The following is a 57,671-nucleotide window of genomic DNA, read 5'->3' as shown; positions in this document are numbered from 1 at the left end:
GCTGCGGATCTGAGCGTCAGGCCGCGCCGAAACCCGCGCACAACGGCCCCGAGTGACTCAATCGGGATCGCGCGCAACCACCGGCTCGGCGCCCTCGAACACCACCTCCACGCGGTTGGTGACCTGGTCAAACGGCGGCATCTCGACGCGCTGGACGTGGGTGCGGCTGACAACCAACGAGGGATCCCGACGGGCGGCGTGCTGCGGCGGCAATTGCTCGATGTCCTTGGCAGTGAACGCGCGCTGGACCTCACGCCGCTGGAAGAACGAGCCGCGCTTGAAGAACGGCGGGTAGTCGTTGAAGTTGACCCCGGCGCGAAACAACAGCTCCTGCCGCTGAGAAGAGCTGCGACCCATGACCTCGTCGTGGGAATAATAGTGGCGGGCGGCCATCGAGATCGCGTTCTTTGTTGCGTCTCGCTCGCGCCACAAGAGCGCGTTCACGGCCTCGTCTTGGTTTGGAAGCGACCACACGCGACAGTCGAACAGCGCAGGCCGCTCGACGCGCTCGGGCAGCAGCGCGGGCACGCCAGCGTTGAACCACGCGGTCGTCATCGACGCCAGCGTTGACGTCAGCTTCTGAATCCGCCCGTCCATGAAGGGCGCGGCCGCGTGGGTCGACGTGTAGAACATCAGGCTGATCTCGTCGGACTGCGTGTAGCCGATCACCGCCTGGGTCTCGCTGACGAGCTGCGCGGTGACCTGCTGCATCAGCGTGGACAGGCGTTCGTCGTAGGGGCGGGCCAAGCCCTCGGTCCACCGCGAGAAGCACTTGCCGTCGATCCGCGCGCAGAAGGGTACCAGCGGCATGCAGCGGCGGCCGACTTCGCGGCGCTCGTACATTTTCATGCGGTCGCCAAGGCTCACGCGGCCTCCGTGACGACTCGGATCTCGTCAAAGCCCTCGTTGGCGGTGACCGGCTCGAGCTTGGCGAATGTGCCTCGAATGGCGCGATCGGGTACCCGGGCCCGATCCTCGCGCGCGGCGTTGCGGGCCAGCGCGAGCTCGATCGGAACCTCGAATACGACCGCGACCGTGCGAAACCCAGCGCCCTTGGCCGCTGCGACATAGCGGGCACGAGTCTCGCGCTTGGGGTTGGTGTTGTCGACGACAAACGCCTGCCCGACGGCCAAGCATGCGTACATGAGCACCACCTCGCGATGGGCGGTGCGGAGCATGTCCCGGTTGAGGCGCAGGTGGGTGTCCGCGTAGTGCTGGGCGTAGAACGAAGACTTTCCGCTGGCTTGCACCCCGACGAGGACGACCGCTTCCATGCCGCACGTTAGCAAGAAAGTCTTGGCGCCCAAAGCTCTTTGACCCCCACAAAGACCCCGGCGGGTGACGCTGCCGGACCGCAGCCTCGAGCCCCGGGCTCGCTGGATCGACCACGCCAACCGCTTCGGGTGGGAGCTGCAGCTCGGCCAGGAGCCAACGCCCGTGTTCGGTCCCAGCGACCGGGCGTGGACGAGGTTCGTCGCGGTCGGACACCGGACGGTCGCAGCGTACTGAGCACCCCAGAACAGCGTTGTCCGGCACTCCCACCCGCACGATATTCGCCGACCCCGGCCATCCGCACGGTTTGTGCATGGACATGACCGCATGCGAGGCGAAGGTGTGCCGGTTGTGCGCGAAACCACAGCCGTCGGGGCACGGCCTCAATCTGCGGCTTTTACGCTTGGTTTTCGCGGGGTCGCGGTCCGACAATGTACACAATGCGACGCTACGCTCTCCACTTGGTCACGAGTGCGACAGTTGTCGCGTTCACGCTCTCACTGGTGCCCCTCGATGTGTTGGCCGCCCCGCCAGATGAGTCGGCCGCGCCGTCAGACGCCGCGTCCGAGGTGACGACCACGCCGGCACCGGCCGAGTCAGCTGCGCCCGACTCACCTACCCCGGATGCCCCCGCCCCCGCGCCGACCCTGGCCGCGAACGACCGATCGACCGCCGGGTGGCAGTTGCTGCTCGGGGAGCAGGTCAACGTCCAGCGCGTGGACGGCATCTTTGTTTATGGCCAGCTGCAGAGCGTCGACGAGACCTCGATCGTGATCCTTGGGAGCGACGGGATCGCGCGTCCGGTCGCTCGGGAGCAGGTTCACAGCGCGGCGATGCTCGACGGCGGAAAAGCGCCGGCGCCGGGTCCGGAACCGAAGGCATCCGAGATCGGAAAGCGGCCGATCCTCAGTCGGGCGCAGCACGAACACGGCAAGTCGGTGATGGTCGCTGGCGCGTTCCTCCTCGGGCTTGGGTTCGTGACCGGGGCTGTTGGGGCCGCCGTCGCGCTGGGCGAGTGGGATCCGCTTTACCTGGCTTTTATCAGCGTGCCCGGGGCCGTAGTCTCGTTCGCGATCGGTCTGCCGGTGCTCGTCCGAGGCAGCAACATAAAGAACAGCGCGCTCGGCTCAGTGACGCTGCGTGGGCCGACGCTGCTGGTTCACGATCGCCGCGGAAAGCCGCGCCTCATGCTTGGGCCGGGGGGCGGACCGTCGCCGTTCGGTGGCGGGTTCGCGCTGCGCTTTTAGATCGACGCACAGGCCCGCGCTGCGCCTGTGAGCCCCGCTACCCCGAGTTGCGCACCGCCGTCGCCAGAACATAGCGGTAGTCGCCGAGCTGATTGGCGACCACGCGCGTGCAGCTCGTGCTCACGAGCAGCTCGCGCCCGGCGAACGCGACCCAGCCCTGCTCACGGGTCTCGGGCGCGCCAAACCGGTCCTTCAGCGCGGCCCGCCAACCATCCGAGACGGCTTGCATCACGAGCCGCTCGTCGCTGGTCGTGCCGTCGCCTCGGGGCGCTTCGATGCTGGACACCAGCTGGTGCATGAGCGTCTGCGCCAGCTCCTGGGCGACGATCTCCTCGTGCCACGCCGGCTCGTCCCAGTACACGCACCAGCGCGAGCCATCGCGCTCCATGGTGTCGCCGTCGTCCACCAGACCGAAGCGCTCGATCACGGCCGCCTCGGTGAGCGGGGCCGGCTCGCGCAGGAGCGGCGACGCGAGCAGTCGAGCCAAAATGATCTCGTGCATGCCACGATCTACCTGGTTTGTGACGTGGAGTTGAGGCCCGCGCTAGCGAAAGATGTCAAACCCCGCTCAGCGGACAACGAGGGCATCGCCGGGAGCACCCAGACGTGAACGCACCACGGCCTGCGATTCCGTGCCGAGCTATGCACGGCTGTTTAGGGCCCCACGAAGTAGGCTCGATTGAGGGCATCGCTGCCCCACCCAGCCTCGAAGCTCTGCGCGTCGACCATCGCTGGGGCGTCGTCAAACATCTCGCTCTGCGCGACGGGCCAGTTCTCCCACGAGAACACGCCCACGACGTGATAGAGGACGCCGTTGTTCAGGTACACCCACGCCTGCCACCAATTGTCCATTCCGGCCTTGTCGTGGTCGCTCATCGACACCATCCATTCGGTCGTGTTGCTGAACGCGGGGGGGCCCGGATCAGGCCAGTCCAGTTGCGCGATGGTCTGCACGAAGACCGTGCTCCCGTCTTCGTATATGTCGTAGATGTGGTTCTGATTGCCGACCACGACGTTGATGCTCGCGGTGTCGTCGTCGCCGCTCGGGGGCACGTTGTGCGCGTCGTCGACCGGGAGGTTGGCGAGCACGGGCCAGCGGTCGGACAGCGGCTCGGGTGCTTGCCACGCGCCGCTGACCCGGCGGTAGTACATGCCGTCGTCGCCCCATACGAGCAGCTGATCCCAGATCTCGATGAAGGTGATGGCCTGCGGCGCGACGGAACAGGGCGGCGCGTTCACGCCTGTCCACACTTGATCGAGGGGGAGCGAGTCCCACGTGTCGTTGGCGAACCCGTACGAGTAGCGATAGCGCTGGCACGGCTCGTCACCGTCGCCGTCGCCGTCGCCGTCGCCAGAATCACCGTCACCGTCACCGTCGCCGTCGCCGTCGCCGTCGCCGTCGCCGGGGTCGCCGTCGCCGTCGCCGTCGCCATCGCCATCGCCATCGCCGTCGCCCGTGTCCCCCTCGGACTGACCCGCGATGAACGTGCCCATCCTGCCATCAACCGTCCCGCATGCGATCAACCAACCACCGAGCAGACTCGAGACGAGGAATGGGGATGCCCATTTCATGCCGGGATTCTACGCCACCCATTCGCGCGCGTAGTTCGCTCGCGGGCTGGCGTGATCCGAAGGCCATTCGACGTCGACCCGCGGATAGAACATACGATCGGGGGTCGGGGGCAGCGTGAACGTCGCGGCCCGCATCGGATGTCTCATCCGCCAGCGCTCGCCGTGCATGATATAGGCACCGGATGGAAAGCTTCGTCGCGTCTCCCCGCTCCGCTACCTGGTTGTTGGTCGCCCTCGGTCTCGGCTGCGCGAGTGGGGGTATGGACGGCGACTCGAGCACGAGCGTGTCGACCAGCGCATCCACGAACTCGACGATCGCGACGAGCGAGGACGAGTCAACGACGGCCGCGACCGACGAGACCGCGGACACCAGCACCGAGAGCGGGCTGAAGTTCGACGTCAACGTGACTGACATGGGGCTCGGCGAGCTCGGGTGCAGCCAGGATCTACGCGCCGTGATCAACGGATCTGGCGAGCTCGTCGAGGAGTGCGCGCCAGACGAAGGCTGCGACAACGGTGAGTGCGTGCCCGCGTGTCAGGCCGCCGCGAGCAGCCAGGCAAACTTTGGATGTCACTTCATCGTCCCAACGCCACCGTCCTGGGCCGGCTCGCCGCCGCCCTGCTTTGCGACCTTCCTGACCAACAGCTGGGACCACTCGGTGCAGCTGCAGGTCGCGCGCGATGGGGTCGACCTCGATGTGTCTGTCTTCGCGCGCGTGGTCACGCCGGGGCTGGCTCCCGAAGACTGGCCAGGCCTGCCCCAGGAGGGGCTGCCCCCGGACTCCGTCGCCGTGTTGTTCTTGTCGCACCAGCCCAACGCGGTCCACCCCCAGCAGATGACCCCGCTGTATTGCCCAAGCCCGACCGCGGTTGAGGCGAGCACCGAGCTCGTCGCGTCAGGCCGCTCGGCGGCGTTCGAGATCACAACTGACATCCCGGTGACCGCCTACGACATGATGCCTTTTGGCGGCGCGTACTCGTATATTCCAAGCGCCGAATTAGTCTATCCAACCAGCGTGTGGGGCACGAACTATGTTGCGATCACGCCCCCGCCCGGGACCCACAATCCGCCCGGGCCGCTGTGGCTGCAGATCGTCGCGCTCGAGGACGACACCATGGTCGAGGTCGCCCCGACCGCCCAGCTTCTGGCTGGCAACGGGCTCATCGGCATCCCACAAGGCGACTCGGGCCAGGTCACGCTCGCGGCCGGCGAATTCGTGCAGTGGGAGGTGCCACAAGACGACAGCGATCCCTCGGGCACGCGGGTGCTCAGCAACAAGCCGATCGCGCTGCACACCGGCAGCCGCTTCTTGCGTCTGCAGCCCACCCCCAACCCCGGCGGCGAGTCGGCGCATCAGCAAAACACCTCCGTGGCCACGCTCGGCAATCTGTATGTGGCTGCGCCCTACGAGACGCGGCGCGCCGACCTGCAGCCCGAGGACATCGCGTACCGCTTTGTTGGCGCCGTCGACGGAACAACCCTCGAATTTGATCCGCCGCTCGTCGGTGCCCCAGCGACCCTCGAGCTCGGGGAGATCGTCGACTTCACCACGACCGAGCGGTTTCGGGTCACGAGCCAGGATGATCAGCACCCGTTCTCGATGGCCCAGCTGATGGGCACCGCCAACCTCGTCGGCGGCACCCGGCCCGGGGCGACGGCGCCCGGGTTTGCGATGCTGCTCGGTGACGAGGAATTCGTGCTCATGTTGCCGCCGGCACAATTTCTCCAGCGCTATGTGTTCTTCACGGATCCGGCCTATTCGACGACGAACCTGGTCCTCACGCGGGTCGCTACTGACAAGGGATTCGCCGACGTCACCGTCGATTGCCTGGGGGTCATTGGCGACTGGCAGTCGGTCGGTCAGGATGGCGCCTTCGAGGTCACGACCGTGGATCTCGTGCGCGCGGATGTCGGCGTCAACGGGTGCGAGAATGGCCTGCACACCGCGACCAGCGAGGGCCCATTTGGGCTCACGGTCTGGGGCCTCGATAGCTTCTCGTCTTATGGCTACCCGGCGGGTGGGAACTCCATCTCGCTCAACGATGTGGTCGTGCCGGCCGGCTGACGGCTGACCTTCCCCTCGCGCTCAGAATTGTGCAGAGTCCCGGCCGCGGGCCCAACGTGGGTTCGTCTTCGCCCTGCCAATGCTCACATACGAACCGGCCCGCACCCACCCTGGCCCGTTTCCAGGTGTCGGCGCCCCGACGGTGCTGCACGCGTTGCTCGCCCACGCGCACGGGCAGCCCAATCGGACGGCGCTGACCTGGCTCGACGGGGGCGACGGCGACGGGCGGCGCATCACCTTCGCCGGCCTGGCAGACGCGGCGCTGCGCCTGGGCGGCCACCTGCGCGCGCTCGGGCTGCGCGGTGAGCGGGTGCTGCTCCAGTACGCCGACGGCTTCGAGTTCCTCCAGGCGTTCCTGGGCTGCGTGGCGGGTGGCGCGGTGCCGGTGCCGGCGACCACGCTCGATCCCTCGCGTCCGGAGCGGACGCTGCCGCGCCTCACCGCGATCGCCGGCGACTGCGGGGCCGCGGCGATGCTGATCGGGCCGGAGCTGCACCGCGCGCTGGGGACCGCGCTGGACCCGGCGATCCAGGTGTTGGAGCTATCCGACGCTCGGGGGGCCGCCCCCTGCACGGAGCTGCCGTCGCCGGACGACCTGGCGCTGGTGCAGTACACGTCGGGGAGCACAGGCGTGCCCAAGGGCGTGCGGGTGACGCACAGGCAGCTGGAACACACGGTGCGCGACACCGCCTGGTCGGTGGGGATGAGCCCGAGCTCGGCGCAGGTCACCTGGCTGCCGCACTACCACGACATGGGGCTCATCTACGCGCTGCTGGGGGGCATCTTCCTTGGCTTCTCCACCTGGGGGATGACGCCCGCCGCGTTCATCGAGCGGCCACTGCGTTGGCTGCACGCCATCGATCGAGTGCGGGCCACACACACGGCGGCGCCGAATTTCGCCTATGAGCTGGTCCTGCGCCGCTACGACCCGGCGCGCGACGGGCAGCTCGACCTCTCCTGCCTGCGCTCGGCGATGAACGCGGCTGAGCCGGTGCGGGAGGCGACGCTGCAGCGCTTCCTCGCGGTGTTCGGCAAGCAGGGGCTGCGGCCCGAGGCGCTGATGCCGTCCTACGGGATGGCGGAGGCGTCGGTGAAGCTGAGCGTTCACTTCTGGGGCCGGCCGCCAAGGGTGGAGCGCTTCGACGCGGCGGCGCTGCGTGAGGGACGCGTCGTCGCGGCCCCGGACGGCCTGCCGATTGTCGCGCTGGGCCAGCCTGGGCCAGGGTCGCGGATGCACATCGTGGACCCGGAGACCCGCGTCCCGTGCGGTCCCGGACGCGTCGGCGAGCTCTGGTTCGAGGGGCCGGCGGTGGCGGACGGCTACTGGAACCGCCCCGACGCGACGCTGGAGACCTTCGGCGCCCGCACCACGGACGGCGCCGGACCGATGCTGCGCACCGGCGACCTGGGCTTCTTCCACGGGGACGATCTGTTCTTCGCCGGGCGGGTGAAGGACCTGATCATCATCCGCGGACAGAACCACCACCCGCACGACGTGGAGGCGACCGTCCAGGACGCGCACCCAGCGGTGCGCCCGGGGAGCGTGGCGGCGTTCTCGGTCGACGGGCCGGACACGGAGTTGCTGGTGATCGTGGCGGAGGTCGAGCCGTCGCGCGGGGACCTGGCGGGGCTGCTGCGGGCGGTGCGGCAGGCGGTGGCGCTGCGGCACGATGTGCTGGTGCACGCGTTCGTGGCCATCGCGGCGCGGACGATGCCGAAGACGTCGAGCGGGAAGATCCGCCGGGCGGAGGCGCGGCGGTTGTTCCTGGCGGGGAAGCTCTCGGTGCTGGACACCGGCGCGGTGGGGGTGGTGGGGAGCGGCGCGCAGCAAGGGCTCGTCGGCGCGTTCGCGGAGCTGATCGGGCGCTTGCTAGAGAAGCCGCCGCCGGGTCCTGACGACGATCTCCTCGCCCTCGGGCTCGACTCGCTGACGCTGGTCGAGCTGACGGCGGCGCTGGAGAAGGCCTACGGCTTCACGCCTCCCGCGCGGGAGCTCTTCGCGCAGCCGACCGTCCGAGCGCTAGTCACGCAGCATGAGCGCTGGCGCAGGTTGCAGGCGGGCACGTCGGGCGCGCCGATCGAGCCGAGCCCCGACGCCATCGCCGACGCGGGCTTCCCCCAGCTCCAGCGTGGCATCCGCGCCCATGACGACGCGCGCCGCTCGCTGCGGCTCCCCGGACCGCTCCCCACCAGCTCGCAGCTCGCCGTCTGGCGCGGCCGCATCGCCCCCGGGACCATCTCGCTGGACCAGCTTGGGGGGCTCCTGTCCACCCTTCGCCAGGCCGTCCAAGCCGGCGCGCCTGCCTATCGCACCCCGGATGTGGAGGGGCTCCACGCTGTCCAGGCGTACTGCCGCGCGGATCCAAACGGTGTCGAGGGGCTGGAGCCAGGCACATACTACCACCACCCCGTCTACCACTCGCTGCTCGAGCTCGCCCCCGAAGCCACGCTGGACGCGGCTGAGCGGGACGCCTTTGGGTCAGGCGGGCCAGGTGCCTGCACCCTGGTGCTGGCCGCCGAGCGGGGGGCGATCGCCCCGATCTTTGGCGCCTCTGGGGACCGCCTGGCCACGCTGCAGGCGGGCGCGCTGCTTCAGGCACTGGGGGTCGCGGCCGCCGAGCAGGGGCTCCAGCTCGCCCTCCTTCCCCGTGCGGACCTGGACCGCTGCGCACACGCGCTCGCCCTCTCGCCAACCACGGTCCCGCTGACCGCCGTCCGCTGCGGGCGCGCGGAACGGGCCCAGGAGCAGCCAGTCGAGCTGCCGGGACCGCTCTACGAGCGGCTCGTCTTCGGCGGTGACACCGGGGCCGCGCAGATCGAGCCTTCCCGGCTGATGGCCGATTCGCGGCTCCCCGACGACATCCGCCCGCTCCCCGCGCCGCTCCAGGACGCAGCGATCGCTCGCCCCGAGCAGGTGCTCCTGACCGGCGCCACCGGCTTCCTCGGCGCCTTCCTCCTCCGCGCCTTTCGCCGCCACACCCAAGCCCGGCTGGTGCTGCTGGTCCGCGCCCCGGGCGGGGATCCAGCCGCCGCGCGCGAGCGGGTCAGGCAGAACCTGCTCCGCTACCGCCTCCCCGCCAAGGAGCTGCTGGACGGCGTCGAGGTGATCCCCGGCGACCTGACCCGACCCTCGATGGGCCTGGACGAGGGCACCTGGCGCGAGCTGGCGGAGCGCACGGACGCGGTCGTCCACGCCGCCGCGCCGGTGAACTGGGTGCTCCCCTACGACCGCCTCGTCCCCGCTGTGGTCGGCGGCACGCGGGACGTGCTCCGCTTCGCCGCCGCAGGGCGCCCCAAGGTGGTCCACCACATCTCCAGCCTGGGCGCGCTCGCCCAGATCGAGGGCTACGGCGGTTTCGACCAAGGCCCCGTCCACGCGCACAGCCGCGAGGTGATCGATGCCCGCTACCTACGCCGGCGCGGCTTCCAGCTGGGCTACATCCAGGCGAAGTGGGTCTCCGATCAGCTGGTTCAGGCCGCGCAGGCGCGCGGGCTGCCGGTGGTCGTGTATCGGATGCCGTACATCGCCGGGGCCAGCGACACGGGGGCCTGGGCGGCGGCGGACATCATCGCCGCCTCGATCACCGGCTGCGCGCAGCTCGGCTGGGCCCCGGACGTGGGCGTGGTGCTGGACATGGTCCCCGTTGACTACGTGGCCGAGGCCATCGCCGACCTGGCCCTGCAGCCGCGCGCGGTGGGGCGCAGCTTCCACCTCGCCAACCCAGAGCCGATCCCCTGGCCGGAGGTGGTGGCCCGCCTGGTCGCCCGCGGCCACTCCATCACCCTCGAGCCTGCGGAGCGCTGGCTCGAGCGGGTCCGCCGCTGCTCGGTGGAGCCGCTGGTGGCGATGCTCCCCAGCTACGAGAGCTTCCCGCTGGACCGGATCGTCGGTGGCTACCCCGCCTGGGTGAAGACCCCTCGCCTGCTGGCGGAGCGGACCACCAGCGCGTTCCTCCGCTCCCCCGATATCAGCTGCGCGCGCACGGCTGATCTCTTTGACACATGGCTCGACTGGCTGCAGCAGACCGGCAAGCTGCCACCCCCCCCGAAAGACAATCCATCATGACCCCTACGACCTACCAACTAAACAAATACGAGCGCTACTTCCAACTCCTCGACACGGACAAGAGCGGCACCATCGACTGGGACGACTTCGCCCAGACCGCCCGCTTCATCCGCGACGACCGCGGCTGGACCGACGAGCACCCCGGCTACAAGAGCCTCCTCGCGGCCATGCAGACCTTCTGGGACGAGCTCCGCCAGCGAGTGGACACCGACGGCAACGGGCGCGTCGATGGCCAAGAGTGGCAGCGGTTTTACGCTCAGGTGAACGAGGAGATCAGCCGACTGGGCAAGGTGCCCGCGTGGGCGATGAACGTGGTCCACGGCTTTCACCGCGTGCTGGATATGGACGCGGACGGCTCGATCTCCCTCGCCGAGTACGCGCTGTGGCTGCGCGCGCTAGGGGCCACGGTGGACGCGTCGGCGGCCTTCAAGCGGCTGGATCTCCGCGGCACCGGGCGGCTGGAGATCGACGAGCTAGAGGAGCTCTACTCCCAGTGGGTGATGAGCAACGACCCATCCGATCCAGGCAACGTGCTGGTGACCGGCGAGTCTCGAGGCTCCGCGGAAGAAGCTTCTTAGGCTCGCGCGCCTACGCGCTCGATCGTCACAGGCAAAAGCCGAGGTCGGCGTGCCAAGGGGCCGCGCTCACGTTGCTGAGCGCGGCCGTGCAGACCTCCCCCGGACCGCACGCGGGCGCGTCGAGGTCACACACGCGGCCGCAGCAAGCCTCGCCGCAGCCGGGGTGCAAGAGCCCCGACACGCACACCAACCCGGGGTTGCACACGCCGCAGTTGGCCCCGCAAAACGCCCCGCCGCAGCTCTCTCCTTCGCCAACGTCAGCGCCTGGGCGACAGCTGAAGGTCCCGCCGCTGCGCGCACAGACTTCACCAGGCGCACAGTTGGGCGCGAGCGGATCGCAGGCGGGCGTGAGCGAGAGGTTGAAGGGACCGGCGTCCGAGCCCTGTCCGTCGACGGCCAAGAGCACGGTCTCGCCGGCGCCGAGCTGAACCTCGATGCGCGAGCTCAGTCCGTTGCCCGGGGCGACCCCAAGCGCGTCGTCGTTGCAAGACATGACCGGCCCACCGCAGCCTTGCGTGCGCGCGTGCAGCAGGGTGTCGTAGCCTGAGCCGAGGGTCGAGGCCACGTAGGTGCCGCTCGCGGGGGCCGTCCACTCGACGATCCAATCGGGCGCCGCAGAGCCACCGCAGCTGCTTCCCACCCGGTTGGCGCCAGCGAGGGTCGACCCCGCCGTTGACCAGGTGGTGGTGGCCGGCGCCACCTCGTCGACGCACGACAGCAGCTCGATCGCCAGCTCGATCGCGCCGGCCGTCGGCGTGGCGCCGTCGACCACGATGATCTGGGTCGCGCCGGCCTCGAGCTCGACGACGATCCGCGAGCTGACCGTGAACCAGTCGCTGTCGTCGTTGCAGGTCGTGATAGCGGCCCCGCACTCGCTGCGCAGCGCCAAGGTCGTATCGATCGCGCTGCCAACGGTCGAGAAGCTGTAGATGCCCGCGACCGGCGGGGTGTACGAGTAGCTGCGATCGCGCGCGAGCTCCCCACCGCACTCGTCAAAGAAGTCATTGCCAGCCATGGCGGTGCTGTCGGCGATCGTCAGTGGCACGATCGCGGGCAGGCTCGCGTCGGGGCAGTCTCGCGGCGACGGGCCGAACATGTCGACGCTGAGCTGGTAGTCGCCCTCGGCCCCGAGCCAGCCATCGACGGCGACGGTCACGGTCTCGCCTGCGCCGAGCTCGAGGGCGATCCAAGACAGCTCACCGTCGAGGTCGTTGTTGCAGTCGAGCACCTCGGTTCCGCACGCGCCCGCGTAGACCCACAGCGAGGTGTCGAAGCTCGAGCCAAGCGTGTCGAATGTGTAGGTGCCGTCGGCCGGGGCCGTGAACACGTAGGCGTGCTCGCCCGCCTCGCCGCCGCCGCACGACGACTCGCTGCCCATCTCGTTGCTCGAGCCGAGCGTGGTCCCGCTGACGATGATCGGCAGCGGCCCGGCGAGGGTCTGCTCGGGACACTCGATCGCGTCGATCTGCAATTGATACGTGCTGCCCTCGGGCCACATCGCGTCGACAGTGACGACGACTTCCTCACCAGCCTCGAGCGCATGGTGGATGCGCGCGTCTTGGGTCCATGGCCCAAGATCATCGTTGCACGCCAGCTCGGCCCCGTCGCAGCCGTCGCTCAGGGCAATCAGCGCGTCCTTTCCGACGCCGGCAGCCTCGAAGCGATAGCGCCCGGCGGCCGGGGCCGTCCAGCTGTAGGTCTTCTCGGGTCCGAAGCCGCCGCAGCTCCACTCGCGCTCGCTGGATTGGGCCGGGATGCTGTCGGGCAACTCGACGGGCAGCTGGCTGCCAAGATCGACGTCGGTCACACACGGCGGGTCGCCGGTCTCGGACTCGGATTCACTCTCGGACTCGGACTCGGACTCGGACTCACTCTCAGACTCGGACTCGGACTCACTCTCAGACTCGGACTCGGACTCGGACTCGCTCCCGCCCGGGTCGCCATCCCCATCCCCGCTGCTCTCGCCACCGCTCGAGTCATCGGCGATCTCCGAGCCGCCTGCTGACTCCCCAGTGCCAACGCTGCCGAACCCTTCGCGCCCTGGCGGAAACGGTGGCCCACACGCAACGCCCAGCGCTGCGAGCGGCCCGAGCCAATACACGACCTTTCGCATCGTGGCAGGGTAGCGTGAGCTTCTCGTCAGTCATACCCATTCGTGCTGCCGCGGATGGCTTCTAGACGGAACACGAGGGCAGACAGCGATATCGAAGGTCGAGGGCGGCCCGCGATGTCTGACGAAAGTTGGGAACAGTAGGGTCTTCACCCTATTGCCAACTTCGCTGGAAAGCTGGACCTGCCTGGTCCAGCCGCTAATCTAGCCGCGCCGTGACGCCCAACCCCACGCTCGCTTCTCTGATCGAAGACGCAGCCGAACACGAGTGGCCGCAACTCGGCCTGGCCCGGCATCCCCCCGATCGCGACTGGCTCCTCGAGCGAGGCTTTGACCCCGAGCGTGTCTTCATCGTGGACGCTGACGGCCCCGTACCCGCGCAGCGACTCGCCCGCTGCAGCAGCCTGCGCGCCCTGGGCCTGCTCGGCTTCAACGTTGGCGTCGAGGTCGCCCAGGTGCTCGCGCAGCTGTCCGGCCTGACCGCCCTCGACCTCGGCAACAACAGCAACATCGGCGTCGAAGGAGCGCGCTCCCTCGCGCAGCTCCCCAATCTCAGCTACCTCAACCTCCACAACACCGGCATCGGCAACGAGGGCTTTCAGCTGCTGCTCGACGCATGGGACCGCAGCGGCGTCGTGCCGCTGCACCTATTGATCGGCGCAAACAAGACAACCCTCATTCCGAAGCAGCTGCTCCGCAAAGCGGATGGACCCACGATCCTCGCGGCCTATCGCCGCTCGATCGCCAACGATGGGTGATCGACGTTGCGCCAATTGGGGCGACCGCAGGTGAGCCCAACGCCGGAGACGCGGGGGGGCTACTCGAAGGACGCGATCATCTCGCCCACGAGTCGCATGCTCTTCATGACCTTCTCGTGGGGAAGACCACCGACCTGCTGAAAGCACATCAGCCGATCGACGCCGAGGTCGCGATAGACCTCCATCTTTCGCCGGCAGGTCTCGGGGCTGCCGACGATCAGCGAGTCCTGCTCGCGGAGCGCGTCGAAGACCTCCTCGTCGGAGACCTGCTCGCCGCCCATGATCCGACCGATGACGATCTGAGCACGGTTGGGCGGAGCCTCGGCATGCTCGGCGCGGGCCCGCAGGAACTGCCCGGTGAGCCCGCCACCGGCCGGATCCCCCATCTTGGCCTGCTCCTCGGCCGCGGTCTGCATGAAGGCCTCTCGGGCCTCGAAGAAGGTGAAGGCCATGGACGTGTACCACGCCGCGGCCGTCGCGGCGCCGTTCTTCATCGCCTCTTCGTCGGTCTCGGCGCAGTGAACGAAGGTGAAGAAGGCGACCTGATCGTTGACGAACGAGCCGACGGGGCTCTGGGTGCTCCGGACCGCCGCGCGGTAGATGTCGATCCACTCTTTGACCTGCGCGGGCGGAGCCCACAGGGTCACGCCAAGCGCTCCAACGCCGTTGCGACCAGCTTGCTCGAAGGAAGTCAGGCTCGAGCAGGCCTGCCACAGCGGCGGGTGGGGCTTTTGATAGGGCTTGGGAACAACGCTGACGTCGCGGATCTGATAGTGCTCGCTCTCGTACGAGAAGTGATCCTGCGTCCACATCTTTGGGACCATCTCGAAGGCCTGCTGCATCTGCTCGCGCGCCTCGTTGGCGGGTATGTTGAACAGTCGCCACTCGGGGACGGTCGAGCGGGCCATGCCAAACTCCACGCGCCCCTGGCTGAGGTGGTCGAGGTACGCCGCGCGCTCGGCAATGCGGATTGGATGGTTGAAGCGATAGGGGGCGAGGACCGCCGAGTGGCCAACGCGAATGTTCTTGGTCTGCTGGGCGACCGCCGTGAGCATGAGCTCGGGCGCCGACGACAGACTAAACTCGCCGCCACAGTGGTGCTCGACCAGCCAAAAGCAGCCGTAGCCAAGCTCGTCAGCGAGCCTGGCCTGCTCGAGCGTCTGTTGGATTCGTCGATGCTCGTGATCCTCGCTCCATGGTTGAGGATCCTGGATCTCGGTAAATATATCGATCTTCATGAATGCGCCCAAGGTGTACCAGACACTGCATGGAGGAGACACCGGGTCGGGCCCCGGCGTCAAGCAGGTTTTTCAGATCGAGCGGGCCAGAGCGGACAACGATCGTTTTGGTATATGCCAATACAAATTCGATGCGGATCACCGAAGCCGAGGTCACACCTGATATCTCCACGGGCGAGTACTCGGACTCGAACATCCTGTTGACCTACGCGAACCCCGTCAGCGGGAACACCTATACCGCGGAGCAAGTCGACGCGATCCGCAGCATCATCAGCGAGTTGTACACGGGCACGCGCATGGTCGCGGTCGTATCGGACGACGACGCGCTTGCCTACCAAGACGACATGACAGATGGCCACGAGGTCTACATCCTCGATGCGGGCTCGATCTGGCGCCTCTTGACCCCCGGGGAAGACGGTGATTGCGGAGGTAGCGGAATTTGGCCCTTCCCAAGCACGGAGTCGAGCTGCTATCTGTACAATCACTCGGACGCCGACTCGGTCGTCGATGGTACAACCCAGGGCGTGACAAGCGACGACCTCGATGGTCTCCCAACCGAGGCACTCCTACCGCTGCGCGTGCGCTTGGTCGCGGCCTCCGGCGGAGGGGTAGCCTTCGGCTACGAGTGGCGAGGATCGCGGCCCCGCCGTCGAGGTCACCCAGCGCTTGTGGAAGCACGTCTGGACCAAGTGGGCCGAGCGCGAGCGCCGAACCTTCGCCGTCGACTTCGAGCGCTACGAGGGGGGGCCCGACGAGGCGACGGTTCCGCCAACTCTACGCGCTCAGGCCGGCCGAGCTGGCGGCGATCACATCGCCCGGTTCGCGACACTGACGACACACACGGGTTGACCGACCACGAACCAAATAGTCTCGTGTCTGTCGAAGGCGAGCTCGTAGCAGCGGCGAACGGGTCCTGTCCGGCAGCCGATCTCAGGCTGGCGCGATACTCCACGCCCGCATCGGATGCTTTTTTCGCTAGCGAGACCCACCTTTGGGTGGGGTGGGACGGCAGCTTGCAGCACTATAGGAACCGCCATGCGGTCGCGCTTGTGCTCACCGTCGAGCAAGCCTCGATGAAATTCCGGTGCGAGGCGACGCGCTATAAACGACGACACGGCTGCGAAGCCGAGGTCGTATCGGGCATACTTCGAGGCTTCGCGACGCGGGCATTCGGGGGGCAAAGGCGTATCTGACGACGTGGGACGAAGTCCCACATCTTGCCAATGATAGAGCCTTGACGGCACACGTGAGCGTGTTGTACTGACGCCTATGTGCCACGATGTCCGTTCGCTAATGAGCCTTGCGTGGCATGGCGTGGGATGGGGCCATTGCTGGTGGCCAACAGGCAATGATGCTCAGTGAGCGAACGCGCGGCCGGATTCCGCAAGCGGGCATCAATCCGGCTCCCGTGTGAGACCCGTCCAAGACCGGCGGTCGACACGACGAGCGTGACGCGGCTTCGTCGAAGTCGCGCCGTGCATTGATACAACCGCTCCGATCTTCCGCGTTCCGAGAGTTCTTCACGATGGCAGCAAACACGATCACTAGCCCGCCGCGCGGACCCAGCCTGCGCGTCATTTGTGTCAACGACATCTACTCGCTCGAGAACCTCCCTCGGCTCAAGAGCCTCGTGCAGCACCACGCAGAGACAAACCCCGCGGATCGGATGGTCGTGACGCTCGCGGGTGACTTCGTGGCCCCCAGCATCTTGTCAAGCCTCGACAAGGGGGCGGGGATGATCGAGTGCCTCAACGAAATCCCGATCACCCACGCGATGTTCGGAAATCACGAGGATGACGTGGGCATGGGCGAGCTCACCAAGCGTGTCCAGGAGTTCGCGGGCACGTGGCTCAACACCAATATGCCCACGTTCCGCCCCGAGCTGCCAACTCACCAGATCCTCGAGGTCACCAGCCCGGGGGGGCGAACGATTCGGGTCGGCCTGCTCGGGCTGCTGGCCCATCAGAAGAACCTCTATCGGCCAGGCGCGTTCGGTGGCCACGCGATCGAGCCGGCCAACGAGACGGCCCTGAGGTGGGCAAAGGTCCTGCACACCGAGGGCTGCGCCTGCGTGATACCCATTACCCACCAGGACGTCGCGGACGATCTCGAGCTGGCCCGAAGCCAGCGCGAGCCCCAGTTCCCGGTGGTCGTGGCCGGTCACGAGCATGAAGTGATCATCGAGGACGTGGACGGCTGCCTGGTCATCAAGGCCGGCGCCGAGGCGGCGAACGCCGTCGTGATCGATCTGGTGTGGCCGGTCGAAGCACCGACCGGGGGGTTCGACCTGCCCACTGTCACGTACAAGCTCCAAGAGGTCCGCGAGTTCCCAGAGGACGAGGGCATGCGCACCCGCGTGGATCGGCACATGTCGTCCGTGCGCCGCCTCGATGGGGCCACGCTCATGCGGACCACACCAACGACGCCGCTGTCCTCGGTGGGGATCAAGACCGCTCAAACCTCGATGGGCACGGTCCTGTGCTCGCACATCCGCGACGCGCTGGGAGCCGACGGTTGCCTGCTGCATGGCGGCGGGGTCCGAGGCGAGCAGGACTACGAGGAGCGCTTCACCTACGCCGATCTCAAGGCAGCGCTGCCTTATGCCAATGAGACGGTCGTGGTGAGCATGCCTGGCAGCGTCGTGCGAGACGCCGTCGCGATGTCGCGCGCGCGCGTGGGCTCCAACGCCTACTTGCAGGTTGACGACGGCATGACGGTCGAGGCCCCTGGCGACGTCGTCACCACGATCGGTGGCTTACCCCTCGACCCGAACCGCGAATATCGTATCGCCACCGTGCTCGGCCTGCTCGGCGGCATGAATGCGATCACCCCATTTGTCGACTACGCGAAAGCGCGGCCGGACCTGATACCGCCGCGAGACGCCGGGCGGGAGATCAAGATGATCCTGGTGGACGCCTTCTCCATGGAGCTGTGGCGTCAGCTCGGGAGCTTCGAGGACATCGACGCCAATCAGGATGGGGTCGTCACCCCCGAGGAGCTCGAGCGCGCGATCAGCAGGGCGACCCGTGAGGCGCCCTCGGACATCGTCGTCAATGATGTATTTCGAATGGTCGACGCCGACGGCGACGGGACCATCACCCGCGAAGAGGCCGAAGCCCTCGTCGCCAACCACGCAACCACGCCGCCAAGCCCGGAGGACAAGCAATGATCGAACAACGTCACGAAATTGAGACCCTCGCAGAACTCGACCTACACCTCCTCTCGGGCGGCTCGCTCGAGGGCCGGGTGTTCCAGGAGCTCGACCTGCGTGGCCACACCGCGGCGCTGCTGCGGTCGCCGCTCACGAACACCCTGTTCCTGGGCTGTCAGCTGGAGCCCGAAGCGGCGACTCACGCCAACGCGACCGGGGCGCTGTTCTTTCCCGACCTGCCTGACCTGCCCTATTCGATGTATCGGGGGGCCCTGTACAGCGTAGAGGAGCTCTACGAAGGCTACGAGCAAGGCGTGGCCGGGAGCTATGAGCAGGCCTTCGATTGTCGCGTCTATCGTCACTACAGCGAGTCTCGCAAGGTCAGCGATATCGTCGAGGACCTCGCGCAGCGCATCCACGATCACGCGATCACCAACGCCCTCGAGAACTGGCTCGCGGAGGGCGAACACCGGGTCGCTTCGGTCATGGGTGGTCACGCCCTCTCGCGCGCGGACCCGATGTACCGCACGGTAGCGAAGCTCGGGCACGAGCTCACGCTCGCGGGCTTTTGCGTGGCGACCGGTGGCGGCCCTGGGGCGATGGAGGCCAGCCATCTGGGCGCCTACCTGGCCTCGCGTGGCTCGCAGGAGCTCGAGGAGGCGCTGGCCGTGCTCGCGCGCGCCCCCGGCATGCTGCCGACCGACGCCTGGCTCGACGCCGCGTTCGAGGTGCGCAAGATGTACCCCCTGGCACCGGAGCACGAGGCCCGGTGCCGGAGCATCGCCGTACCCACCTGGCTCTACGGTCACGAGCCGCCCAACGCGTTCGCAACCCACGTCGCCAAGTACTTCGACAACAGCGTGCGCGAAGAGGGCGTGCTAGCGATCGGCATGTACGGGATCGTGTTCGCGCCGGGCAGCGCTGGGACCATTCAAGAGATCTTCCAGGACGCGGCGCAAAACCACTACAACACCTACGGGCATGTCAGCCCCATGGTGTTCCTGGGCAAGAAGTATTGGACCGAGGACAAGCCGGTCTATCCGCTACTCGAGAAGCTCGCCGCTGGCCATGACTACGCGCGCTGGCTGTTCATCTCGGATGACGTCGACGAGATCGTCGAGCACCTCAAGGCCTACACCAAGGCACGCCACCCCGGTGAGTGAGCCCGCGCCACTGCACGAGCTGCTCGCCCGTGTCGTGGCGCCCCCCGCTGCGCCGCCCCCCGCGGCGTGGCGGTTTCCGCTCGGCACCATGCAGGCGCTCAATCAGCGCCTCGCCGAGCGGCCCTCGTTGGACTTCGTCAACGCGAGCTTGCGCGGCGTTGGCCAGGTCATCTTCGCCAACAACCCGGTGAGCGGGCTGATCATCCTCGTCGCGATGTTCGTGCAGTCGCCGTGGCTGGGCCTGATGAGCCTGGTCGGGGTGATCTCGGCGACGGCGATGGCGATGGCGATGCGCCTGGCCCCAGACGCGATTCAAAACGGTGTGTTTGGGTTGAACGGGCTGCTCGTCGGCGCGGCGATGGGCTTCGCGGGGCGAGCTGGCAACGGCCCATGGAACCCGGTCTGGATCGCCGCGGCGGTGTTGCTGTCGGCGTTGGCCACGGTCGTGATGCACACGCTCGGGACCTGGGTCGTGACGCGATTGAAGGCGGCGCCGTTGGGCGTGGCCTTCAACGCGGTCATGATGGCCTTTTTCCTGGTGGTCGTGTTTGTGCCCCAGTCACTGTTCGATCTGGGCCCCTCGCCCGCTCCGTTTCCGGCGGAGTCAATCGACGGGCTACGGCTCGCGCGTTCGCTGCCGGTCGGCCTTGGCCAGGTGTTCTTTTCGGATGGCGTCATCCCGCTGCTGTTGATCGTGGTCGCGGTCGGGATCTGCACGCCGATCGGGCTCATGGTCGCGCTGCTCGGTTGCGCGATCTCGCTGGTGGCGGGGCTCTTGCTCGGCGCCAAGCCCGGTGAGATGTACCTCGGGTTGTGGGGGTACAACGCGGTGCTGAGCGCAACCGCGATCGGCGGGGTCTTCTATGCGCCGAACTGGCGGAGCATCACGCTGGGATCGATCTGCGCGTTCTTGGCGTCGGCCGGCAGCATCATGTTCGCGCGCTGGCTGGCGCCGCTGCCGGTGCTGTCGATCCCCTTCACGATCGTGACGGTCGGGTGTTTTTGGCTGGTACGGCGCACGATCCCGTCGCTGGTGCCGGTTGCCCTGCACGCCGTCGCAAGCCCAGAGGAGCATCGCCAGCGCCACGCCGTCGCGTCAGAGGTGATCAGCCAATTTCGGCGCGCGCTCACGGCCGCCTCGCGCCACGAGCGAAGGGTCCTGCTCTTCGATCAGGCGCCAAGCGAGGTGAAAGACGAGCTGCGGCGTGCCTTTGACGCCATGGATCACGATCACAGCGGCGAGCTCTCGCCCGCCGAGATCGAGGGCCACCTCGCGCCGGTCGGGATCTCGGCCACCGAGCTGGCGCTGATACTCAATTGTATGGATGCCGACCGCGACGGTCTGATCTCGTTCGAAGAGTTTGGCGAGCTCATGCTGCGGCATCAACGGCTGATGTCCCGCTACGATCAATTCTTCACCTACTTCATGCCGATCGACGCGGACGGCGACGACGTGATCAGCGTCGACGAGATGAACAACGCAATGATGAGCGTGGGCGAGTCGCCGCTGTCGAGCGCCGAGACCGAGCAACTGCGACTTCAGGCCCAGGGGCAAGCGTTGACCTGGGACCGGTTCATTCAGGTGTTGTTGTTGACGTGAGCCGCATGCGTTGATGCGTTGAGACAGGAGATACACCACGATGTCCTGTTCGAAGGCGTGTTCCTGGTCCGCGATCGTGTGTAGCTCGGCGACGTGCTCGGCGTCGTAGAAGAGATCGGCGCTCGTGTGCCCCGGATCCGCGACGAGCCCGGCGTCGTCCACTTCATCCCCAATGGCGAGGACGAGAACATGAGTGAGCTGCTGCGCGCCCAGCTGCTCGCCGCCCTGCTGCCGTTGGGCGTCGTGGTGGTCGTGCTAGTCCCGAATCAAGCGCTGCGCGCTCGACTCGGGTCTACTATGTCTTCAAGGGGGCTTTCAAAAAGCCCCCTCGCTTCGGCGGCGGAGCCCCCTTCGCTCACCCCAAACGCTCGCCTGTCGGCTCGTACTAGCCCCAAATCATTCATCTTTTCCAATTCAGCGCTTGATTTGGGGCTAGTTGCTCGTGCGACGGAGCGATGCTCGCTCGCGCGCAGACGTTGACCGGAGCTGGGCAGCAGGCGCCACGCTTGCCCGGCTTTGGCCAAGCTGATTCATAGGTGGTGTTTGATGCCGAACTTAGTGCGCAGGGTCACATCGGCTCGACCATGAACTTCAGTCGGCGCGAACACTCATGGGTAGGGCAACCATGCGCGCCGCGAAGCCGCCTGCCAAGCACGGGGGCACAACGCGTCAATCTCAGATCGCCAGACGGGAGAACGACACGATGCTGCCGCTCTCGACCGTTCCCATCGATTCGGGTGGGGCCGCTATCAACAAGAACAGAGTCAGCTTGAATTGCATTACTTGCCGAATGAACCAAGCGGTTCTCGCTCCGCGAGAACACCTACGACAACCAGAGAATGAGGAACAACACCATGCAGAACATGAACAAGAAGATCAGCCTCGACGACGTCATCGCCCAGCTCCGCAACTCCAAGATGGAGCGCGTGGTCGATGCGGGCCGCATCAAGGGCGGCCAGGCTCCGACCACCCAGGACGGCTGCCACTGCACCTGCGGGAACACGCCGGCGCTGGCGTGATGTCGTGAGGTCCTCGGGGAGCACCGTGGGTCGGAGGCCTTCGGCGCTCCCCTTCTTGTCCCCCTCTCCGCGCTGCGTGAGCCCATGCAATACATCGACACCTTCTTCGACGAATGGCGTGACGCCGGGCAGGCTTTGCTCGATGAGACGGTCCGCTATAATTTGCGCACACGCAGCGCAGCGCTGGCCGACGCGGCGGAGTCCCTCGACGCCGGCGAGCCCCTCGCCTTCACGACGCTGGTCGCCGCCCACACCAAGGCCGAGATCGGCGTCGAGCAGTGTGTGTGGCCCTTGCTCCCCCCGAACCTGCGCCCCGAGCAGATCACGGTGCGCTCGTTTTGTGACGGTCGTGTCCTGCTCCCGAGCCTCGGTTTCTTGACCGATGCCCCCGCCAACGCGGCGCTCGAGCTCGTCAACACCGACGGCCGCCCCGCGATCCTCGGCCACCCCGAGCTCGCCTTCGAGCCGTTCGAGCCCGTCGCCGCCGGAGCCCGCCCCACGATCTACCCCCATGCTCACCCACCGCTGCGCCGCTTCCTCGAGCTCCACGGCGAGCACTTCCACGAGGTCGACATCGCGGGGGCGACCGCGGAAAACCGCGAGGCCCTGGCCGAAGGTTGGGCCCTACTCGAGCGCGCGTGGCCGGCCCAGTCCGCAGAGCTCGATCGGGACCTGCGCTCGGTGGTGATCTCGCGCCACCCCAAGGTCAACTCCATGGCCGCCTTCGCCATCCACGGGGCGATCTTCATCAATACCCGCGGCAGCGAGAGCCCGCTGTTTTTTGTCGAGGAGCTGGTCCACCAAAGTGGCCACGTGACCTTCACCAAGGTCATCGCGGACTGGCAGGCCTTCCTTGCGATCCCCTACTCCACCCCGGTCCAGATGCTGACCGGCAACGAGGCGGACCTGCGCAGCTTCGGCGACGCCTTTCACGGCAACTACACCCTGGTCCGCATGGTCCAGAGCTTCGCTCGCATCCTCGACCTCCACGCCGAGGGGCGCTCGGGCCTCGGGGCCGAGGCCCTCCACGAGCTGCGCGGGCGCATGGCGCTGGGGCTGCGCCGCCTCGAGACCGGCATCTCGCAGATCGAACACCCGCAGCTCTACACCGCCGACGGACTGGAGATCCACCGGCGCCTCGCGGCGGCCTTGGCCGAACTCGAGACCCGCCATCTCGATGACCTCGACGACGTCGACATCAGTGATCAGCCCTACGTGTTCGAGGCCCGGCGCTTCTTCGACCGCAACCCCGTGCCGCGCTAGACGAGCTCGCCATGTTCGATCGTGCGCTCAGCTTTGGCTCCCCCTTCCGCTCCATGCGTCAGCACGACGCGATGGACTGCGGGCCCACTTGCCTGCGCATGATCGCGCGGCACCATGGCCGTGACTGGTCGCTTGGGACCTTGCGCGATCGCTGTAGCATCGCCCGCGACGGCGTATCACTAGAAGGCGTCGCCGCGGCCGCCGAGTCGATCGGCATGCGCAGCCTCGCGGTCATGCTCGACTACGAGCAGCTCGCCAGCACCGTCCCCCTACCTTGTGTGCTCCACTGGGACCAAAACCACTTCGTGGTCCTCGTCGCCGCCGACAAGCGGCGCGTTCGTGTGGCCGATCCCGGGCGCGGGCTGATCGTGTGGCGCCGCGAGGCGTTCCTCCGCCACTGGGGCGACAGCAGCGGGCGGGGCGTCGCGCTGTTGCTCGAGCCCACGCCCGAGTTCTTCGCCCACGACGGCGAGCGCCACCAGTCCCGGGGCTTCGCCTCACTGTGGCCGTTCCTCCGCCCCCACCGCCGGCTCGTCGTCCAGCTCGTGCTTGGCATGACGGTGGCCAGCCTGCTCGGGCTGGTGTTCCCGTTCCTCACGCAGGCCCTCGTCGACGTGGGCATCGGCGGCCAGGACATCGGCTTCGTCCATGCCGTGCTGCTCGCCCAGCTCATGTTGTTCGGCGGGCGCACGACCATCGAACTGATCCGTTCATGGATCCTTCTCCACATCGGGCAGCGCGTGAACATCTCGATGTTGACGAGCTTCCTTGCCCGGCTGCTGCGCCTGCCGATGAGCTTCTTCGACACCCGGTCGATCGGCGACGTGCTCCAGCGCGTCGACGATCACCGCCGCGTCGAGTCCTTCCTCACCGCCGGGACCCTCGAGATCCTGTTCTCCTTCGTCAACGTGATCGCCTTCTCTCTGGTGATCGCCGCCTACAGCCCGACGATCCTCGCGGTGTTCCTCGGCGGCACGGCCCTGGCCACGGGCTGGATCCTCGCGCTCATGGGCCGCCGACGCCAGCTCGACCAGCAGTCGTTCGGCCAGCGCACGGCCAGCCAAAACGCCCTGGTCGAGCTCATCGAGGGCATCGCCGAGATCAAGCTCAACGACTGCGAACGGCGCAAGCGCTGGGGCTGGGAGCAAATCCAGGTCCGGCTGTTTCGCATCAACGAGCGCCGACTCGCCCTCGCGCAGCTGCAAAACGCCGGGAGCATGGCCATCAACGAGGCCAAGAACATCTTCATCACCTTCCTCGCCGCGCGCGAGGTCATCGCCGGGGACATGACCCTCGGAATGATGCTCGCGCTGTCTTGGGTGCTCGGTCAGGTCGCTCGCCCCCTCGAGCGCACGCTGAGCTTCGTGACTTCGGCCCAGGACGCCAAGCTCAGCCTCGAGCGCCTCGATGAGATCCACCACTTTCCCGAGGAACAGCCGGCGAGCAAGCCGGCGCTGCGCGAGATTGGCCGCGCCCGATCGCTGCGCGCCGAAGGGGTCAGCTTCCGTTATCCCGGGAGCGACAGCTGGGTCTTGCGCGAGGTCAACCTCGAGATCCCCGCGGGCAAGACCACGGCGATCGTCGGCGCGAGCGGGAGCGGCAAGACCACCCTGCTCAAGCTGCTCCTCGCGTTCTACCCCGTCAACGCCGGTCAGCTGAGCATTGGAGGCCTGCGAATCGACAACCTCGATCTTGCCTTTTGGCGCCGCCACTGCGGGGTCGTGATGCAAGACGGGCACATCTTCGCCGACACCGTCGCCGGGAACATCGCCGTGGGCGAGGAGCGGGTCAACATCCCCCGGCTGCTCGACGCGCTCGAGACCGCCAACCTACGTGAGTTCGTCGAGGGCCTGCCTCTGGCATGGGAGACCCGCATTGGCCGTGATGGCCTCGGCGTCAGCCAGGGGCAGCGCCAGCGCATCCTGATCGCGCGTGCGGTCTACGCCGACCCCGAGTTCCTGTTCTTCGACGAGGCGACCTCGGCCCTCGACGCGACCAACGAGCGGGAGATCATGGACAAGCTCGACGAGTTCCAGCGCGGGCGGACCTGCGTGGTGATCGCCCACCGTCTGAGCACCGTCCGCAGCGCCGATCAGATCGTGGTCCTCGACCGAGGGAAGGTCGTCGAGCGCGGGACCCACGACGAACTCACCGCCCTGCGCGGGGCCTACTACCGGTTGGTCAAGAACCAACTCGAACTGGGGACGTGATGCCAGGCGCACGACAGCGACACGATCAGCAAGGCGAAGGCCAGGGCGAGGGCGAGGCGCTCGAGCTCGTCAACAGCGCGGCCGTCGAGGACTTCATCGGCGTCGTCCCCCCCTGGCTCCTGCGCCGGGGCAACTCGAGCCTGCTGCTGATCTTCCTCGCCTTCGTCGTCGGGGCGTGGCTGTTCGAGTACCCCGACGTTGTCTCGGCGCCCGTGACGATCACGACTCAGAGCCCACCCGCGCCTGTGGTCGCGCAGACCCGCGGTCGTCTCGGCGAGCTATGGGTCCAAGATGGCGAGCTCGTCGAGCGCGAGCAGTGGCTCGCGGTCATCGACAACGCGGCCAAGACCGAGGATCTGCGCACCCTCGCCGCGATGCTCGAGGACTTCGCCCGCGAGCTCGAGGCGCCGGAGCAGTTCGACGCCACAGCCCACGGCCTCGGGGCCACGCTCGAGCTCGGCGATCTGCAGGTCGAGTACGCCGAGTTCGTCGCAACTTGGGGGGCGCTGCGCGAGCTCCTCGACGACCCCTACTTTGGCGAGAGCGACGCGGCCCTCATGGCCCAGCTCGACACCCGGACCGAACTAGCGAGCACGATCCGTACGCAGCGGCGGGGGCTGTCCGAGGATCTCGACCTGGCCAGGCGCGAAGCCAAGGCCACGACCCGCCTGGCGAAGGACGGGGTGATCCCCACGGACGAGGTGGAGGCGGCTGGGGCCGCGGTCCGCGAGCGCGAGCGCGCCCTCGAGGCTGCGGAGCTCGAGCTCCTGCGCGGCAAGCTCGAGCGTGTGTCTCTCGACCGCAACCGCGTCGAGCTCGGCTACACGCTGCGCGACCGTCGGCGCGAGCTCGTGCGCGAGCTCCTCGACGCCTACGCGGCCCTGTCCCGCGCCTACGACCGCTGGCGCGGTGACTACCTGCTCGTCGCCCCCATGGCCGGCCGCATCAGCCTCGGTCAGGTCTGGGCCGAGCAGCAGTGGGTCAGCGAGGGCGACGAGGTCATGACCGTGCTCCCCGATCGAGAGGTCCTCGTCGCCCACGCGATCTTGGCCCAGCTCAACTCCGGCAAGGTCGAGGTCGGTCAGCACGTGCTGATCAAGCTCGACGGTTACCCCTACCGCGAATACGGCGTCGTCGAAGGCCGGGTGGCCTCGGTCCCGGCCATCGCCCGAGACGGGGTCTACCTCGTCAACATCGAGCTCCCTCAGGGCCTCTTCACGACCTACCAGCAGACCCTCGAGCTGCGTCACGAGATGGGCGGCCGCGCAGAGATCGTGACCGTCGAGCGGCGCCTGATCGAGTGGCTCTTCCTTCCAATCTACAGCCTGCTGAGCGACACATGAACGAACGACTCGTCCCCGGATTCGCGACCGAGACCCGCTGCGCCTCGATCCGCCTGGTTGAGCTCATGGCCCCCCTCGTCGCAGGCCTCACCGCAGGCGCGCCGTGCCTCGACTTCGCGGGGCTGCTTGCGACCTTGCGCGAGCGCGCGAGCGCGACACGGGCCTCGGCGCCGCTCGAGCTCGGTCCCGAGCTCCGGGCCGCCTACGCCGAACTCCGCCGCGTGCCTCACCTGCTCATCGGTAGCGACGAGCGCCTCGGACTGTGGGGCAGCGCCTACGCCCCGGCCCTCGACGCGCTCATGCGCGCCGCGGCTGACGAGGCCACCGCCAGCGCGACGATCGTCGCGCGAGTGTGTGAGCTGCTGCCCCGCACACACGCCGTGGGAGCCCTCGACGAGCCCGACGAGCTCCCCCGACGCCGCTTGTTCGCCGAGCTCTGCGTCCATACGATCTTCACTCTCGCGGCTCTCGAGGCGCTCCCACGCCTGACCCGCACCGTCGACGATCCCGAGCGGAGTCCGGCGTGGCTCTACGCGCGGTGCGAGCTGTCGGCGGTGGTGCTCGCCTCGCTCCACGCGGCGGCCGGCGCGGCCGAGCGCTCGTGGTACGCGTTCGGGCTGCTCGCCGTCGAGCGCGAGCTCCCCGAGCTCCCCAAGCGCGGCGCCGTGCCTCCCTGCCGCCTCGAGATCCGCCCGCTGTTTCGCAGCTCGGCCGCGCGCTGGCTCGACGCGGACCACGAGGATATTGCGCCGCGGTCCCTCGTGTTTCCCTCGGGAACCCGCTTCGCCGTCTTGTCGGTAGAGGAGGACGCCGAGGGTGTCGTCGTGGTTCGCCTGGCCGAGCGTTCGCACCTCGCCGCGCGGCTGGCCGAGCGGCTCCCGATCCCCGAGCTCGACGGCCAGCCGCTGTATCACTACACCCTCGGCCGCTCGCTCCCGGGCATCATCGACGATGGCGAGATCGGCGTCGCCGCGGCGCTGCCCGGCACCAACGCGCCGAGCGTATGGTTGACCACGCACGCGGACTGGGAGCCCTCGGCGGTCAAGAGCGTGACCGAGGGGGACCTGCGCCGCGAGCTCGGCCGCGAGGAGCTCGCCAAGCTCGGCGAGGGCCTGTTTCGTATCCGCGTAGATCCCCGAAACAGGGCCCTGAGCTGGCCCTGCTTTGCGGAGCTCTGCTCGGTCTCCCCCATGCTCGTCGAGCGGCTCGACACACGTGGGCGCGAGCGCGGTGCGGATCCGTCCGAGTGGTTTTGCTGCCCCGAGGCTGTCCCAGCGGCGTTCTGGCTGGGCATCGAGATGTATCAACCCGAGCTCGGCTGGGTCGAACTCGACATGTAGGAGAGCCCACGAATGACGGACCGACAAGCCGATCCCCCACGTCTTCAGGCCAGCGCAAAGCGGTCGACATCATGAGCTGCCCGCGCTGCCGCGGTGCGATGCGCTTGGCCAAGACCGCCAACAGGCCCGACGACATCGCGCAGGGGCTCACCCACCAGCCACTCGCTCAACATGTGGAAGCAGTTCGAGGATCGGCACCTTCGCGCCTACCGCAAGCGGAACTGAACCGGCGCCGAGGACGCCCAACTGCGGAATCTCGGTGAGTGCTTCGAATCTGGACCTCGTGGTTTCGAGCTGGGCTGCGCCCGCGCTCACGGTTGCGCCCCCGTAAGAATGAGACACCAATTGTCGACAGTGCCGTTGTAGATTCCATAGTCGCTAGCGACGATAAACGTCCAGGTGCCGCTCCCGTCCAACCCGTCGAAGGCGCTCAGCGGGTCCTCCTCAGTCTTGTAGTCGCCCATCATCGCAGGGAGCGAATTCTCCTCGCATTCGAAGTCGTTGATCGACTCGGTCTGGTTCACGGGCCGCGCGACGGCCGTGCGGGTCGATGAGAAAGCCGTCGAATATTGTGAAATGAGGTCAGTCATCCGAGGAACTTGGACGACTATCGTAGCGAGAGACGGACATGAAGCCACAACTCACCCGCTTTGAGCATCCGTCAAATGTCTGCGCGATCGGTGCGGCGGTCGCACGGGGAGTGTCATGACAGACAACGACACGACGACAAATCGGATAGAACTCGACCTCGGCCGGTTGTACCGGACGACACACGCCGGGCTCCGACGCGCGGCCATGCGCATGGGTGTCGAAGCGGACGTCGCCGAGGATCTGGTCCAGAACACCTTCCTCGTGGCCCAACGGCGACTTTCGTACTTCGACGGCCGCTCCAAGCCGGAGACCTGGTTGTTTGGAATTCTCTTCAACACCTATCGCAACCACCGCCGGACCTGCGAGCGAGCGGTTCGCCGGAAGCAGTCTCACGCACGGCTCGTGGAATGTGGGTCGCAAGATGGCACGCCCCAGGTCTATGCCACATGCCTACTCGAACAGTTGCTCGGCGAACTCGACGTCGACCACCGGGAGGTGTTGATGCTCTCTGCCCAGGGGCTGAGCGGCCCCGAGATCGCTGCGCAGTTCCAGTGCAGTGTAAACACGACTTACTCGAGATTGTACGCAGCACGACGCAATGTCCAGCTTCGGCTTGCTGCCGAATGCTGAGCAGCGCGGTCGAGCCGTGCCTCGGCCTCATGGAGCCGGCCAAGTCCGGGGCGACATCGCGCCGACCGGCGTGGTGCAATGCCTCACGCCGCCTCGCTTGGTCTTTCTGCGAGGGAGGCTCCACTTCCCATCGCTCGCTCGCGGTACAGTTGGCCGTGACCATCACCAACGCGAAGCTCAGCACCTACAAATTCGTCGCGGACATGTACGCCGACGGCTACTTCCCGGACGCGGAGGTAGCGAAAGTCGAGGCGGTGCTCCGCGAGCTTTGTGAAAAGATCGAGCAGACGAAAGTGCAGCGCCTCGACGAGCTCTACCCGCTGACCCACGCGGCTACCGAGCGCATCAACGAGCTTCAAGCAGACTTCGAAGCCGCCGGCAGCGATCTCGAGACCGGCGCCCGCGAAGCCATGGGTGCCGACTTCGCCTTCATCGCCGAAGCCTACGGTTTTGATGCCGACATCGAAGAGCTCATCGCACCGCGTGATTGGTAGGGTGCGAGCTCGCCCCGCCCCCACAGCTTGCCGATTGAGTTTGCCTGACGCCCCCTCATCGTCCATTTCCATGGTTTCGTAGAAAGCTGATTCGCGGGCCGTGCCGCAGCCGCGCGACGCAGCCGCGCGACGCCGCCGGCGCGACAAAACATGCACGCGGGCGGCCGTGCCCAGCCGCGATCGCCAACGACTCGAGCGATTGTGTCGCTACGTCGCGCGACCGCCGATTGCCCAACACCGGGCTGTGCACCTATTTCTAGACCGCCTTCTTGAGGAAGCAGGTCTTGAGCACGATCGAGACCTTGTTGACGCGCCCCTCCACGTGCTCGGGGTTGTCGGTCAGCCGGATGCCCTTGACCAGCGTGCCACGCTTGGCCGTGAAGCCGGCCCCCTTGACGTCGAGATCTTTGATCAGCGTGACCGAGTCGCCGTCCGCGAGCTCAGTCCCGTTGCTGTCGACCGTGCGTGAGCCTGGTGGGTCGGATGCTTGACCGGCGTCGGTGTCGAGCCCGGCGCGGGCCCACTCGAGGGTCTCGTCCGCGAGGTAAACCTGGTCGAGTAGGTCGCGGGCCCAGCCTTCTTCGCTGAGGCGACTGAGCAGGCGATAGGCGATCACCTGAACGGCCGGGACCTCGCTCCACGCGGCTTGTTGCAGGCAAAACCAATGCTTGGGATCGAGCGGAGCGCTGCGATCAATTTGGCTCAGGCACGTGGGGCACAGCAGCACGCAATGGTCTGGGCTCGGCTCGGCGGCGGGCGGGAGCTCGTGAACGGTGAGGCCGTCTGTCGCGCTGCATAGCTCGCAAACGGCGCCAGCGCGGGCGCGCAGGGTTGCTTCGAATTCGCTTGGCTCGGACATGGTCTTGGTGGGGGCTCATAACGCCTGGCGCACGAAGAAACCAGGGCGTCACGGGTGGGCGCGCAACACCAGCCCGCGTCGGCTGCATCGTGACATTGCATCGTGGAGAGACAAGCTGCGCGATCAGGCGTGGGCATTGGACACGGCCATGTCGAGGACTCCTATGAATGCAGCGCGCGCGCATGCGGCATGATCGGATCCGAGCGCGCGACATGCCCACACCCGCGTTTGCCGCGTCGCTATTTTTGCCGGCATCGGATCCCAGAACGCCCTCGACGTATGTGCACGCAGCCGCGACCATCTGCACGTTCATGTCCCAGCAGCTCGATCGTATCGAAGCCAAGCTCGATCGGCTCGCGGCCGCGCTCGACCGCGCCGGCCCGTTGCTCGACGAGCTGCCCGGCGTGCTTGCGACCGTCGGCAACATCACCGACGACCTCGCCCGCGTCGACGGGCCCGCGCGCATGGACCAGCGCGTGCGTGGGGGCGCGGCCGTGCTGGCCAAGCTCACCGATCCTGCCGTGCTCGGTCCGCTCGAGCAGCTGCTCGAACGGGGCGCGGAGCTGGGCAAGCTCGTCGCGTTCCTCGACGCGCTGCCGGGCTACGTCGCGCTGCTCGGCGACAGCTTCGACGGCCTGATTGAAGCCGGCCGCGCCCGCGGCATCGAGCCCGAGGCGCTCCTCCGCGGCGTGTTCGAGTCAGGCGTGCTCGAGCAGCGCAGCGTCGAGCTGCTCGCCGCGACCGCGGCCGAGCTGCCGCGCGCCGCCGCAGCGCCGAGCGAGCACCACGGCCTGCTCGGCCTGCTCAGGGTCCTGCGCGAAGACGAAGTCCAGCGCACCTTGAGCTTCCTGATCCACCTCTCGCGTCGGCTTGGCCGCGTGCTCGACGAGCACACCCAAGTCTGAAGGCTCTCCATGGCAGACCACCACCAGATCATCATCGTCGGCGGCGGCACGGCCGGCATCACCGTCGCAGCCCGCTTGCTCAACGCCGACCCCAAGCTCGACGTAGCGATCATCGAGCCCTCGAACGTCCACTACTACCAGCCGCTGTGGACGCTGGTCGGCGGCGGCGAGTTCCCGCGCGAGGTCACGGCGCGGCCGATGGCCAACTACATCCCACCGGGCGCGACCTGGGTGCAGGAATTCGTCGATGGCTTCGATCCCGCCAACAAGCGCGTGGACCTGCGCGATGGGACCAAGATCGGCTACGACCAGCTCGTCGTGTGTCCGGGCATCCAGCTCGACTGGGGCGCGATCGAGGGCCTCAGCGACGCGATCGGCACGCACGGGCTGTGCTCGAACTACAGCTACGAGACCGTCGAATACACGTGGGAGTGCATCGCCAATTTTCGCGGCGGGCGGGCCCTGTTCACCGCACCAGCTGGGGCGATCAAGTGCGGCGGCGCGCCACAGAAGATCATGTGGCTGGCCGAAGAAAACTTCCGCAAGCGCGGCGTCCGAGCCGACGCCGAGGTGAGCTTCGCTATCGCTGGCGGACGCATCTTCGGCGTCGAGAAGTACCGCCGCACCCTCGAGCGTCTGGTCCAAGAGCGCGACATCGTCACCCGCTTTGGCCACGATCTGATCAGCGTCGACCCGGACAAGAAAATCGGCCGGTTCCGCACCAACGACGGCGAGACCCTCGAGCTCGACTACGAGCTCATGCACGTCACCCCGCCCCAATCGGCGCCCGACTTCATCAAGCACAGCCCGCTCGCCGACGAGGCCGGCTGGCTCGCAGCCGACAAGTACACGACCCAACACCCGCGCTTCCCCGACGTGTTCTCGCTGGGGGACGCGAGCAGCCTGCCCTGCTCCAAGACGGGCGCCGCCGTGCGCAAGCAGGCGCCCGTGACCGTCGCCAACCTGTTGGCCCACCGCGCCAAGCAGCCGCCCGCTGCTCGCTACGACGGCTACTCGTCGTGCCCGATCATCACGGGCGTCGGCCAGGTCATGCTCGCGGAGTTCGACTACGACGGCACCCCGACCGAGAGCTTCCCCTTCGATCAGGCCCAGCCGCGCTACAGCATGTACTTGCTCAAGGCCTACGGGCTGCCCGAGATCTACTGGAACGGCATGCTGCGCGGGCGCATGTAGCTGCGGCCGCAATCCGCTACATGCCGACCCGGAGCGCGCCGATGTCGGGCGCGCTGCCCTCGTAGGCCCGCGCGACCCCAACACCGTCGCCCCAGCTCAGCGCGGCGTCGAGGGTGAGCGTGTGTGTGTCACCGTCGATCTCGAGCACCCGCGCTCGCTCGGCGCCGCCGTCGAGCTGAATGAGATCACCGACCTCGCCCGCGATCCCGTATCCATCGAAGAACCAGCCCGAGTCGGCGACGACCATGCTCGTCCCCTGCCCGGCGCCGACGGTGGTCGTGAGAAACGCGCCCGCGTCGATCAGCGGGCTGGCCGGATCGAGCCGCAGATCACCGCCAGCCGCGTCGACAAACATCGGGTCCACCTCGAGGTTGCCGCTGAACAGCGCCGGATAGTTTGCCTCGAACGACGCGAGCGTGCCCGCGGGCCCAAACAGCTCCTCGATCACGGGGTCGCCCGCGCTCGCGCCCATGATCGCGTTATTGACAAACGAGAAGCCCGCGAGCTCGCGATAGACGATCTGAGCGGGCCCGACGCCCTCGCAGCCGAGATTTGCAAACAGGATATTGTTGACAAATAGGTTGTCCTCGAGCTGCCCTGGCGCCCCCGAACCCACGCTGACCCCGCCACACTCGTTTGCGTAGAAGGTGTTGTTGTAGACCCGATTGTGGGTGTCGAAGTTGGCCTCGTCGCTGTAGCGCTGCAGGCCAAGGCCACCGTTGGTGTCGTAGAACGCGTTGTCGCGAAAGATGCCGTACTGCCCCGCGTTTTGGATGCCGTTGCCGCCCGAGGTGCTGTAGTACTTGACCGCGAGCGCGAAGGTGTTGCGCTCTACGAGGTTGCGCCGGGTCGCGTCGAATGCCGTGATCTGGTGATCAAATCCCGACGCGTCGCAGTCGTAGATCTCACCGATTTTTTGATCCGCGTTCTCGAACAGGTTGCCGCGCACGATGTTGTCATTGCCGCACTTGATCGCCCACAGCGTGTGCGCGGCGGTGCGGATCGTGTTACCGGCGATCACGTTGCGATCGCAAGCGTGCAGGGCGAGGTTGTCCTGGGTGCTGTCCTCTATCAAGTTGCCGATAATTTTGTTGTCGTCGGCCTCCTCGAAGAACAGCCCCGTCTTGGAGCTGCCGCCGCCGTCCAGGGCCCGGGTGAAGGTGTTGTCACACAGGACGCTGTGGCTGGTGCCACGGGCGTAGAGCCAGCGCTTGACCTCGTCAACGACCAAGCCCGAGATGAACACATGGGACTGGCCAGAGATATCGACCGCGGGCTCGAGGTTCGCGCCGGTGATCGTCGCGACTTCGCCCTCGTACGCCGCAAACACCAGGTAGTTGCCCGGCGTGCCCGAGCTCTGCACGATCAACGGCTCTTCATAGCTACCGCCGCGAACCACGACGGCGTCGCCAGCCGTGGCCACAGCCGTGGCGCCTGCAAGCGTAGCAACGGCCACGTCGCTGCCCATGCCGCACGCACGCGCTGTGGGGTCGTAGCTGTCGCAGTCGCCGGGGAGCTCGTTGTCGACGTAGATCGTGGGGGTGTAGACGATGGCGCAGGCGTCGTTGTCGCCATCGCCATCGCCGTCCCCGTCCCCGTCCCCGTCCCCGTCCCCGTCCCCGTCTCCATCACCATCACCATCACCATCACCATCACCATCACCATCACCGGGGTCGCCGTCGCCGTCGCCGGTCTCGTCGCCATCACCGACTTCGCCGCTGCCGTCACCTGGACGATCGTCGCCGCACGCGGCCACACTCAATGACAGCACAATCACAGCGCCAAGACCCCGGGTCATTTTTGTCAACATAGGGTCGGCACCCTATCACAGCCTACACTGGGGGCACCGACCGTGGGCCAGCCCCAGCTGGCCAGCTCGAGCTCGACTTCGCCGCGTGACCGACCCGACCCGACCCGACCCGACCCGACTCTGAGGGGCCGTGATGGTCGAGCCGTGGCTCGGCCTCACGGAGCTGGCGGACCAACACGCCGCTCTCAGGATGACGCGATGTTCACGCGCCCGAGACCCTCCGCAGGCGTATCGCTCGTTCCAGTCGAGGAGGGTCACTCCATGCAGGACACAGAAAAATTCCGTTAGCCTGGGCCGCGACACCTTGGGCGACTACGGCTATCTCATCGTCTTGGCGTTCGTGTTTGTGTTCGGGCTGGGCTCGCGCAGGCTCGACGCCCTGGGGCTCTCGCCGCCGCTGGTGTTCGTGCTGTTTGGGGTCGCGTGTGGGCCATACGCGCTCGACATCGTCGAGCTACCGCGCGCGTGGGTCGACCCTCTGGCCGAGCTGACCCTGATCATGGTGCTGTTCGCCGACGCCTCGCGCATCGATCTCGAGGCCCTGCGCAAGGAGGCCGGGCTGCCTGTGCGGCTGCTGGGAATTGGCTTGCCGCTGACGATGCTGCTGGGCAGCGCGGTGGCGATGCTGTGCTTCCCCAGCCTCGGTTTCGCCGAGGCCGCGCTGATCGGGACCATGCTCGCGGCCACGGACGCCGCCCTCGGTCAGGCCGTGGTCAGCAGCAAGGAGGTCCCGATCGCGATCCGCCAGGCCCTCAACGTCGAGGCCGGGCTCAACGACGGCATCGCGCTGCCGATCGTCATGGTGTTCGCCGCGGTCGCGGTCGACGTCAGCACTGGAACGCAGACCGACGGCGCGCACTGGCTGTGGTTCTGGCTGCAGCAGATCGTGCTCGGGCCGATCGCGGGGGGAGCGGTCGCGTGGCTGGGCGGGATCGCGGCCCAGCGCATGCTCGCGCGGGGCTGGATGGGTGACGCGTTCGAGCGCATCGCGGGGCTGTGCCTGGGCCTGCTCAGCTATGTCGTCGCCGATCTGATCGGCGGCAACGGCTTCATCGCTGCGTTCGTCGCCGGGCTGGTGCTCGGCAACACCTCGCGCGGGTTCGCGGTCGCCGTCCACGCGTTCGTCGAGACCGAGGGCCAGCTGCTGATGCTCGGCGTGTTCATGCTCGTTGGCGCGGTCTGGGCCTACCCCACGCTGGTCGAGGCCACGCCGATCATGTGGGTCTACGCCCTCGCGAGCTTGACGATCATCCGCATGATCCCGATCGCCCTGAGCTTGATCGGCAGCGCGGCCAAGCCGGGGACCGTGCTGTTCCTGGGCTGGTTTGGCCCCCGCGGTCTCGCCTCCGTGTTGTTTGGGCTGGTCGTGCTCGACCGCGAGTTCATCGCCGGGCGCGAGCAGGTGTTCGGCGTCGTGATGCTCACGGTGGTCTGCTCGGTGGTGCTGCATGGGATCAGCGCGCGGCCGGGGGCGCGTCGCTATGGTCGCTACCTCGCCGAGCTCGACCAGGCCGGCGTCAAGCCGGAGCTGGCTACGGTCACCGAGCATCCGACCCGCTTCGCGCAGGGGCGGCGCCTCGGCGAGCGCGAGCGGAGCGTGTGACCGAGACCGGCGAGACCGAGACCGGCGGGGCCTCGAGCCCCTCGAGTCTCGCGCTGAGGACTGCCCTGCCTTGGTCGTCAACGGCTCTCTCGTCGGCTCGACGGCCGGCGTGATCCCTAAGCTCTGCAGGAGGTCGCGTGCCGAGCTCGCTAACATGCTCAGCTCGAGGTCAGCTGCGTGTGCGGATAAAACCACGCCGGAATCTCGTGCTCGAGCGTCCAGGTGAGCGCAATCGGCTTGGCCCCCGCGTGCTCGCGCAGCTTGGTCGGCCCCAAGAACACGTATGACGTCGTGAACCCTTCGGGGGTCTTCGGCGTCTCGCGCACGAACAACAGCACCTCGACGCCGCTCGCTGCGTGATCGAGCAAGCGTCGCCCCGCGGCGGTGTCCGGGCTGTAGGAGTTGGGGCTCTCGCTGTGAAACCGCTCGGGCGAGATCGCAAAGTCGCGGTAGCGTGTGCCAGGCGAGTAGCGGTCGGGGTCCTTGTTGATCGTCACCAGATTCAGGATCACCCGCTCACCCGCCACGTAGCGCACCCCAGATTGCTGGGTAGCGAAGTTGCCCGCCTGGATCACCCCGCACGCCGCGAGGATCTCGGTGACGTGATAGCGCGCGTGAACCCGCAGCGGGATGTCCGGTCGTGCGGTCAACGGCAGGTCACTGTGGTCTCGACCGGCGCGGCGTAGCTCGAGCAATTCCACGAGCTCTCGGCGCAGCTCGGACTGTCGCCAAAACTTGGCTGCCGCCGCTGACAGGGTGGGAAACTCGTTGAGCCGGTTGACCCAAACCAGCGCCAACAACATCATCAGCAAGCGCCGTTCCGCGGGTCCGAGTTCGCGCAGCCTCGGCGGCCGCTCACTCGCCAACCATGTGATCCACGAGTTCGTCCGCAGCTCGTCCTGTACGTGTGTGAGCTTCCCGATCGCGCGTCCGAGCTCCTCGAAGTCCGCGTCACCGGCTGGGCACAGATCCGCGGCGGCGCGAAGACCCGTCCAGGTCCAATCCGCCGATCGCCTCCGGTACAGGTCACCCAGCTCCCATTCCATCGCTTCGAGGAATTCGCCGAGCTTGGGAGTCCGCCCACGCGCGAGCTCGCTCAACTCGTCGATCGCGACTTGCCGGTGGTTGGCGAGCGCCCGCTTGACGTTGTCGAGCACGAACTTGGTCGCCTGGGACTCGAGCCTGATCGCGCATCCTGGCGGCAAGTGCGGGAAGCCCTGCTCGATCTGCTTGATCAGTGACCCCCCGCGCCCGGCCAGCAGCGCGCGGTAGCGACGATCAAAGCGAAATTTGGAGTGGCCATTTCCGATGAAATCCAGCACCGTTGTCCCGTCCTTGCCATCGGACCGTCGCAGGCCTCGCCCAAGCTGCTGCAAGAACAAGGTCGCGCTCTCGGTCGGGCGCAAGAGCAACAATGTATCGACTTCGGGAATGTCGACCCCCTCGTTGAACACATCCACACAAAACAGCACGCGCAGCTCCCCGCGGGTGAGGGCGGCGATCGCCCGCGCGCGCTCGTCGGGCGCGAGCTCGCCGGTCACGGCGCGGGCCGGGATCCCAGCTTCACAAAAGCGTCGCGCCATATAATGCGCATGCCGAATCCCGACGCAAAACCCCAGCGCCTTCATGCGCTCGGGGTTCGGCACGTACTCGCGGATCGCCCGGCGGACGAGCAACTCGCGGGCGTCGTTGCCGTCGAATACGCTCTCGAGCTGTCCGCGGTCGTAGCCACCCCGCGCCCACTTCAAGCCGCTCAGGTCGACGCTGTCTGCCACCCCAAAGTAGTGAAACGGGCACAGCAGCTCGCGGGTGAGGGCGTCCCACAGTCGGATCTCGGCCGCGATCCGGTCGCCAAACCACCGCAGCACGTCACCACCGTCGCTGCGCTCGGGGGTTGCTGTGAGTCCAAGCAGGTAAACGGGCTGCAGCCGGTCGAGCAGCCGGCGGTAGCTTGGCGCCTCGGCGTGGTGAAACTCGTCAACGATGACCACCGCGAACTCGTCCGCCACCAACTTCTCGAGCCGACCACGCAGCGATTGAATCGACGCAAACACAAACCGCCCTTCGCTCGGTTGCTCGCCACCCACGAGCAGCTCGCCGAATTCAGGCTCGCGCAGGATCGCGCGAAACGTCGCTCGAGCCTTGCGTAGCAGCTCTTCGCGGTGGGCGACGAACAACAGCGTCGGCTCGCGTTGGTCGGCTCGCAGGCGCTCGCGCAGGCGCTTGTAGTCAAACGCCGCGATCACGGTCTTGCCAGTGCCCGTCGCGGCCACCACCAGGTTCGCGTGGCGACCGTGAACGTCGCGTTCAACCTGCAGGCGCTCGAGGATCTCGGCCTGGAACGGGTAGAGTTGGATGTCGAGGCCAGCGAAGTCGGGCTCGGCAGCGCCGCCATCGAAGCGCTTGCGCTCGCGCGCGCGGATCGAGGTGAAGCGCGCCGCGTCGTAGCGCTGGAAGTCGCTGTCTTCCCAAAGCACGTCGAAGCTGTCGGCCAGCTTCTTGACTACGCCCGGGCTCTCGAGCGCGGCGAGGCGCACGTTCCACTCGCAACCATCGACCATGGCCGAGCGGCTGAGATTCGAGGAGCCAACGTAGGCGGTCGACGCCCCCGAGTTGCGGTGGAAGATCCAGGCTTTGGCGTGCAGCTTGACCATCCGCGGGTCGTAGCCGACGCGGACCATGGCCCCGAGCTCGACCAATTGCTCGATGGCCTCGGGCTCGCTGACACCTAGGTAGGTGCTCGTGATCACGCGCAGCGTCTTCGACGTTCGCCCGCGTCGCTCGACGTGGGTGCGAAGGGCGGAGCTGATGAGCTTTACACCGGAGCGCCGCACGAATGCGATGATTAGATCAACGCGGTCCGCCGACGCGATCTCGCTCTCCAGCGCGCGATGAATGTTGATATCGCGGCTCGCGTTGATGAGCAGGTCGCTCTGACCCAACGGGATCTGAGGAGGCTCGGGGAACGGGGCGGCGAGCGCAGGGCCGCGAGCGTCCGCGACGGCGAGCAGCGCCCGCGCCGGCTCGGGGATCTGCGACCGGTCCAGCGCCACCAGCACGGCCTGTGTCCGCTGCAGCCGCACGGCTGGCTTGGCTTGCAGGAGCTCACCCAACAGCCGATTGAGGTAGCGAAGCAGCACCGTCAACGCTTGGTCGTCGTCGAGCTTGGCGAGCTCGCGGGCGTCGACCTTCACGCCCGCGGCGTCGAGATCCGCGAGCAGCTGATCGAGATCCGCGTCGACGAGCGACTCGTAGAGCCCCGGAACAAGCGGCTGTTTGGCGCGCGTCACTCGGCGATCCTCGAGCAGCTTGGCCCAGTGCACAAGCGGCTCGTCCTGGTGGCCACCTCGCGTCTACTCGGCGGCGTTTGTCTGGTCTTCGAAGCTAGCAAACTAGCTTCCATGAGAGCCCCCGCGACGACGCGCGCCACCTGACGGGTCCCATGCTGGACGGACTCGCCGCGAGGACCTTCGATCCCACTCGAGCTGATCGGCCCCCGGCGCGCTGTCATTGGACAGCTGACAGGGCCCCGCAGCTGGACGAGATCTGCAATGGAACGCCGATCCCAGGAGACAGGCCACCGGTCACACGCAAGGCGCTGTACAGACGGGCGGAACAATCTAGGATGCGTCCGAATGTTCGACTACGACCGAGAAGGAAAACGAATCGTTCTCACCGACGGGGCCGAGCTCCTCGTCCACGACGGCGAGAGCGAGGCCCCGTTGTGGCGCCACACCGAGTCCAGCGACATCGTCGGTGTCGCGTCGCTCGAGGACCGAGTCGTCAGCGTCGACAGTGACGGGCGCGTGTGCTGGCGAGACGCCCGGAGCGGAGACCAGCTCGCCCAGGTTCAACTCGACGGCACGCCGCGCGCGCTCGCGGCCGGCCCCAAGGGCCAGGTCGCCGTCGCGCTCCCTGACTCGGTCGCGATCATGACGGCGGGTCAGCTCGATCGTCACATCGCCGTCGACGATCCACGCTGCCTCGCCTGGAGCCCCGAGGGCAAGCTGGGCGTCGGCTCGGGGACCGGGACGGCCTACCAATTTGGCAGCGGGGAGACCAACGAGTTCAACGCCGACCTGCCCGGGCCGATCGGCGCCATCGCCTGGAACGAGCAGGGGCTGTGGGTGATGTCCGTCGCCCACGATGTCTTCCGCCTCAGCTCCGAATCTTTGGGACGGGTCACCGGAACCCCCGACGACACGCCGATCCAGAACCTAGCCTGCTCGCCCGGTGGGCACTACATCGCCATCCAGTGCAGCCCGAGCCTGATCCTGGTCCTCGAGTACCCCTCGCGCGAAACCGACGCCCAGGTCCGCTATCCGGACCGGGAGATCACTGGGTTGCGCTTTGGACCGCCCCCGTGGCTCGGCGTCGGGCTCGTCGGCGGTGATGGCAACAAATTCAACCTCGACAACGGCGGGACCAACCGCACGGACACCCACGAAGGTCGCGATCACAACCGCTGGATGGTGATGGTCAACGCCACCCGCTCGGAGCGCGAGAGTCCGGCCCCCAGCTCTGGCGCCCCAGCGGTCGCCGCGGACGAGGCCGAGGAAGAAACAACGCCGCTGCAGGGGATCATTGGCGTCCTGGTCCTGATCGCCATCCTCGCCACGCTCTACTTCTGGTTGAGCTGAGCGCTCACCCCAGACGCAGGCATGCTTCGAGGAGATGCTGCCGGGGGATTGAGCGCCGCCCCCGGTGGATCACTATGCGATGATCGACAACCCCTTGGCCTTCGCTAGTTCGTTCTTGCGCTCTTCGGTCACCTTCGTACCCTGAAGATAGATTGTCAGTTTCTGGCAATCCATGAGGGCGTCAGGGATGTCCTCGACCGCGGAGTTGCTCAGGTTGAGGTAGCGGAGCTTCGTGCACCGGACCAGATCCGCCGGAACCGTGGTCAGGGCCGACTCGGCGCAATTGAGAATGTGGAGCTCGGTCAGAGCCCCGAGCCCCTCGGGGAGCGCGGTGATCGGTGCCGCAAGCTGAAGCTCCTTCAAACGGACGAGCTGCAAGATCGTCCCCGGTAGCGCTATCGGCTCCGTCGACTTCACCAGCAGGTACTCGAGGTTGACCAGCGCCCCAAGGCTGTCGGGGAGCGGGCGGTCGGAGCTCCAGGTGATCGCAAGGTTGTTGAGGTTGACGATCGTGGGAATCTCCGCGGCGACCTGCCCCAGCGGTCCCGACATGACGTGCAGCCGCTCGAGCGCGGGTAGCTCGGCGAGCACCGCCGGGATCGACTCGAAGCGGTTGCTGTTCAAGATCAGCACCTTCAGCTTGCTCAGGGATTTGAAGGCGGTGGGGAGCTCGCGGAGCTGGTTCGACCCGAGGTCGAGCTCCTCGAGGTTCACGAGCTCGGTGAGCTCCTCGGGGACCTCCGTCAGCGACTGAAAGCGGAGGTCCAGCCGCTCCACGGCAGCGCGGCTCTTCGGCGACTTGGGGATCTTCTTGGCGATACGTGGCACTTTCCTGGTTTTAGCTGATGATGATGTCCGTGAACATTGCCCCTGACTACGCCTCGCCGTAGTTCGCTCACTCGCGCGACAGCTGCCGCCAAAGTGCGCCGAGCCCTGGGCGAGCTGTTGAACGTAGGCTCGGGTCGGACATGGACGAGCGAGCAACCTACACGCTGCGCTACCTCGGGGGACCCGCAAGATCAGCGCGAGGGTGACCCGCGCGGGCTGGTCGCCGCGCTGTACCTCGCCCGGGTCCAGGCCGTGTCGACCGAGGCTCGCTAGCGCTTGGACCGAGCGTTTGAAGCCGCGCTCGCCGAGCACCATGCACACTTGTTTGGCCCGCTCCGCGAGGCCCATCTCACTCGCGTGGAGTGGCTGGGAGGCCTCGTGTTCAGCCTCGACGTCGCGACAGATGCCAGTACGGAGCCGGCGCACGAGGCCATGGAGTGGCTCACCGCGCTGCTGGGGCTGGTGATCCTCGGCCCGCAGCGACCGGTCTAAAGTACAGTCCAAAGTACATGTCTAAAGTACCAGGCCTGAGTTCGAGTCTGAAGCAGAGTTCAGATCTAAGGCACAGGTCTAAAGTACAAGCCCAGAGCACGCGGTAGCGAGTCTTTTTGTTTGCACCCTCGAGCCCCCAAGGTGGCTCGAAGGTGGACGACGAACCTTGCACCGTCGGACGTCTGCCGACGGACCGAAGGCCAACCGTTCGTACCGCCGCCAACATGACACTGGCGCACAAAGTCGCACCATGACAAACGCAATCCGCAACTCAATTCAAAACATCCCGACACCAATCCGCACGAGCTTCCTCGGCGTCGCTTTGGCGAGCATGGCCTACATCGCCCTGCCGGCCATCGATGGCGTCCCCGTTGCCGCTGCCGCGTGCCACGGCTCTGGGAGCTACTTCCCCTCCTCGTCGGGTTGGGGATATGAAGCCGCACAGAGCCAGACCTGCGACAACCTCGGTGACTACAACGGGTTGTTCAAAGACACTGTCCTGGATGGGAAGCAAGTACGCATCCGAACGCGCTGGATCAATGGCAGCAGCTCATACGTCTACTCCGGGTACACCAATGCCCAAAACGTGAACTACTATTACAGTTTTTGGGACAACGACAAGATCACAAACTACAACATCTGCCGCAGCGATGGCGTCTGTGCCGCCCAGGGCTCCAATTGGGGATTTTGACCATGCGAAACCTACTACCCTTCACACAAATTTCCGCGTATTTCGCCTTCGCTGCCATTCTCGGGGGATGCCTGGATGCGGACGAGTCGCTCGATGACGCCACACGTAGCGCCGCGTCCCCAGTCGTTGTTCTCGATGATTTCGACGAGCCCTTTCAAGAGGAGCTCGAGCGGCGTCTGGGGGTGACGAACGCTGAAGTTCAAGACGCCACGGATGAGGCCCGAGTGCAGTGGGTGCTCGGTTGCGTCGAAAGCCGCGGCCAAGCAGCATGGATCGAGCAGGTACGCGCCATCGTGGCAACGAGCCCCGAAGAGGCGACCACGCTGCTCGATCTTGCGGCGTCACAGCTGGAAAGTGCCAACGAGCGGGCAGGGAAAGACGTAGCCAACGAGCGGCTTTGGCGTTGCGTCGAAGGAGCGGAGGGAGAGATCAACCCCAGGTGGGAGCTCGCTTTGCTCCTCGAAGACGCCACCCTGGCTATCTCTGATCGTCTCGAGGTCGATCCAGAGATGATCGCGGCCATCGAAGAAGAGCGGCGGTGCGTGAGGGCGAGCACTCTCGGCAACTACGGAGTCGCGCTCCTCCACCGGGAAGATCTGCTCGTATCGGAGATCATGAAGCGAGTCTCGTCTGGCGACATGACCCGCGTCGACGGATTGGAGGAGTTGCGAGACCTAGCCGTGCTGCGGGCCGAACGTGAGCCCCTCATGGCCGAAGTCCAAGACTGCACGAACCGCCGAATCAGGATTGAGCAGATACTGGTTGTGGAGCAACAACGTGCCTATCTGGCGGCCAACCCTGGGTGGATCGACGGCATCGCGGAGCGATACCGAGCGATCATCGCTCCGCTACAGGACTACCTCGAGGACTGAGACTTCGATCGGAAGTTGCCTGATCAATCGGCAACGCCGGAGCGTTGTATAAACGCATAACTCCACTCATCATGGAGCCCGGCTCCCCTACATTTGCGGGTCACCGGAGTGCCTGCCCCCTCCCAGGGCGGCACAGCATGCCAAGCCGAGGGCCGTTGTCCGAAGTTTGAGCGCAACGCAAGCGCGCATGAGAGCGAGGGCGAGAATTCGGATGCCCAACTCGAACCTCGACCCTGGCTCCCATGCGCGCAACATCTTTTCGCATCATCGCCAGCAGGTACTCGAGGTTGACCAGCGCCCCAAGGCTGTCGGGGAGCGGGCGGTCGGAGCTCCAGGTGATCGCAAGGTTGTTGAGGTTGACGATCGTGGGAATCTCCGCGGCGACCTGCCCCAGCGGTCCCGACATGACGTGCAGCCGCTCGAGCGCGGGTAGCTCGGCGAGCACCGCCGGGATCGACTCGAAGCGGTTGCTGTTCAAGATCAGCACCTTCAGCTTGCTCAGGGATTTGAAGGCGGTGGGGAGCTCGCGGAGCTGGTTCGACCCAAGGTCGAGCTCCTCGAGGGGCAGGTCATGGTCGGCCGGCCCGCCTTCGGCGCTGAGCCGGTAGCTTGCGCCGCGCTCCCCTGCCGAGCAGCTTGGCGCCGACGTTGGTCCTGCCCATCGCCGTGAACAGGTCGGTGGCTTCGTCGACGCGCAGGGCAAAGACCGCCTCGGGGTCCGCGGCCGAGTCGAGCGGCATGACGAGCACCTGGTAGCGATCACACATGAACAGGGCTTCGCCAGCCGGATCGTCGAACATCAACACGCACTGGCGCAGGAGCTCTGGCCTTGTCCCCCGCCGCGACGAAGTCGTGCCCGAGCTCCTGCCCGGCGTCGACGCTGGTGTACACCGCGTTGGGCTGGTCCGCACGCGCGTTCACTGACGCGCAATCAACCCTTGATAGAGCCCGGGTGGAGCGTCCAACCGCGCGTTGCATTGGTTGTAGTTCGCGGCCTGGATCCAGATGTCGTAGGCGCCGACCTGCCCCCAGTTGCCAGCGAAGAGCGTCGTCGTCTCGCCGCCGTCGCTGAACTCGAGGGCGACGTCTTGCGACTGCGGCAACATGCCTTCGTCGGCCTCGCACCAGCCCTTGGGCTCGCACACACCAGAGGTCACCTCGAGGCCGAGTGGCTGGAAGTTGTAGGTCGTGTAGACGTCGAAGTAGCCGGCGATCAGGGTGTCGTCTTCAACGCTGGCCAACCGCCATGAGCGACCGTACTCCTCCCACTTACTCATCCAGTCGAAGGTGACGTCGAGCTCGGAGCCGATCTCGATAGTCGGTGCCCAGGCCGGCTCGGCCGTGACGACGAGCCCCGGGTGGTAGTCATCGGGGCAGTCGAGGTCGATGGTCGTCTGGGAGCCATCGACGACCACCGCCGCCACCGTGCAGACCGAGTGGTACCCGGCCACCCAGTTCGGATCCTCGGGGTTTTCGGCGTCGTCGAAATTGTTGTACGAGCTGGCCACGGCAGCGTCGCCGCCAACGCCACAGTCGGGGTACTCCATGGGCTCGCCCGTGTCGCCGTCGCCCGTGTCGCCGTCGCCCGTGTCGCCGTCGCCCGTGTCGCCGTCGCCCGTGTCGCCGTCGCCGGGATCCCCAGACGTCTCGCTATTGGTCTCGGCATCGCTTCCGGCCCCGGTCCCGCACGCTGGGCAGACCCAGGCCATGCACAGCAGGACAGGCGTGATGACTCCTATTGCTCGCATGGCGGGTACGTGCCTCCGGTCGCGTGATCGATCAAGCACCACGGTCGCTTTTTTATCCGCCCGACCCGGCCCGAGCCAACTTCGCCTGCCGACCCACACGCCGAATGAGAGACGCGACGTTCACGCTCCCCCCGGTCCCCGATCGTATGTCCTATCCACGGGCCTCGTATGGGCTAGACGAGAGCGGCGAGTCGCATGCGGATCCTCGGAGTTGACTGCTGGCTCGGTGTTCTCGAGGGCACGCGAGACATTGAAACAGGTCGGCGCTCTCGCTCAGGTTTTCGCCGGTTCGAGGCGCAGCGCTTGGCGAGGACACAGCCGGACCGCGCGCTTGGCCTTGTCCTCGAGCTCCGGCGGGATCACGGCGAGGCGCAGGTGCAGCTGATCTTCGTCATCGAGCTCGAGCGCCTCTGGGAGGATGCGTGTGCACGCGCCGTTCGCCTCGCAGGCGATCACATCAATGATGAGCCTCATGCTCGCGCCTTGCCCTGGTCCGCGCCCAGCCGCACCGGCAGGTTCTCCATCGCGCGCATGATCGAGTTTTGGTGATCAATGACGGGCTCGCCCGCGAGCGTGGCATGGGGAAAGCGCTCGATCAGCAGAATCTCGATCGCCTTCATCATCTCCGTTCGGGCGAGGTTGGCCCCCAGACAGAAGTGACGTCCAAGCCCGAAGGTCAGGCTCGCGTTGTTTTCACGGTGGATGTCGAAGCGGTCGGGGTCGTCGTACGCTTCGGGATCGCGCAGCGCGGCGCCCATCAGGCCGCCGATCGCCTGGCCCTTGCGGACCGGCACACCAGCGATCTCGAGGTCGCTCAGGGCGTAGCGAAACAGCCCGATCTTGCCAAAGCTGTCCCAGCGCAGGGTCTCTTCGATGGTGCCGCGCAGCAGCGAGCGATCCGCCTGCAGCTCGGCGAGGGCCTGTGGGTGCCGCAGCAGCGCATACACGGCGTAGCAGGTGCCGTGCACCGTGGTGTCGGAGCCTGCGGCGATCAACGCGAAGATCAGCGACATGAGCTCCGAGGTTGAGAGCCGGTGGGCCTCGTCGCGGGCTTCGATGAAGCGCGTCAGCAGGTCGGCGGGAGGGTTCGGGTCGGCGCGGCGGCCCTCGATGAGCTGCTCGAGCAAGGCCTTGCCCTGGGTGAAACCATTGGCGATCTCCGAGAGCACGGCAGGCTCGAGGTTGGGCTGGACCGAGCGGATCACCGCCAATCCAAACTCGCGAAATCCCGCACGCATCGAGCCGGGGACGCCAAACAGATCGCAGATGACCGTCAGCGGGATGGTCTCGGCGAAGTGACGGATGTTCACGACCTCGTCACCGTTGGCGATGAGGTCATCGAGGGTGCGCTCGACTGTGGCCCTGACCGCGTCCTCCATGGCCCGAACGGCCCGTGGCGTGAGCGCGACGCTCGCCAACTTGCGGACCCGCGCGTGATCGGCCGGAGGGAGCTGAAACAGCGAACTCGCTACAATCGAGCCCCAGGCCTCGAAGCCCGGCTGCTCGAACATCTGCGCGCCCGGGTGATGCTCCCAGTCAGCGATGTCGGTCGAGAGCTGCTCGTGGGTGAGGAAGGTCCGCAGGTCCTCGAGCCGCGAGAGCAGCAGCGTGTCGCGCTTCTCCCAGTGATAGACGGGCGCGTTTGTGCGTAGCCACGCGTAGGTCGGGTAGGGGTCGTTGGCAAAGGACTCGGTGTCGGGATCGAAGTCGAAATGCACAGGGATTCCTTTCATGGTTCACTTTGTGAATACTGGCTCATTCTTAAAAAATCAACAGGATCAGCGTTTGTTAGGTAAATTGTGGATATACGGTGGGAGACTGGCGCCGATGTGGGATGAATTGTAACAGCTAGTTCATAAATCGAAATTCCGGTTCACGCATACAGCGCCCCGCCTTGCTCCCCCACCCTGCTCCCAGAGCCCCGGGCGGGGGCAAGCCAACGCGAGCGGCGGTGGAGAAGAACCGAAGCAGCGAGCGCTCGCGCTTGTGTGCTCCGATCCGAACGGATACATCGCCAGCATGACACTTACGCTCCAAGTCCCGATGTCCGCTCGCGCTCGCTGGGTGCTTCCGTTGGTTGGGTCACTCTTGCTCACGGCGGCCGCGTGTAGTGACGACGCCGGCAGCGACACTTCTGAGACCGGCACCACCGAGACCGGCACCACCGAGACCGGCACCACCGAGACCGGCACCACCGAGACCTCGGGCGAGACCTCGGGCGCGGAGCTCGTCACGATCGAGCAGGCCCGCGCGCTGGACGACGGCATGATGGTCAGCGTCGAGGGCCACACGAGCGTGGCGCCGGGGACCTTCAACTCTGCGACCGGCGAGTTCGGGTTTGCGATCCAGGACGCCAGCGGCGGCATCTACATCAAGACCGCGGACATGCTGGATTTCCCGCTCGACACCCTGGTCACGGTGACCGGCACGCTCGGCCAGATGAACCAACTGCGGGTCATCGAGGCCGTTGCCGCCGACATCGAGTCGGTCAGCGGTGGGCAGGCCGTGGAGCCCATCAGCGCGGCGACTGGCGACATCGACGAGGACGTCGAGGGCACGCTCGTCGAGGTCAGCGGCACCGTGACCCAAGCCGTGCAAGACGACTCGCCCTACGGTCTCAAGGTGTACATCGATGATGGCACGGGCGAGGTCCAGGTGTTTGTCCATCTCATCGACGGCGTTGGTGTGATCGACACGACCGAGCTGGCGATCGACGACACGATCACGGTTGTCGGGCTGGTGGCGCAGTACGAAGAGACCTACGAGGTCGCACCGCGCCAGCCCAGCGATCTGGTCGTGCCCTGACACATCCTTCTTTGCCACCTGCATCTTCGGACGCAACCGTTTCAAGGATCGGTTGACGACAATCACCTACTGGGCCACCAGCGCCGCCGCCCAAGCGGCGCTGGAAGCCACCGATATTGTACAATAAACTCCAGCGCGGTGAGCGAGACGACAGGCCCCGACGGATTTGAGCTGAGCGCTGATCACCCCCGGAGCTCCGAGCACCGCAAGCTCTCGCTGCTGCTCGAGGAGGCGCCCTCGCACATCGAGGCCGTGGGCCAGCTGATGCGCGGGCGCGACCTGATGCGCCTGGATTCGGTCGCCCACCTGGGCTTGATGAGCGCCGCGCTCGAGCGTGTGTCTCACCTGCGCGCGAGCGTGGACTCGCCTCGCCGCGGGTACCAAGCGGCACGCCTGCTGGATCTGGTTTGTCAGCTCGCGCAGCGCGAGCTCGATCATGACGAGGAGTCGATGACGCGCCTGCTCGAGCACGCCGCGTCCTCGCCCGAGACGGCGGGCAAGTTCCTGCTGGCCTTTGGTCGCTATCTGAAGGCCGCCGGCCTTGGGCGTGAGCAGCTCCCGAGCCACCCGGCTTTGTTCGAGGCCGCGCAGCGTCTGCTCGAGGTCCTGCGTGGTCGAGCGGCCGCAGACCAGCGCGAGATCCCGAGCTATCGCCGGCTCGAAGAGCTGCTGGGTGTCGACGCTGAACGCCTGCTGGAGCCCGGTGAAGTCTGGGCCGACGCCTTGCTCGCCGAGCTCGCGGCCATGGGCGCAGCGCAGCGCAAAGCGTGGCGAGACTTCGTCGAGCACTGCCTCGAAGCGAGCGCGAGCAAGCCGAGCAAGCGCTGGCAAGCTCGGGTTGACGCGATGCTCGATGGGCTCGGTCGTGAGCTCGCCAGCGCCGCGCTCGAGCGCTGGCTGCCGCTCGTGGCCAAGGGCCGCAGCAAGCCGATACCGCCAGAGCGGCGCAGCTACGGGATCCCCGACGACATGGGCTACATCGTCGAGCACAATCAGATCGCCCTGCGCGGCCTGGCCTGGTCTGCGAGCAAGCTGCCCGACGCAGGGCTCGCGCGGGCCCTCAGCGGTCTGGCGGTCGCCTGCTTCAGGCAGCTGCGTGGGTTCGGGGCACGGGCGCCCAAGGTCGGCAACGCGGCGCTGTGGGCTCTGGGGAACATGCCTAGCGTCGACGCCGTCGGGCAGCTCGCGGTGCTCGGCGCCCGCCTGAAGGGCAAGAGCGAGAAGAAGCAGGTAGCGAAGGCCCTGCACGCCGCCGCCACGCGCGAGGGGGTGAGCCTCGAAGAGATTGAAGAGCTGGGCGTACCGACTCACGACCTGCACGAGGTCGGCCGCACGGTCGTGTCATTGGGGGAGCATCGCGCCGAGCTCGAGATCGTCGACACCGCGACGGTGCGGCTGCGCTGGCGCGACGGCTCGGGCAAGTTGCGAACGTCGGCACCAGCGGCCGTCAAGCGCGAGTTCCCGGAGCAGGTCAAGCAGCTGCGCGCCTCGGTCAAGGACATCACCGCGCTGCTCCGGGCGCGCCGCGACCGGCTCGAGATCAGCTATCGCAGCGAGGATCGCTGGACCTACACGAACTGGCGGACGCGCTACCTCGATCATCCGCTCGTCGGCTCGATCGCTCGGCGTCTGATCTGGCGGCTGCGCGACGACGGGCGCGAGGTCGATCTGCTCTGGCAAGACGGGCAGCTGCGCGAGCTCGGCGGTCGGCCGCAGCCGGACTGGATCGGCGAGAACACGCAGGTCGGTCTGTGGCATCCGCTCGACGAAGATGCCGACGCGATCGCCGTGTGGCGTGACCTGCTCGAGCACAAAGGCATCACCCAGCCGTTCAAGCAGGCGCACCGCGAGGTCTACCGACCGCGCCCCGAGGAGCAAGCCAGCTCGATCTCGACGCGCTTCGCCGAGCACATCCTGCGTCAGCACCCCTTCCATGCCCTGTGTCAGGGGCGAGGGTGGAGCAACACGCTGCGCCTGAGCGTCGATGATGCCTACCCCCCAGCGACCCTGAGCTTTGCAAAGCATGGCCTACGCGCCGAGTTCTGGATCCAGGGCATCGGGCGCTACGGCCAGGACACGACCGAGGTCGGGACCTACCTCTACCTGATGAGCGAGCAGCTCCGCTTTCATCGCGTCGATGACCCTGGCAGCTCCGCGCACGCCGTCGGCGGTGACTACATGCAGACGGCCCGCCCTGTGCCCTTCGCCGAGGTGCCGGCCTTCGTGTTCTCCGAGGTCCTGCGTGACGTCGAGTTATTCGTGAGCGCGAGCTCCGTGGCCAACGACCCAAGCTGGGATCCGAGCACGCGCGAGGGTCCGCTGGCCCACTACTGGGAGGACTGCGTGTTCGGGCCGCTGTTGGCGAGCGGGCGCACGCGACGAGCCGTGGTCGAGCGGATCTTGCCGACCCTGAGCATCGCCGAGCGCTGCGAGCTGCGCGAGCGTTGCCTGGTGGTTCGTGGCCCGGACGAGCACGCCTACGAGATCCACCTTGGCTCGGGCAACGTGCGCGATCAAGCTGGGCAGGTGCTGAGCGTGTCACCGACGCGCAATGCACAGACGAGCTCGCCGTTCTTGCCGTTCGAGGGGGACGCCACCTTGACGGGGATCCTGACCAAGGCGCTGCTGCTGGCTGCCACGCCCTCAGACGCCTTGGTGCGGGCCTGATCAGCGTGAGCGCGCCCATGGCTTCGAGGTGGGTCATGCAGAGCTCGGCGGCGGAAGGCTCACTTGGTGTGCCGCTCGAGCATCACGCGCTCCTCGGCGTCGAGGCGCTCGCTCGGATCGTTGATCGTGCCGGCGAGCGGGCGTCGGCATCCGGGACAGACCTCGATGCCCGGATCGAGCTGGTGGTCGCAGTCGAGATCCGAGCATCGATCGCTCCAACGCGTCCGCCACAGCGCGCCGATGATCGCCACCAACGTACCCGAGACGCCCCAGAACCACGGCTGCGCGTCGCTCAGCGTGAACGCGAGCCAGCCCGCCAGCAGGACGTTCAGCTCGAGCTTGAACTTGGCCGGCTGCTCCCAGAGCAGCTTGCGCCGCAGACGAAAAACGATCGCGTCGGGATCGCGGCCCTGTGGCGCTGACTCCGGCTGGTCGTCGTCGCTGTCGTCGTCGTTCTCGTCGTCGTCCTCGTCCTCGTCGATGACGATCGCTGCGACGTCCAGCGGCTTGGGCCAGCGCTCTGGTACTGGCAGGCCGAGGCGGCTGCGAAGATCGGTCTGTCGGTCATCGAGCAGGTCGAGCGACGCCTGAAACCACGCACGCTGGTTGAGCTCCAGCGCGCGACTGATCTGCTTGCGGCCGAGCTGTTCATTGCCGCGCGCGAACCACCAGATCGCCAGCGAGAAGCTCATCGCCGCTGGCGGCAGATAGCCGAGCTGATCGCGTGACCACTGATGCCCGCCCAGCAGGTTGCCGCCGTCGATGCTGGACGAGCGATGCCGCAACGCCGCGTTCGTCGTCAGCACACCAAACCCGAGGGCGACGGTGGTCAGATCCGTCAATCGCTCCTCGAGATCGTGGTCGTCGACCTCGAGCTGATGAAAGCGCCGAAACGCGTGGGCGACCTCGTGGGCCATCGCTCCGACCACACCGATCGCGTCGTCGAGCTGCTCGCGGGCGCAGCCGAACAGACACACGCCACGCTCGATGCCGGCAAACCATGCGCTGACGTGCTCGTCCCCTCCCGCGTGGTGCGTGCTGGGTCTGTCACCGTCGAACACCTCGACCGAGACGTCGAGCTGCTCGAGCCCCGCGTAGGCCAAGAGCCGCAGCGCGAGTCGACGGACCCCGCGAGCGCTGGGCTTCCACGCGTCTGGAAAGCAGTCCTGGTTGGGCAGCAGCAACGGCGAACGAACGAAGGGCCGCCAGCCGGCCGCGTCGATCAATTCGGCGTAGCGCGCGATCAACCAGTCCCGCTCGTTGGGCTCGAGGGGGACGCGGCTCATGGCGCCGATGATACCGCAGCAGCGACGTCACGGATTGCGCGACGGCCCGGCAGCTGCCGCGGTAGGGCCGCGTGAGCGAGGATCCGCAGCCCGGTTCGAGCAAGGCCAGTCACCGCCCGGCTGGCTTCGTTCGGGGGCGACATCGCGTCGAACGGGTTCTGTCCGGCAGCTGACCCGTCCGCGATGCGCCTCGTCGACCATTGGGGATCTCGACGTCGCGGCCGATCCGGTCTGCGCGCGCGTTTGGACGTGCTGTCGCGCTTAACTCGCTCGTTACAAGGGCCTCGAAATTCGATAGAAGGAGCCATGGCTTGGCGTTCCTTCATCTCGGGCACGGCGATGCTGTGCGTTGTGTGTCTTTGCCCCTCGCTCGTCGACGCAGCCGGTCCCGAGGAAGCGTCGGAGTTCTCGCCCTTCTACGAGGAGATGCTGCTCGGCTTCGAAGATGCGGCCGTCGACACCGGCTGGATCCCGGCCAACTCACCGGTCCAGCTGCGCTTGTTCGCCGACGCGGCCAACACGGTCATGATCGACCTGCCGGGCACCGCCTACTACGACTGGGAGACCGAGGAGCTGCGCTTCGAGGGAGATCCGATGGCGGGGTTCTTCGAGTACGACGTCGGCCTCGAGATCGTCGCCAGCGTCAAGGTCGACGTCTCGCTCGCGCAGTGGGAGTCGGACTTGCTCGGGCCCTACGACTGGGGCATCGAGGCCTCGGAGATGTTCACGCCCTACCTGCTCGAGGGGAGCCCCGATCGTCCGGTAACGCTCACCGAGAAGAGCGGCGCCTTCGATCTGGTCTCGATCCCGCTGGTGCCCGACATCATCATCTTGTCGGGCAACCTCGACATTGCACTGTTTGTCGACATCGAGGCATCACTGCAATGCAATCGCATCGAGGTGCTCGGGGCCGATGGCGAGATCACCTCGTTCACCCTCGAGGGCCAGTCGCAGTGGGTCGACCCCGGCGCGGGACCGGACGATGTCGTGCTCCCCGCGACCGCGTTTTGCCAGCTGCAGACGAAGCCAACGTTGATCATGTATCCACACCTCGTGGTCGAGGTGTTGTTTGACGAGTACGACATTGCAGGGATCGAGATCCCGATTGATCTGCCGGTCATCGACGAAGAGATCGCGCTCGAGACAATGGATCTGAGCTATCCATACTGGGAGGAGCCCGAGGATGAGCCCGGGGATGGTGACGGAGATCCTGCGGGCGACGAAGGTGGTGATTCGGGCGAGGATGGCGGGTTCGACGAGACCGGGGGCGAGACCGGGACGGGGGGGGATCCGGGTGCAAGCCTTGGCGACGAGGGGTGTAATTGTAGCGCCGAGGACGAGCCTGGGCGCGGACTGGGGTGGTCGGCGCTCGGACTGTTGGCGCTCGCGGGGCTCCGGCGGCGACGCTAGTCGCTGGCCGATCACAGCCTGTGCCGATCCGAGCAGCCCGCGGTGCGATCCGTCGTGGGTCAGGACCCCGGGGAGAGCAGCTCGTCGAGGCTGTAGCGGCCTGGGGCGAAATAGCTGTGTGGCGCCGCGTACGCGCTGTAGCGCGGATCGAAGCCATCGAGCTGAGGTCCGTCGACGACCAGGGTATCGCCGTCGAGGCTGAGCTTGGCCTCGTAGCGCTGCGGTGGCAGCGGATAACGCCGCTCACTGGTGGTCGTGATGGTCCTCGAGCACCGTGCCCAGGTCGGCTCGCGGGCGCAGATGATGACCTCGCTAAACGCGACCTCCGTGCCAGACTCGCGCGGGACGCCGCGCTCGAAGTTGGTGAACTCGGCGTCGAACTCGACGACCAGCAGCGGCCCCTGGCGATGCGCCCAGGTCTCGAAGGTCGCGTCGAGCAAGCGCAGGTTCATCTCGGCCCCGCCGGTCCAGGCCTCGAACGCGACGCCGTCCATAGACCAGCCATCTGCCTCGGTCCGCACGACGAGCGCGTAAAATTGCATGGCGCCCTCGGCCACGAGCAGGCCCCAGTCGCCAGATTCGGCCAGGCGCGCGTCTTCGGGGTGGCAGCTCGCGTCCTCGTCGTAGAGCGACACATTCGCCAGCAAGCGCGCGCATGCATCTTCGAGACTTGCGAGGCCGTAGGCCGGGAGCGCCTTGCCGTCGTCCTCGGGCCGCACGAGCGGCGCTGGAGGTTCGGACTCGTCGACGTCGGGCTCGACCACGAGCGCAGGGCGAGCCGCGACCGGCTCTGGCTCGGCCGAACTCGAGCCAGACCGACACCCCATCGACGCCAGCAGACCGACCAGACCCATGAGCCCAACTGCTCTGTGCATGCGGCCAACGTACCACCTTTCGAGCGTGCAGCGACAACTGCGCCAGACGATCGCGTTTGACGGCACGCGTAGAGGACTTCCGAATGGGTCCGAGTCGACGCGATACGCATGACCTTGCTGACGAACGCTGACGACCGGCGAGGTGCGACTTCGGCCGGCACCCGCCGGCTCGATGCATGGCGACGCCTATCGCAACCATTGTCGGACGCGAGGCTCAGGGTTCAAGCAACGACCTCACTGATCTGCTGGAGATCCCCGTCGGCACCGCCAAGTCCAGGATGACCGCCGCGCGTGGGCGCTTGCTCGTACAATTCATGAACTGTTGGGCCCGACAGTGACACGTGGACCGACGAGTCGCTCGCGCGCGGGCTGACCACAGTCAGCGCGGCGGTCGAGCGCGGGCGGCCGAGGCGAGCGCGCTGCTGGGTTGGGTATGCTCGCCCTCGATGAGCGAGTGGACCCTTCCCGCTGCGATCGCCGGACTGCTGCTCGGCGCTCTTGCTTCGCTGTGGATCAAGCGCGCGTGGGCGCGGGCTCGCATGCGTCGGCGGTTTCGGGTGGCCCGCTCGGGCGAGGTCGCGGCCGAGCAGCTGCTGCGCAAGCGCGGCTTTCAGATCCTCGATGAGCAGGTCCGACGGCGCGAGCACCTGTTCGTGGACGGCGAGCGGGTCGACTACGAGGTCCGGGCGGATCTGCTGGTCTCGCGGTGGTGGCGGACCTATGTCGTCGAGGTCAAGACCGGTAAATCGGCGCCCAACCCCAAGACCACGGCGACCCGTCGGCAGCTGCGTGAGTATGCTGAGATCTATGACGCCGACGGGCTGCTGCTCGCGGACATGAGCGCGGGGCGGCTGCATGAGATTCGCTTTCCCTCGCGGGCGACACGATGGGCGCCGCTGGGGATGATGGCGATGTTTTTGGTTGGTGTGATGGCGGGGGGCGGGCTGATGCTGTTGTTTGGCGGCTAGCAGGCCAAGAAAACGTGCCAGGCGAACGAGCGGCCGGTCAGCGCCGACTTTGACGAACAGACTTTTGATGGGCGCTCAGGCGCGCATCAGGTCCGAAGTACGGAGTCTGACACCGCAGTCCGTTCCGGTCCGGCCGCGGGCCCCCGACAGCCTGCGAGCTGGGCTGCGCTCGATGACGAGCCGCGCTCAGCCGCGGAAGAGAAGGTCGTAGGCGTCGCTGTCGGTGGCGTGGGCGTAGACAAGCGCAACCAGGTAGTCGCCATGGGTCAGGGTGTCCGCGCGCGCGAGAGAGCGGCCGTAGAAGCCGCCGGGCTCGTCGTGCATCCACAGGACGAACGCCGGTTCGCCGGACGGGCCCGCGATCTGTCGGTGGAACCCGCCGAAGGTCCCGTTGGCGTCGTCGTACACGACCATGAAGTCGGAAGGCTCATGGCGAGCGAGGGCCTCGTCGTCAAAACCGTACTCCTCGGGCTCGTCGAGGATGGGCGCCAACCAGTCGTCTCGCCAGCTCTCGACCGCCTCGCGCCCGGCACCGGCGAAGAAGCGCGTGTGCTTGCGTGTGACCTCGCCGGAGCGCTCCGGCAATGAGCCGGGGTCGAAGTAGGAGAGCTCCATCCCGTTGGCGATGGCCATCGCAGCGCCGAAGCTGGGTGGTGGCTCGAACGCGAAGCCGTCCGTGAGCGGCCACGGGGCTGCCACGGGCGGAGGGAGGACCAGGCAGGTCCCGGCCTCGAAGGCGATGACCGTGGCCTCGCCCTCTCGGTAAGTCGTCGCGTTCAGGCTCGCGAGCGAGGGGGTGGTTGTCGTCTTGCTCCGCAGAGCATCGAGCCGAGCCAGGATGGCCTCTGCTGGGCACTCGTCTTTTAGCCACAGGGTCATCGGCAGACTTTACCTCTGCTTGGTACGGAGGGACGCCTTCGCCGGACTGAGAGTCTTCCTCGGCGCTGAGATGCAGGAGCTCAGGTCCGGCTCGAGCTCACCGCCCGTGTTCCCTGCCGGGACGTATTGGATGCGACGCTTCGCAGGTGTTGAACGCGTCACGAGATCGACGGCCAAGGTCCGCGCTCGCCCAGCGCGTCGAGCCGCTTCGATGCCTCTTCGAGCTTGGCGTAAACCTGCTCCGGATCACCACCCGCGGCCTCGAGCCCTTCGATGCTCGCTTCGAGCTCCGCGACGCGCCTCGACGCGTCTGCGCGCAGCCGTGCGCGACGTGCCGTCAGCGTGGTGAGCACGCTACGCAGCTGCCCGAACGCGCTCTCGTCCAGGTACAGACCATCGGGGTTCCGGTCGAGCTCCGGCTCCTCGAACGCCATCACCGAGTCGAATACGATGCGGCGACAACAGCCCTCGAGCGGGCCCTCGAGTCGGCTCGCGCCATCCTCCAGGTCGACCCAGTACACCTCGACCTTCGGCTCGGGCTCGGGGGCCCACGCAAGGGCGAGGCCGAGACCATCCTCGCCGCGCACGAGTTCGAAGGCCTGGCGTCCCTTGACCTGCGGGCAGGGCACGTTCGGGCCGAGCACCAGCGCGCACTCCGTGTCGTAGGTCCCCCCGGACGGGCGCGACATTCCGAACCCGCCCCCCGCTCGGGCGACGGCGTTGGCGAGCAAGAGCACGTCCGGTGGCGCGCCTTCCCACGTCAGCGGCTCGTCGGGCGACGCTGTTTCGTGCGCGACCGCGGCCGCGAGGACAGCCACAGCCCAGGGCGCGTTGACGGGCAGGCGGGCGAGCGAATCGAGGCCAGTCGGGTCCACCCAGAAATTTTACTGAACTCCACCGAGGCCACGCGCGCGCAGCTGGACGCAGACGCGGCGAGGCCGATGCCGTCGAGTTCCAGCAACAAACGCAACATCGCCAAAGCAGTCCGGGACTTCAATCTGAACCCCGCCGCTTCGCGTCCGGCCCGCTTGCGCGGGCGCCCTATGGGCCGTTCGGATTTAGACCTCCGCTTCGCTCCGGTTCATCGCGCGGCTCGTCGCCCCGATCCCACCGCCGCGCTTCCACATGTTGCCGCAATCGCGGGCCGTGGTGGTCCGGTGCAGTCGGCGTGATCCAGCGTTGAGCAGCGGTTGCGAGCCATTTGAGGCTATGGTCTAGAATTTTCGCGATGGTGCTGATCATCGCGCGCGATGACCACACTTCATCGAGCTCTCGTAGTTTTGTTGCCGCTTTCGCTCACGCTGGCCTGTCATGACTGTGATGATGATACCAATGGACCCGCCGACGAGGTCGGCGAGACCGAGACCGGCGACGGCGACGGCGACGGCGACGGCGACGGCGACGGCGACGGCGACGGCGACGGCGACG

At 67.0% G+C, this 57,671-nt stretch carries 51 protein-coding genes (1 of these 51 running past the window's edge); 31 read left to right on the top strand and 20 right to left on the bottom strand.

Going from position 1 to position 57,671, the window contains the following annotated elements:
* Positions 1-13 carry the 3' end of a M48 family metallopeptidase gene (locus tag DB30_RS18975; RefSeq protein WP_052550948.1) on the top strand. 833 nt of this gene lie to the left of the window's left edge, so 13 of the gene's 846 nt are visible here — the last part of the coding sequence; its start codon lies beyond the left edge, outside the window; its stop codon occupies positions 11-13.
* Positions 14-57: 44 nt separating this feature from the next.
* Here DB30_RS18975 and DB30_RS18970 read toward each other — a convergent pair whose 3' ends face one another.
* Positions 58-867, bottom strand: coding sequence for a tRNA(His) guanylyltransferase Thg1 family protein (locus DB30_RS18970; protein WP_240480268.1), 810 nt, complete (start codon positions 865-867; stop codon positions 58-60).
* Positions 864-1,274, bottom strand: coding sequence for an AAA family ATPase (locus tag DB30_RS18965; protein WP_052550946.1), 411 nt, complete (start codon positions 1,272-1,274; stop codon positions 864-866). The genes DB30_RS18970 and DB30_RS18965 overlap by 4 nt, the downstream gene beginning before the upstream one ends.
* 64 nt (positions 1,275-1,338) lie before the next feature.
* Between DB30_RS18965 and DB30_RS18960 the strand changes: the two genes are divergently transcribed.
* On the top strand, positions 1,339-1,509 hold the full coding sequence (locus DB30_RS18960) for a hypothetical protein (protein ID WP_153258361.1): 171 nt from the start codon (positions 1,339-1,341) through the stop codon (positions 1,507-1,509).
* Between the two features lie 203 nt (positions 1,510-1,712).
* Positions 1,713-2,519 (top strand): hypothetical protein, encoded by an 807-nt coding sequence (locus DB30_RS18955; protein WP_052550944.1) that lies wholly within the window; start codon positions 1,713-1,715, stop codon positions 2,517-2,519.
* A gap of 37 nt (positions 2,520-2,556) precedes the next feature.
* On the opposite strand, the gene DB30_RS18950 is transcribed toward DB30_RS18955, so the two are convergent.
* Positions 2,557-3,021: a hypothetical protein gene (locus DB30_RS18950; RefSeq protein ID WP_052550941.1), complete on the bottom strand. Its 465-nt coding sequence runs from the start codon at positions 3,019-3,021 to the stop codon at positions 2,557-2,559.
* A 152-nt stretch (positions 3,022-3,173) separates the two neighbouring features.
* Positions 3,174-4,091, bottom strand: coding sequence for a hypothetical protein (locus tag DB30_RS18945; protein ID WP_146659580.1), 918 nt, complete (start codon positions 4,089-4,091; stop codon positions 3,174-3,176).
* Between the two features lie 260 nt (positions 4,092-4,351).
* Here DB30_RS18945 and DB30_RS18940 point away from each other — a divergent pair, with 260 nt between their 5' ends.
* From DB30_RS18940 to DB30_RS18930, 3 genes are all read left to right on the top strand, one after another.
* Positions 4,352-6,157, top strand: a complete 1,806-nt coding sequence (locus tag DB30_RS18940) for an IgGFc-binding protein (RefSeq protein ID WP_052550937.1) — start codon at positions 4,352-4,354, stop codon at positions 6,155-6,157.
* Positions 6,158-6,299: 142 nt separating this feature from the next.
* On the top strand, positions 6,300-10,223 hold the full coding sequence (locus tag DB30_RS18935; protein WP_165703842.1) for a thioester reductase domain-containing protein: 3,924 nt from the start codon (positions 6,300-6,302) through the stop codon (positions 10,221-10,223).
* A complete protein-coding gene (locus DB30_RS18930) occupies positions 10,220-10,801 on the top strand; it encodes an EF-hand domain-containing protein (protein ID WP_052550933.1) in 582 nt (193 codons plus the stop codon). The genes DB30_RS18935 and DB30_RS18930 overlap by 4 nt, the downstream gene beginning before the upstream one ends.
* Positions 10,802-10,826: 25 nt before the next feature.
* Here the strand turns inward: DB30_RS18930 and DB30_RS18925 are convergent, their stop codons facing one another.
* Entirely contained in the window at positions 10,827-12,914 is a 2,088-nt protein-coding gene (locus DB30_RS18925) for a hypothetical protein (RefSeq protein ID WP_052550931.1), read from the bottom strand.
* Between the two features lie 212 nt (positions 12,915-13,126).
* Between DB30_RS18925 and DB30_RS18920 the strand changes: the two genes are divergently transcribed.
* A complete protein-coding gene (locus DB30_RS18920) occupies positions 13,127-13,669 on the top strand; it encodes a hypothetical protein (RefSeq protein ID WP_052550929.1) in 543 nt (180 codons plus the stop codon).
* 59 nt (positions 13,670-13,728) lie between these two features.
* Here DB30_RS18920 and DB30_RS18915 read toward each other — a convergent pair whose 3' ends face one another.
* Positions 13,729-14,907: an LLM class flavin-dependent oxidoreductase gene (locus DB30_RS18915; protein ID WP_052550928.1), complete on the bottom strand. Its 1,179-nt coding sequence runs from the start codon at positions 14,905-14,907 to the stop codon at positions 13,729-13,731.
* Positions 14,908-15,573: 666 nt separating this feature from the next.
* On the opposite strand from DB30_RS18915, the gene DB30_RS18910 reads away from it, so the two are divergent.
* From DB30_RS18910 to DB30_RS18865, 10 genes are all read left to right on the top strand, one after another.
* A complete protein-coding gene (locus tag DB30_RS18910) occupies positions 15,574-15,756 on the top strand; it encodes a hypothetical protein (protein ID WP_146659571.1) in 183 nt (60 codons plus the stop codon).
* Positions 15,757-16,432: 676 nt separating this feature from the next.
* Positions 16,433-18,076 (top strand): 5'-nucleotidase C-terminal domain-containing protein, encoded by a 1,644-nt coding sequence (locus DB30_RS18905; protein ID WP_052550926.1) that lies wholly within the window; start codon positions 16,433-16,435, stop codon positions 18,074-18,076.
* The gene (locus DB30_RS18900; protein ID WP_052550925.1) at positions 18,073-19,221 is read left to right on the top strand and encodes an LOG family protein; all 1,149 of its coding nucleotides are present in this window, start codon (positions 18,073-18,075) and stop codon (positions 19,219-19,221) included. Before DB30_RS18905 ends, DB30_RS18900 begins: the two co-directional genes overlap by 4 nt.
* Positions 19,214-20,821, top strand: a complete 1,608-nt coding sequence (locus tag DB30_RS18895) for an urea transporter (RefSeq protein ID WP_205633022.1) — start codon at positions 19,214-19,216, stop codon at positions 20,819-20,821. The genes DB30_RS18900 and DB30_RS18895 overlap by 8 nt, the downstream gene beginning before the upstream one ends.
* A 93-nt stretch (positions 20,822-20,914) precedes the next feature.
* Positions 20,915-21,301, top strand: coding sequence for a hypothetical protein (locus DB30_RS18890; protein WP_146659569.1), 387 nt, complete (start codon positions 20,915-20,917; stop codon positions 21,299-21,301).
* A 359-nt stretch (positions 21,302-21,660) separates the two neighbouring features.
* Positions 21,661-21,840, top strand: a complete 180-nt coding sequence (locus DB30_RS18885) for a hypothetical protein (protein ID WP_052550921.1) — start codon at positions 21,661-21,663, stop codon at positions 21,838-21,840.
* 84 nt (positions 21,841-21,924) lie between these two features.
* Positions 21,925-23,103, top strand: coding sequence for an HEXXH motif domain-containing protein (locus DB30_RS18880; RefSeq protein WP_052550919.1), 1,179 nt, complete (start codon positions 21,925-21,927; stop codon positions 23,101-23,103).
* Positions 23,104-23,114: 11 nt separating this feature from the next.
* Positions 23,115-25,313 (top strand): peptidase domain-containing ABC transporter, encoded by a 2,199-nt coding sequence (locus DB30_RS18875; protein ID WP_240480267.1) that lies wholly within the window; start codon positions 23,115-23,117, stop codon positions 25,311-25,313.
* The gene (locus DB30_RS18870; RefSeq protein ID WP_052550917.1) at positions 25,313-26,656 is read left to right on the top strand and encodes a putative HlyD family type I secretion protein; all 1,344 of its coding nucleotides are present in this window, start codon (positions 25,313-25,315) and stop codon (positions 26,654-26,656) included. The genes DB30_RS18875 and DB30_RS18870 overlap by 1 nt, the downstream gene beginning before the upstream one ends.
* A complete protein-coding gene (locus DB30_RS18865; RefSeq protein WP_052550915.1) occupies positions 26,653-27,996 on the top strand; it encodes a hypothetical protein in 1,344 nt (447 codons plus the stop codon). Before DB30_RS18870 ends, DB30_RS18865 begins: the two co-directional genes overlap by 4 nt.
* Before the next feature lie 311 nt (positions 27,997-28,307).
* Here the strand turns inward: DB30_RS18865 and DB30_RS18860 are convergent, their stop codons facing one another.
* The gene (locus DB30_RS18860) at positions 28,308-28,586 is read right to left on the bottom strand and encodes a hypothetical protein (RefSeq protein ID WP_052550913.1); all 279 of its coding nucleotides are present in this window, start codon (positions 28,584-28,586) and stop codon (positions 28,308-28,310) included.
* 115 nt (positions 28,587-28,701) lie between these two features.
* On the opposite strand from DB30_RS18860, the gene DB30_RS18855 reads away from it, so the two are divergent.
* Together DB30_RS18855 and DB30_RS18850 are read left to right on the top strand one after the other, a co-directional pair.
* Positions 28,702-29,217 carry an RNA polymerase sigma factor gene (locus DB30_RS18855; protein WP_052550911.1) on the top strand — a complete coding sequence of 172 codons (516 nt, stop codon included), beginning with the start codon at positions 28,702-28,704 and terminating at the stop codon, positions 29,215-29,217.
* A 155-nt stretch (positions 29,218-29,372) separates the two neighbouring features.
* Entirely contained in the window at positions 29,373-29,711 is a 339-nt protein-coding gene (locus tag DB30_RS18850; protein ID WP_052550957.1) for a DUF5713 family protein, read from the top strand.
* Between the two features lie 256 nt (positions 29,712-29,967).
* Here the strand turns inward: DB30_RS18850 and DB30_RS18845 are convergent, their stop codons facing one another.
* Positions 29,968-30,570, bottom strand: a complete 603-nt coding sequence (locus DB30_RS18845; RefSeq protein ID WP_052550909.1) for a PhnA domain-containing protein — start codon at positions 30,568-30,570, stop codon at positions 29,968-29,970.
* Positions 30,571-30,881: 311 nt separating this feature from the next.
* On the opposite strand from DB30_RS18845, the gene DB30_RS18840 reads away from it, so the two are divergent.
* Both DB30_RS18840 and DB30_RS18835 read left to right on the top strand, forming a co-directional pair.
* Positions 30,882-31,475, top strand: coding sequence for a DUF1641 domain-containing protein (locus DB30_RS18840; protein WP_165703841.1), 594 nt, complete (start codon positions 30,882-30,884; stop codon positions 31,473-31,475).
* Positions 31,476-31,484: 9 nt separating this feature from the next.
* The gene (locus tag DB30_RS18835) at positions 31,485-32,669 is read left to right on the top strand and encodes an NAD(P)/FAD-dependent oxidoreductase (protein WP_052550905.1); all 1,185 of its coding nucleotides are present in this window, start codon (positions 31,485-31,487) and stop codon (positions 32,667-32,669) included.
* A 16-nt stretch (positions 32,670-32,685) separates the two neighbouring features.
* Here DB30_RS18835 and DB30_RS18830 read toward each other — a convergent pair whose 3' ends face one another.
* The gene (locus DB30_RS18830; protein WP_146659563.1) at positions 32,686-34,467 is read right to left on the bottom strand and encodes a right-handed parallel beta-helix repeat-containing protein; all 1,782 of its coding nucleotides are present in this window, start codon (positions 34,465-34,467) and stop codon (positions 32,686-32,688) included.
* 316 nt (positions 34,468-34,783) lie between these two features.
* Between DB30_RS18830 and DB30_RS18820 the strand changes: the two genes are divergently transcribed.
* Positions 34,784-36,082, top strand: a complete 1,299-nt coding sequence (locus tag DB30_RS18820) for a cation:proton antiporter (RefSeq protein ID WP_052550899.1) — start codon at positions 34,784-34,786, stop codon at positions 36,080-36,082.
* A gap of 158 nt (positions 36,083-36,240) precedes the next feature.
* On the opposite strand, the gene DB30_RS18815 is transcribed toward DB30_RS18820, so the two are convergent.
* Complete coding sequence (locus DB30_RS18815; RefSeq protein ID WP_146659559.1) at positions 36,241-39,372, bottom strand: DUF3427 domain-containing protein; 3,132 nt, start codon at positions 39,370-39,372, stop codon at positions 36,241-36,243.
* Between the two features lie 345 nt (positions 39,373-39,717).
* Here DB30_RS18815 and DB30_RS18810 point away from each other — a divergent pair, with 345 nt between their 5' ends.
* Positions 39,718-40,722: a WD40 repeat domain-containing protein gene (locus DB30_RS18810; protein ID WP_052550883.1), complete on the top strand. Its 1,005-nt coding sequence runs from the start codon at positions 39,718-39,720 to the stop codon at positions 40,720-40,722.
* A gap of 72 nt (positions 40,723-40,794) precedes the next feature.
* On the opposite strand, the gene DB30_RS18805 is transcribed toward DB30_RS18810, so the two are convergent.
* Positions 40,795-41,550, bottom strand: a complete 756-nt coding sequence (locus tag DB30_RS18805) for a leucine-rich repeat domain-containing protein (protein ID WP_165703838.1) — start codon at positions 41,548-41,550, stop codon at positions 40,795-40,797.
* 93 nt (positions 41,551-41,643) lie between these two features.
* Here DB30_RS18805 and DB30_RS18800 point away from each other — a divergent pair, with 93 nt between their 5' ends.
* From DB30_RS18800 to DB30_RS18785, 4 genes are all read left to right on the top strand, one after another.
* Positions 41,644-41,823: a hypothetical protein gene (locus tag DB30_RS18800; protein ID WP_165703837.1), complete on the top strand. Its 180-nt coding sequence runs from the start codon at positions 41,644-41,646 to the stop codon at positions 41,821-41,823.
* Positions 41,824-41,826: 3 nt separating this feature from the next.
* The gene (locus DB30_RS18795; RefSeq protein ID WP_052550878.1) at positions 41,827-42,042 is read left to right on the top strand and encodes a hypothetical protein; all 216 of its coding nucleotides are present in this window, start codon (positions 41,827-41,829) and stop codon (positions 42,040-42,042) included.
* A 250-nt stretch (positions 42,043-42,292) separates the two neighbouring features.
* Positions 42,293-42,733 carry a hypothetical protein gene (locus tag DB30_RS18790; protein ID WP_052550876.1) on the top strand — a complete coding sequence of 147 codons (441 nt, stop codon included), beginning with the start codon at positions 42,293-42,295 and terminating at the stop codon, positions 42,731-42,733.
* Positions 42,734-42,735: 2 nt separating this feature from the next.
* A complete protein-coding gene (locus DB30_RS18785) occupies positions 42,736-43,605 on the top strand; it encodes a hypothetical protein (protein ID WP_052550875.1) in 870 nt (289 codons plus the stop codon).
* Between the two features lie 100 nt (positions 43,606-43,705).
* Here the strand turns inward: DB30_RS18785 and DB30_RS18780 are convergent, their stop codons facing one another.
* From DB30_RS18780 to DB30_RS18765, 5 genes are all read right to left on the bottom strand, one after another.
* On the bottom strand, positions 43,706-44,173 hold the full coding sequence (locus DB30_RS18780) for a leucine-rich repeat domain-containing protein (RefSeq protein WP_276204367.1): 468 nt from the start codon (positions 44,171-44,173) through the stop codon (positions 43,706-43,708).
* A gap of 1 nt (position 44,174) precedes the next feature.
* Positions 44,175-44,405, bottom strand: a complete 231-nt coding sequence (locus DB30_RS42315; RefSeq protein ID WP_240480270.1) for a hypothetical protein — start codon at positions 44,403-44,405, stop codon at positions 44,175-44,177.
* 117 nt (positions 44,406-44,522) lie between these two features.
* Positions 44,523-45,353: a hypothetical protein gene (locus DB30_RS18775; protein ID WP_146659553.1), complete on the bottom strand. Its 831-nt coding sequence runs from the start codon at positions 45,351-45,353 to the stop codon at positions 44,523-44,525.
* A 273-nt stretch (positions 45,354-45,626) separates the two neighbouring features.
* A complete protein-coding gene (locus DB30_RS18770; protein ID WP_052550865.1) occupies positions 45,627-45,827 on the bottom strand; it encodes a ferredoxin in 201 nt (66 codons plus the stop codon).
* Positions 45,824-47,086 carry a cytochrome P450 gene (locus DB30_RS18765; protein ID WP_146659551.1) on the bottom strand — a complete coding sequence of 421 codons (1,263 nt, stop codon included), beginning with the start codon at positions 47,084-47,086 and terminating at the stop codon, positions 45,824-45,826. The genes DB30_RS18770 and DB30_RS18765 overlap by 4 nt, the downstream gene beginning before the upstream one ends.
* Positions 47,087-47,372: 286 nt before the next feature.
* Here DB30_RS18765 and DB30_RS18760 point away from each other — a divergent pair, with 286 nt between their 5' ends.
* Both DB30_RS18760 and DB30_RS18755 read left to right on the top strand, forming a co-directional pair.
* Entirely contained in the window at positions 47,373-48,158 is a 786-nt protein-coding gene (locus DB30_RS18760) for a DNA-binding protein (RefSeq protein WP_240480266.1), read from the top strand.
* Between the two features lie 138 nt (positions 48,159-48,296).
* Entirely contained in the window at positions 48,297-50,825 is a 2,529-nt protein-coding gene (locus tag DB30_RS18755; protein WP_052550861.1) for a DUF4132 domain-containing protein, read from the top strand.
* A 59-nt stretch (positions 50,826-50,884) separates the two neighbouring features.
* On the opposite strand, the gene DB30_RS18750 is transcribed toward DB30_RS18755, so the two are convergent.
* Positions 50,885-52,111, bottom strand: coding sequence for a hypothetical protein (locus DB30_RS18750; protein WP_052550859.1), 1,227 nt, complete (start codon positions 52,109-52,111; stop codon positions 50,885-50,887).
* Positions 52,112-52,417: 306 nt separating this feature from the next.
* On the opposite strand from DB30_RS18750, the gene DB30_RS41540 reads away from it, so the two are divergent.
* A complete protein-coding gene (locus tag DB30_RS41540; RefSeq protein ID WP_052550857.1) occupies positions 52,418-53,521 on the top strand; it encodes an MYXO-CTERM sorting domain-containing protein in 1,104 nt (367 codons plus the stop codon).
* 59 nt (positions 53,522-53,580) lie between these two features.
* On the opposite strand, the gene DB30_RS18740 is transcribed toward DB30_RS41540, so the two are convergent.
* Positions 53,581-54,396: a hypothetical protein gene (locus DB30_RS18740; RefSeq protein ID WP_146659549.1), complete on the bottom strand. Its 816-nt coding sequence runs from the start codon at positions 54,394-54,396 to the stop codon at positions 53,581-53,583.
* Positions 54,397-54,842: 446 nt separating this feature from the next.
* Between DB30_RS18740 and DB30_RS18735 the strand changes: the two genes are divergently transcribed.
* A complete protein-coding gene (locus DB30_RS18735; RefSeq protein ID WP_052550854.1) occupies positions 54,843-55,364 on the top strand; it encodes a PD-(D/E)XK nuclease family protein in 522 nt (173 codons plus the stop codon).
* 186 nt (positions 55,365-55,550) lie between these two features.
* Here DB30_RS18735 and DB30_RS18730 read toward each other — a convergent pair whose 3' ends face one another.
* Both DB30_RS18730 and DB30_RS18725 read right to left on the bottom strand, forming a co-directional pair.
* Positions 55,551-56,243, bottom strand: coding sequence for a hypothetical protein (locus DB30_RS18730; protein WP_052550852.1), 693 nt, complete (start codon positions 56,241-56,243; stop codon positions 55,551-55,553).
* Between the two features lie 158 nt (positions 56,244-56,401).
* Positions 56,402-57,118, bottom strand: coding sequence for a hypothetical protein (locus DB30_RS18725; protein ID WP_052550850.1), 717 nt, complete (start codon positions 57,116-57,118; stop codon positions 56,402-56,404).
* Positions 57,119-57,671 lie beyond the last annotated feature (553 nt).

This window comes from Enhygromyxa salina (assembly GCF_000737335.2).
Taxonomy (GTDB): Bacteria; Myxococcota_A; Polyangia; order Nannocystales; family Nannocystaceae; genus Plesiocystis; species Plesiocystis salina_C.
The sequence above is the reverse complement of the archived record's forward strand: the minus strand, read 5'-3'. Positions and strand labels throughout refer to the sequence as shown.

Bases quoted from the DNA above. Each gene is read 5' to 3' on its own strand.
- DB30_RS18905 (WP_052550926.1), top strand. From the start codon at position 16,433: ATGGCAGCAAACACGATCACTAGCCCGCCGCGCGGACCCAGCCTGCGC.
- DB30_RS18735 (WP_052550854.1), top strand. From the start codon at position 54,843: ATGAGCGAGTGGACCCTTCCCGCTGCGATCGCCGGACTGCTGCTCGGC.
- DB30_RS18830 (WP_146659563.1), bottom strand. From the start codon at position 34,467: ATGACCCGGGGTCTTGGCGCTGTGATTGTGCTGTCATTGAGTGTGGCC.
- DB30_RS18925 (WP_052550931.1), bottom strand. From the start codon at position 12,914: ATGCGAAAGGTCGTGTATTGGCTCGGGCCGCTCGCAGCGCTGGGCGTT.
- DB30_RS18955 (WP_052550944.1), top strand. From the start codon at position 1,713: ATGCGACGCTACGCTCTCCACTTGGTCACGAGTGCGACAGTTGTCGCG.
- DB30_RS18950 (WP_052550941.1), bottom strand. From the start codon at position 3,021: ATGCACGAGATCATTTTGGCTCGACTGCTCGCGTCGCCGCTCCTGCGC.
- DB30_RS18945 (WP_146659580.1), bottom strand. From the start codon at position 4,091: ATGAAATGGGCATCCCCATTCCTCGTCTCGAGTCTGCTCGGTGGTTGG.
- DB30_RS18940 (WP_052550937.1), top strand. From the start codon at position 4,352: ATGGACGGCGACTCGAGCACGAGCGTGTCGACCAGCGCATCCACGAAC.
- DB30_RS41540 (WP_052550857.1), top strand. From the start codon at position 52,418: ATGGCTTGGCGTTCCTTCATCTCGGGCACGGCGATGCTGTGCGTTGTG.
- DB30_RS18740 (WP_146659549.1), bottom strand. From the start codon at position 54,396: ATGCACAGAGCAGTTGGGCTCATGGGTCTGGTCGGTCTGCTGGCGTCG.
- DB30_RS18865 (WP_052550915.1), top strand. From the start codon at position 26,653: ATGAACGAACGACTCGTCCCCGGATTCGCGACCGAGACCCGCTGCGCC.
- DB30_RS18875 (WP_240480267.1), top strand. From the start codon at position 23,115: ATGTTCGATCGTGCGCTCAGCTTTGGCTCCCCCTTCCGCTCCATGCGT.
- DB30_RS18790 (WP_052550876.1), top strand. From the start codon at position 42,293: ATGACAAACGCAATCCGCAACTCAATTCAAAACATCCCGACACCAATC.
- DB30_RS18860 (WP_052550913.1), bottom strand. From the start codon at position 28,586: ATGACTGACCTCATTTCACAATATTCGACGGCTTTCTCATCGACCCGC.
- DB30_RS18760 (WP_240480266.1), top strand. From the start codon at position 47,373: ATGACACTTACGCTCCAAGTCCCGATGTCCGCTCGCGCTCGCTGGGTG.
- DB30_RS18900 (WP_052550925.1), top strand. From the start codon at position 18,073: ATGATCGAACAACGTCACGAAATTGAGACCCTCGCAGAACTCGACCTA.
- DB30_RS18855 (WP_052550911.1), top strand. From the start codon at position 28,702: ATGACAGACAACGACACGACGACAAATCGGATAGAACTCGACCTCGGC.
- DB30_RS18915 (WP_052550928.1), bottom strand. From the start codon at position 14,907: ATGAAGATCGATATATTTACCGAGATCCAGGATCCTCAACCATGGAGC.
- DB30_RS18885 (WP_052550921.1), top strand. From the start codon at position 21,661: ATGAGGAACAACACCATGCAGAACATGAACAAGAAGATCAGCCTCGAC.
- DB30_RS18880 (WP_052550919.1), top strand. From the start codon at position 21,925: ATGCAATACATCGACACCTTCTTCGACGAATGGCGTGACGCCGGGCAG.
- DB30_RS18930 (WP_052550933.1), top strand. From the start codon at position 10,220: ATGACCCCTACGACCTACCAACTAAACAAATACGAGCGCTACTTCCAA.
- DB30_RS18765 (WP_146659551.1), bottom strand. From the start codon at position 47,086: ATGAAAGGAATCCCTGTGCATTTCGACTTCGATCCCGACACCGAGTCC.
- DB30_RS42315 (WP_240480270.1), bottom strand. From the start codon at position 44,405: ATGTTCGACGATCCGGCTGGCGAAGCCCTGTTCATGTGTGATCGCTAC.
- DB30_RS18965 (WP_052550946.1), bottom strand. From the start codon at position 1,274: ATGGAAGCGGTCGTCCTCGTCGGGGTGCAAGCCAGCGGAAAGTCTTCG.
- DB30_RS18835 (WP_052550905.1), top strand. From the start codon at position 31,485: ATGGCAGACCACCACCAGATCATCATCGTCGGCGGCGGCACGGCCGGC.
- DB30_RS18730 (WP_052550852.1), bottom strand. From the start codon at position 56,243: ATGACCCTGTGGCTAAAAGACGAGTGCCCAGCAGAGGCCATCCTGGCT.
- DB30_RS18810 (WP_052550883.1), top strand. From the start codon at position 39,718: ATGTTCGACTACGACCGAGAAGGAAAACGAATCGTTCTCACCGACGGG.
- DB30_RS18870 (WP_052550917.1), top strand. From the start codon at position 25,313: ATGCCAGGCGCACGACAGCGACACGATCAGCAAGGCGAAGGCCAGGGC.
- DB30_RS18785 (WP_052550875.1), top strand. From the start codon at position 42,736: ATGCGAAACCTACTACCCTTCACACAAATTTCCGCGTATTTCGCCTTC.
- DB30_RS18775 (WP_146659553.1), bottom strand. From the start codon at position 45,353: ATGCGAGCAATAGGAGTCATCACGCCTGTCCTGCTGTGCATGGCCTGG.
- DB30_RS18750 (WP_052550859.1), bottom strand. From the start codon at position 52,111: ATGAGCCGCGTCCCCCTCGAGCCCAACGAGCGGGACTGGTTGATCGCG.
- DB30_RS18770 (WP_052550865.1), bottom strand. From the start codon at position 45,827: ATGAGGCTCATCATTGATGTGATCGCCTGCGAGGCGAACGGCGCGTGC.
- DB30_RS18840 (WP_165703841.1), top strand. From the start codon at position 30,882: ATGTCCCAGCAGCTCGATCGTATCGAAGCCAAGCTCGATCGGCTCGCG.
- DB30_RS18845 (WP_052550909.1), bottom strand. From the start codon at position 30,570: ATGTCCGAGCCAAGCGAATTCGAAGCAACCCTGCGCGCCCGCGCTGGC.